Source organism: Corallococcus sp. AB030 (assembly GCF_003668965.1).
Classification (GTDB): domain Bacteria; phylum Myxococcota; class Myxococcia; order Myxococcales; family Myxococcaceae; genus Corallococcus; species Corallococcus exiguus.
This window is the reverse complement of the sequence record NZ_RAWQ01000022.1, coordinates 1-56,267: the sequence shown is the minus strand read 5'-3', so window position 1 is coordinate 56,267 and position 56,267 is coordinate 1. Positions and strand designations below refer to the sequence as shown.

At 69.7% G+C, this 56,267-nt stretch carries 52 protein-coding genes (1 of these 52 running past the window's edge); 26 read left to right on the top strand and 26 right to left on the bottom strand.

Annotation, left to right across the window (positions count from 1 at the left end; translation table 11 throughout):
- The 3 genes in view from D7Y15_RS08375 to D7Y15_RS08365 are tightly spaced (at most 6 nt apart) and all read left to right on the top strand, a layout consistent with a single transcriptional unit that may run on beyond the window.
- Positions 1–1,035 carry the 3' portion of a hypothetical protein gene (locus D7Y15_RS08375; RefSeq protein ID WP_120580306.1) on the top strand. Its footprint begins 9 nt before the window's first position, so 1,035 of the gene's 1,044 nt are visible here — the last part of the coding sequence; its start codon lies off the left edge, out of view; its stop codon occupies positions 1,033–1,035.
- Between the two features lie 6 nt (positions 1,036–1,041).
- The gene (locus D7Y15_RS08370; protein ID WP_121752226.1) at positions 1,042–1,926 is read left to right on the top strand and encodes a DUF4129 domain-containing protein; all 885 of its coding nucleotides are present in this window, start codon (positions 1,042–1,044) and stop codon (positions 1,924–1,926) included.
- Entirely contained in the window at positions 1,923–3,107 is a 1,185-nt protein-coding gene (locus tag D7Y15_RS08365) for a DUF4350 domain-containing protein (RefSeq protein ID WP_121752225.1), read from the top strand. The genes D7Y15_RS08370 and D7Y15_RS08365 overlap by 4 nt, the downstream gene beginning before the upstream one ends.
- Positions 3,108–3,172: 65 nt before the next feature.
- Here the strand turns inward: D7Y15_RS08365 and exoP are convergent, their stop codons facing one another.
- The 5 genes from exoP to exoL form a co-directional block, all read right to left on the bottom strand.
- The gene (exoP, locus tag D7Y15_RS08360; protein ID WP_120578266.1) at positions 3,173–4,375 is read right to left on the bottom strand and encodes a spore coat polysaccharide biosynthesis glycosyltransferase ExoP; all 1,203 of its coding nucleotides are present in this window, start codon (positions 4,373–4,375) and stop codon (positions 3,173–3,175) included.
- A gap of 87 nt (positions 4,376–4,462) precedes the next feature.
- Positions 4,463–5,524 carry a glycosyltransferase family 4 protein gene (locus D7Y15_RS08355; RefSeq protein WP_121752224.1) on the bottom strand — a complete coding sequence of 354 codons (1,062 nt, stop codon included), beginning with the start codon at positions 5,522–5,524 and terminating at the stop codon, positions 4,463–4,465.
- Positions 5,525–5,557: 33 nt separating this feature from the next.
- Positions 5,558–6,088: a serine O-acetyltransferase gene (locus D7Y15_RS08350; RefSeq protein ID WP_120578268.1), complete on the bottom strand. Its 531-nt coding sequence runs from the start codon at positions 6,086–6,088 to the stop codon at positions 5,558–5,560.
- A gap of 103 nt (positions 6,089–6,191) precedes the next feature.
- Entirely contained in the window at positions 6,192–7,709 is a 1,518-nt protein-coding gene (locus D7Y15_RS08345; protein WP_121752223.1) for an oligosaccharide flippase family protein, read from the bottom strand.
- The gene (gene exoL, locus D7Y15_RS08340; RefSeq protein WP_368667324.1) at positions 7,706–8,959 is read right to left on the bottom strand and encodes a spore coat polysaccharide deacetylase ExoL; all 1,254 of its coding nucleotides are present in this window, start codon (positions 8,957–8,959) and stop codon (positions 7,706–7,708) included. Before exoL ends, D7Y15_RS08345 begins: the two co-directional genes overlap by 4 nt.
- A gap of 410 nt (positions 8,960–9,369) precedes the next feature.
- On the opposite strand from exoL, the gene ccmA reads away from it, so the two are divergent.
- From ccmA to D7Y15_RS08295, 10 genes are all read left to right on the top strand, one after another.
- On the top strand, positions 9,370–10,035 hold the full coding sequence (ccmA, locus tag D7Y15_RS08335; RefSeq protein ID WP_121752221.1) for a heme ABC exporter ATP-binding protein CcmA: 666 nt from the start codon (positions 9,370–9,372) through the stop codon (positions 10,033–10,035).
- Complete coding sequence (locus D7Y15_RS08330; RefSeq protein ID WP_120578272.1) at positions 10,032–10,736, top strand: heme exporter protein CcmB; 705 nt, start codon at positions 10,032–10,034, stop codon at positions 10,734–10,736. Before ccmA ends, D7Y15_RS08330 begins: the two co-directional genes overlap by 4 nt.
- A 3-nt stretch (positions 10,737–10,739) precedes the next feature.
- Positions 10,740–11,453 (top strand): cytochrome c biogenesis protein CcsA, encoded by a 714-nt coding sequence (ccsA, locus tag D7Y15_RS08325; RefSeq protein WP_120578273.1) that lies wholly within the window; start codon positions 10,740–10,742, stop codon positions 11,451–11,453.
- A gap of 2 nt (positions 11,454–11,455) precedes the next feature.
- Complete coding sequence (locus tag D7Y15_RS45195) at positions 11,456–11,626, top strand: hypothetical protein (protein ID WP_167548723.1); 171 nt, start codon at positions 11,456–11,458, stop codon at positions 11,624–11,626.
- A 4-nt stretch (positions 11,627–11,630) separates the two neighbouring features.
- Complete coding sequence (locus tag D7Y15_RS08320) at positions 11,631–12,125, top strand: cytochrome c maturation protein CcmE (RefSeq protein WP_120578274.1); 495 nt, start codon at positions 11,631–11,633, stop codon at positions 12,123–12,125.
- Positions 12,122–14,146, top strand: a complete 2,025-nt coding sequence (locus D7Y15_RS08315) for a heme lyase CcmF/NrfE family subunit (RefSeq protein WP_120578275.1) — start codon at positions 12,122–12,124, stop codon at positions 14,144–14,146. The genes D7Y15_RS08320 and D7Y15_RS08315 overlap by 4 nt, the downstream gene beginning before the upstream one ends.
- Positions 14,143–14,703, top strand: coding sequence for a redoxin domain-containing protein (locus D7Y15_RS08310; protein ID WP_120578276.1), 561 nt, complete (start codon positions 14,143–14,145; stop codon positions 14,701–14,703). Before D7Y15_RS08315 ends, D7Y15_RS08310 begins: the two co-directional genes overlap by 4 nt.
- A 157-nt stretch (positions 14,704–14,860) precedes the next feature.
- Positions 14,861–16,093: a zinc ribbon domain-containing protein gene (locus tag D7Y15_RS46545; protein WP_148712728.1), complete on the top strand. Its 1,233-nt coding sequence runs from the start codon at positions 14,861–14,863 to the stop codon at positions 16,091–16,093.
- A gap of 113 nt (positions 16,094–16,206) precedes the next feature.
- Positions 16,207–16,710 (top strand): cytochrome c-type biogenesis protein, encoded by a 504-nt coding sequence (locus tag D7Y15_RS08300; protein ID WP_121752219.1) that lies wholly within the window; start codon positions 16,207–16,209, stop codon positions 16,708–16,710.
- Positions 16,711–16,713: 3 nt separating this feature from the next.
- Positions 16,714–17,673: a tetratricopeptide repeat protein gene (locus D7Y15_RS08295; RefSeq protein ID WP_121752218.1), complete on the top strand. Its 960-nt coding sequence runs from the start codon at positions 16,714–16,716 to the stop codon at positions 17,671–17,673.
- A 4-nt stretch (positions 17,674–17,677) separates the two neighbouring features.
- Here the strand turns inward: D7Y15_RS08295 and D7Y15_RS08290 are convergent, their stop codons facing one another.
- The 10 genes from D7Y15_RS08290 to D7Y15_RS08245 all read right to left on the bottom strand — a co-directional run bounded on the left by D7Y15_RS08290 (position 17,678) and on the right by D7Y15_RS08245 (position 28,971).
- On the bottom strand, positions 17,678–18,640 hold the full coding sequence (locus tag D7Y15_RS08290) for a D-2-hydroxyacid dehydrogenase family protein (protein WP_121752231.1): 963 nt from the start codon (positions 18,638–18,640) through the stop codon (positions 17,678–17,680).
- A gap of 36 nt (positions 18,641–18,676) precedes the next feature.
- Positions 18,677–19,873, bottom strand: coding sequence for a GNAT family N-acetyltransferase (locus tag D7Y15_RS08285; RefSeq protein ID WP_121752217.1), 1,197 nt, complete (start codon positions 19,871–19,873; stop codon positions 18,677–18,679).
- An 80-nt stretch (positions 19,874–19,953) separates the two neighbouring features.
- Positions 19,954–21,132 (bottom strand): DegT/DnrJ/EryC1/StrS family aminotransferase, encoded by a 1,179-nt coding sequence (locus D7Y15_RS08280; RefSeq protein ID WP_167548721.1) that lies wholly within the window; start codon positions 21,130–21,132, stop codon positions 19,954–19,956.
- On the bottom strand, positions 21,120–22,238 hold the full coding sequence (locus tag D7Y15_RS08275) for a GNAT family N-acetyltransferase (protein ID WP_121752230.1): 1,119 nt from the start codon (positions 22,236–22,238) through the stop codon (positions 21,120–21,122). Before D7Y15_RS08275 ends, D7Y15_RS08280 begins: the two co-directional genes overlap by 13 nt.
- Positions 22,239–22,274: 36 nt before the next feature.
- Positions 22,275–23,357: a gluconeogenesis factor YvcK family protein gene (gene yvcK, locus D7Y15_RS08270; RefSeq protein WP_121752216.1), complete on the bottom strand. Its 1,083-nt coding sequence runs from the start codon at positions 23,355–23,357 to the stop codon at positions 22,275–22,277.
- Between the two features lie 110 nt (positions 23,358–23,467).
- A complete protein-coding gene (exoE, locus tag D7Y15_RS08265; RefSeq protein ID WP_120578283.1) occupies positions 23,468–24,835 on the bottom strand; it encodes a polyisoprenyl-phosphate hexose-1-phosphate transferase ExoE in 1,368 nt (455 codons plus the stop codon).
- Positions 24,836–24,945: 110 nt separating this feature from the next.
- Positions 24,946–25,683 (bottom strand): CpsD/CapB family tyrosine-protein kinase, encoded by a 738-nt coding sequence (locus D7Y15_RS08260; RefSeq protein ID WP_120564433.1) that lies wholly within the window; start codon positions 25,681–25,683, stop codon positions 24,946–24,948.
- A gap of 36 nt (positions 25,684–25,719) precedes the next feature.
- The gene (locus D7Y15_RS08255; protein ID WP_121752229.1) at positions 25,720–27,129 is read right to left on the bottom strand and encodes a Wzz/FepE/Etk N-terminal domain-containing protein; all 1,410 of its coding nucleotides are present in this window, start codon (positions 27,127–27,129) and stop codon (positions 25,720–25,722) included.
- 37 nt (positions 27,130–27,166) lie between these two features.
- Positions 27,167–28,351 carry a hypothetical protein gene (locus D7Y15_RS08250; RefSeq protein WP_120578284.1) on the bottom strand — a complete coding sequence of 395 codons (1,185 nt, stop codon included), beginning with the start codon at positions 28,349–28,351 and terminating at the stop codon, positions 27,167–27,169.
- Positions 28,352–28,401: 50 nt separating this feature from the next.
- Complete coding sequence (locus D7Y15_RS08245; protein WP_120578285.1) at positions 28,402–28,971, bottom strand: polysaccharide biosynthesis/export family protein; 570 nt, start codon at positions 28,969–28,971, stop codon at positions 28,402–28,404.
- Between the two features lie 407 nt (positions 28,972–29,378).
- On the opposite strand from D7Y15_RS08245, the gene D7Y15_RS08240 reads away from it, so the two are divergent.
- Positions 29,379–29,570 carry a hypothetical protein gene (locus tag D7Y15_RS08240; protein ID WP_120578558.1) on the top strand — a complete coding sequence of 64 codons (192 nt, stop codon included), beginning with the start codon at positions 29,379–29,381 and terminating at the stop codon, positions 29,568–29,570.
- A gap of 138 nt (positions 29,571–29,708) precedes the next feature.
- Here the strand turns inward: D7Y15_RS08240 and D7Y15_RS08235 are convergent, their stop codons facing one another.
- Positions 29,709–31,265 (bottom strand): phosphatidylserine/phosphatidylglycerophosphate/cardiolipin synthase family protein, encoded by a 1,557-nt coding sequence (locus D7Y15_RS08235; protein ID WP_121752215.1) that lies wholly within the window; start codon positions 31,263–31,265, stop codon positions 29,709–29,711.
- A 261-nt stretch (positions 31,266–31,526) separates the two neighbouring features.
- Between D7Y15_RS08235 and D7Y15_RS08230 the strand changes: the two genes are divergently transcribed.
- Positions 31,527–33,560: an amylo-alpha-1,6-glucosidase gene (locus D7Y15_RS08230; RefSeq protein ID WP_121752214.1), complete on the top strand. Its 2,034-nt coding sequence runs from the start codon at positions 31,527–31,529 to the stop codon at positions 33,558–33,560.
- 150 nt (positions 33,561–33,710) lie between these two features.
- On the opposite strand, the gene D7Y15_RS08225 is transcribed toward D7Y15_RS08230, so the two are convergent.
- Together D7Y15_RS08225 and D7Y15_RS08220 are read right to left on the bottom strand one after the other, a co-directional pair.
- Entirely contained in the window at positions 33,711–36,404 is a 2,694-nt protein-coding gene (locus D7Y15_RS08225) for a kelch repeat-containing protein (protein WP_158629022.1), read from the bottom strand.
- 349 nt (positions 36,405–36,753) lie between these two features.
- Positions 36,754–37,431 (bottom strand): tetratricopeptide repeat protein, encoded by a 678-nt coding sequence (locus D7Y15_RS08220; RefSeq protein ID WP_158624479.1) that lies wholly within the window; start codon positions 37,429–37,431, stop codon positions 36,754–36,756.
- Here D7Y15_RS08220 and D7Y15_RS08215 point away from each other — a divergent pair.
- The 6 genes from D7Y15_RS08215 (at position 37,430) to D7Y15_RS08190 (ending at position 42,669) form a co-directional block, all read left to right on the top strand.
- Positions 37,430–38,593 carry a WD40 repeat domain-containing protein gene (locus D7Y15_RS08215; protein ID WP_158624478.1) on the top strand — a complete coding sequence of 388 codons (1,164 nt, stop codon included), beginning with the start codon at positions 37,430–37,432 and terminating at the stop codon, positions 38,591–38,593. The genes D7Y15_RS08220 and D7Y15_RS08215 overlap by 2 nt on opposite strands.
- Positions 38,594–38,660: 67 nt before the next feature.
- Positions 38,661–39,566, top strand: a complete 906-nt coding sequence (locus tag D7Y15_RS08210; RefSeq protein WP_120578552.1) for a hypothetical protein — start codon at positions 38,661–38,663, stop codon at positions 39,564–39,566.
- Between the two features lie 16 nt (positions 39,567–39,582).
- Entirely contained in the window at positions 39,583–40,065 is a 483-nt protein-coding gene (locus D7Y15_RS08205) for an EVE domain-containing protein (RefSeq protein WP_120578551.1), read from the top strand.
- Positions 40,062–40,652: a DUF4291 domain-containing protein gene (locus tag D7Y15_RS08200; protein ID WP_121752212.1), complete on the top strand. Its 591-nt coding sequence runs from the start codon at positions 40,062–40,064 to the stop codon at positions 40,650–40,652. The genes D7Y15_RS08205 and D7Y15_RS08200 overlap by 4 nt, the downstream gene beginning before the upstream one ends.
- Before the next feature lie 51 nt (positions 40,653–40,703).
- The gene (gene pheA, locus D7Y15_RS08195; protein ID WP_121752211.1) at positions 40,704–41,843 is read left to right on the top strand and encodes a prephenate dehydratase; all 1,140 of its coding nucleotides are present in this window, start codon (positions 40,704–40,706) and stop codon (positions 41,841–41,843) included.
- Positions 41,836–42,669, top strand: coding sequence for a prephenate dehydratase (locus D7Y15_RS08190; protein WP_121752210.1), 834 nt, complete (start codon positions 41,836–41,838; stop codon positions 42,667–42,669). The genes pheA and D7Y15_RS08190 overlap by 8 nt, the downstream gene beginning before the upstream one ends.
- On the opposite strand, the gene D7Y15_RS08185 is transcribed toward D7Y15_RS08190, so the two are convergent.
- Positions 42,659–43,795: a 3-deoxy-7-phosphoheptulonate synthase gene (locus D7Y15_RS08185; protein WP_121752209.1), complete on the bottom strand. Its 1,137-nt coding sequence runs from the start codon at positions 43,793–43,795 to the stop codon at positions 42,659–42,661. The two genes, D7Y15_RS08190 and D7Y15_RS08185, sit on opposite strands and share 11 nt — an antisense overlap.
- 95 nt (positions 43,796–43,890) lie before the next feature.
- On the bottom strand, positions 43,891–44,457 hold the full coding sequence (locus tag D7Y15_RS08180) for a tetratricopeptide repeat protein (protein ID WP_120578559.1): 567 nt from the start codon (positions 44,455–44,457) through the stop codon (positions 43,891–43,893).
- 259 nt (positions 44,458–44,716) lie between these two features.
- On the opposite strand from D7Y15_RS08180, the gene D7Y15_RS08175 reads away from it, so the two are divergent.
- Positions 44,717–46,324 carry a Na+/H+ antiporter gene (locus D7Y15_RS08175; RefSeq protein WP_121752208.1) on the top strand — a complete coding sequence of 536 codons (1,608 nt, stop codon included), beginning with the start codon at positions 44,717–44,719 and terminating at the stop codon, positions 46,322–46,324.
- A gap of 3 nt (positions 46,325–46,327) precedes the next feature.
- Here D7Y15_RS08175 and D7Y15_RS08170 read toward each other — a convergent pair whose 3' ends face one another.
- The 4 genes from D7Y15_RS08170 to D7Y15_RS08155 form a co-directional block, all read right to left on the bottom strand.
- Positions 46,328–47,131 carry an NAD-dependent epimerase/dehydratase family protein gene (locus tag D7Y15_RS08170; protein ID WP_121752207.1) on the bottom strand — a complete coding sequence of 268 codons (804 nt, stop codon included), beginning with the start codon at positions 47,129–47,131 and terminating at the stop codon, positions 46,328–46,330.
- A 113-nt stretch (positions 47,132–47,244) separates the two neighbouring features.
- Positions 47,245–48,909, bottom strand: coding sequence for a sigma-54 dependent transcriptional regulator (locus D7Y15_RS08165; protein WP_121752206.1), 1,665 nt, complete (start codon positions 48,907–48,909; stop codon positions 47,245–47,247).
- A gap of 46 nt (positions 48,910–48,955) precedes the next feature.
- Positions 48,956–49,909, bottom strand: coding sequence for a diguanylate cyclase (locus D7Y15_RS08160; protein ID WP_169821093.1), 954 nt, complete (start codon positions 49,907–49,909; stop codon positions 48,956–48,958).
- 120 nt (positions 49,910–50,029) lie between these two features.
- Complete coding sequence (locus D7Y15_RS08155) at positions 50,030–50,308, bottom strand: glutaredoxin family protein (protein ID WP_121752205.1); 279 nt, start codon at positions 50,306–50,308, stop codon at positions 50,030–50,032.
- A 21-nt stretch (positions 50,309–50,329) separates the two neighbouring features.
- On the opposite strand from D7Y15_RS08155, the gene D7Y15_RS08150 reads away from it, so the two are divergent.
- On the top strand, positions 50,330–51,526 hold the full coding sequence (locus D7Y15_RS08150) for a DUF4388 domain-containing protein (RefSeq protein ID WP_120578541.1): 1,197 nt from the start codon (positions 50,330–50,332) through the stop codon (positions 51,524–51,526).
- A 9-nt stretch (positions 51,527–51,535) separates the two neighbouring features.
- On the opposite strand, the gene D7Y15_RS08145 is transcribed toward D7Y15_RS08150, so the two are convergent.
- A complete protein-coding gene (locus D7Y15_RS08145; RefSeq protein WP_121752204.1) occupies positions 51,536–53,065 on the bottom strand; it encodes a penicillin-binding transpeptidase domain-containing protein in 1,530 nt (509 codons plus the stop codon).
- 171 nt (positions 53,066–53,236) lie between these two features.
- On the opposite strand from D7Y15_RS08145, the gene D7Y15_RS08140 reads away from it, so the two are divergent.
- The gene (locus tag D7Y15_RS08140) at positions 53,237–54,103 is read left to right on the top strand and encodes an ABC transporter permease (protein WP_255424672.1); all 867 of its coding nucleotides are present in this window, start codon (positions 53,237–53,239) and stop codon (positions 54,101–54,103) included.
- The gene (locus D7Y15_RS08135; RefSeq protein ID WP_120578538.1) at positions 54,100–55,011 is read left to right on the top strand and encodes an ABC transporter ATP-binding protein; all 912 of its coding nucleotides are present in this window, start codon (positions 54,100–54,102) and stop codon (positions 55,009–55,011) included. Before D7Y15_RS08140 ends, D7Y15_RS08135 begins: the two co-directional genes overlap by 4 nt.
- A gap of 19 nt (positions 55,012–55,030) precedes the next feature.
- Here the strand turns inward: D7Y15_RS08135 and D7Y15_RS08130 are convergent, their stop codons facing one another.
- Positions 55,031–55,261: a sulfurtransferase TusA family protein gene (locus tag D7Y15_RS08130; RefSeq protein ID WP_120578537.1), complete on the bottom strand. Its 231-nt coding sequence runs from the start codon at positions 55,259–55,261 to the stop codon at positions 55,031–55,033.
- 251 nt (positions 55,262–55,512) lie between these two features.
- On the opposite strand from D7Y15_RS08130, the gene D7Y15_RS08125 reads away from it, so the two are divergent.
- On the top strand, positions 55,513–56,267 hold a 755-nt coding region (locus D7Y15_RS08125), incomplete at its 3' end, for a thioredoxin domain-containing protein (protein WP_169821089.1).

Genomic DNA, 56,267 nt, shown 5'->3' with positions numbered 1-56,267 from the left:
TCCCCGACCTCCGTTGAGCTGCGCCCGCTCGCCATCGGAGAAATCATCGACCGCGCGGCGACGTTCTGGCGCGCTCACCTGAAGCCCCTGTTCGTGCTGGTCCTGGGGTTCGACCTGCTCAACTACATCGCGGTCAAGGCGTTCACCGTCGCGATGACGCGCACGGTGGGCGTGTTGCCCGGGCTGGGTGGGGCTCCCTCGGGCACGGACCCCACGCAGGCACTGACCCAGTCCGGCATCGTGATGGGGCTGATGCTCGTGCTGTACGTGTTCCTCGTGTGGAACTTCTGGGTGGCCACCACGGCGGCGGCCCGGTACGTGATTCCCGCGAGGCTGGGTGAACCGGTGCGTCCCTCGGAAGGTCTGCGGCGGGCCGTGTCGCGCCTGGGCACGCTGACCGCGACCTACCTGCTGTCCATCGCGTGGGCCGCGGGGGTGACGCTCCTGCTGTGCCTGCCCGGCTCGCTCGTCATGGGGATGGGCGTGGTCGCGGCCGTCACCGGCAAGGGCACTGGCGGCGGAACGGTGCTCAGCATCGCGTTGATCATCATCGGCGCCATCGTGCTGGGCCTGGGCGCGTTGGCGGCGGTGCTCTGGTACTTCCTGCGCTTCATGCTCCTGCCCCCCGTGTTGGCCATGGAGGACGTGGGCGCATGGGCGGCCTTCAAGCGCTCCGGGGCCCTGCTGAAGGGCAATGTCGAGCCGGGCTTCATGGGCCGGGGCACGGTGCGGGCCATGGTGCTGTCCACGGTGGTGGGCGGCATCCTCATCGCGGTGAGCCTGGTGTCGGGGCTGCCCGCGTGGATCGTCCGGCTCGCCTACGGTGGCAACCTGTTGGACCCGGCGGCGCAGGCGGCCATTCCGCAGGCGCTGCTCGTCCCCGCGGAGCTGTTGCAGGTGGTGGGGCAGTCCTTCTTCACGCCGCTGAGCTTCGTGGTGTCCGCGTTCTTCTACGTGGACATGCGCGTGCGCCGCGAGGGCCTGGACCTGGAGCGGCGCATCGCGACCGCGGAGCCGGCAACGCCGTCCCCCTGACAACCCGTGCCCGCCCTGCCCCTGCTCCTCCTGCTGGCTGCCCTGCCCCCGTGCGCTGACCGGGAGGCCGTGTCGCGCCGGCTCGAGGACACGGCGCGCTCGCGGCCCGCCGCGTTCAACGCGGAGGTGAACCGGTTGATGGAGGCGCTGGACGGCGTGCCCCTGCCGCCCGGAACATCCGGCCAGACGGAGCCCGACCGTGCACGGCAGCTCACCGTGTACCTGGAGGCCGTGTGCGGCCTGGACGCGGAGCCGGCCGTATCGCCCGGCGTGACGAGCGAACCGGAGCGGCTGCGCGCCATCCTCGACCGGCCGGAGTTCGCGAGAGCCCGGCAGCGCAACAGCGACCTGCTGACGCGCCTCTTGCGCGAGCTGCAGACCTGGCTGGAGGGCCTCTTCGAATCCCGGGGGGCGCAGGGCTTCGCGGTGGCCACGCGCGCGGTGATGCTGGGCCTGGCGCTAGCGGTAGTGTTGTTCGGCGTGCTTCGGGTGCGCTGGCGCCGGAGCAAGAAGGCCGTCACCGCGCAGGGAGTGGAAGGTGAAGCCGCGCCCCTGGAATTGGACACGCCTGGAGAGCACCTGGGCCGGGCGCGCACCGCGCTGGAGACAGAGGACGCGCGCGAGGCCATCCGCGAAGGCTTGCTGGGCCTGCTGTCCACGTTGGAGCAGCGCAAGCTGGCGCGGCCGGACCGCGTGAAGACGAACCGCGAGCTCGCCGCGGAGCTGCCCACGCGAGGCGCCCCCGCGCGCGTGACGGGTGAAGTGGAGCGGCTGGTCGGCTGGTACGACCGGGCCTTCTATTCGCTGGAGCCGGTGTCGCGCGAAGAGGCCACCCGCTTCGTGGAGTCCGTGGAGCAGTTGCACGGCTCGCTCGCGGAGGTCCGACCGTGAGGAACGCGCGCGTCGCGGTCGTCCTGGGCTTGATGATCGCCGTGGCGCTGGCGGTGGGCCTTGCCTCGCACGAGGCCCCGCCGGACTCCCCCGTGCCGTCCATCACGAACCCGGGCCCGCTGGGGCTCAAGGCCCTCTTCGTCTACCTGGAGGAACGCGGACGGGACGTCAGCGCGCAGACGTCGTCCCTGGACTCGATTCCCGCCGGCACGCGCACGCTGGTCATCGCCGCGCCGCAGGCCCAGCCCGTGACGAAGGAAGAAGTCGCCGCGTTGGAGCGCTTCGTCCGGGGCGGCGGCACGCTGGTGTATCTGTCTCCGCATGCGCTGGCGGAACACCAACCGGGCATGGAGGACTGGCTGCACATCACCTCGGGCGCGCTGCCCGGTACGAACCACCAGGGCCTTGCCTCCGAATGGGTGGATCCCGCCGGCGTCACCGTGGACGTGTGGCTGCCCGCTGGCGCGCTGCGCGACCTGTCGCTCCTGCGCGTGGCCCGGGATCGGAGCCTGCGAGTGGAACACGGGGACGCGGTGCCGCTGGCGGGCCTGGGCGGCGCGAGCGTGCTGTGGCGCTGGGGCCTGGACCAGGGCGAGGTCTACGTCGCCGCGGGCCCGGACCTCGCGGAGAACCGGCGACTGGAGCTGCTCGACAACCTGCGCTTCTGGGATGCGCTCGCCGCGCGCGGCCCCCTGCGCTTCGACGAGTTCCACCACGCCGTCATCACCCGCCCGCCCCTGTCCCAGGGCCTCTGGGTCTTCATCGCGCAGAGCCTCGCCGTGGGGCTCGTCTACGTCGTCTCCCGAGGCACGCGCTTCGGCGCGCCCCGGCCCGTGCGCGTGGAGCGGCACCGCTCATCTCGCGAGTACGTGCGCTCCCTGGGCTGGCTCATGCGCCGCGCGAAGGTGGAGGCGGAGCTGCTGCCGGAGCTCGACACCGGCCTGCGACGCCTGATGCACGAGCGCCTGGGCATTGCCCCTTCCCTGCCGGACGCGGAGGCCGCGCGCCTCCTGGCGGAGACCTGCGGCATCCCCGCGCGCGACTACCTGGACGCGAAGGAAGACCTCGTGCGCACGCGGGAGCGCACACCCATCCGCCCCGCCGACTACACCCGCCTCGCTCGCCGCTACGCCCTGCTGGAGCGCCGCGTGACGGGTCGCGCTGGAGATCTCCAGGAATGACGAAGGCGCGGTGTCCGGCGCGCTCACACGCTGCGGAACCGCGCCCTCCTGCCGCCCGACCGGACCTACAGCTTCTTGCCCGCCGCGAGCATCGCCTCACCCACGTGCTGGCGGATCTCCGTGACGCGCGCCTCCCAGCTCTCGTGGAAGATCTTCTCCGCGCGCTCCCGGTTCGGGCCCGGGTTGTCCGCCAGCGCCGCGTTGACCTGCTTCACGTAGTCCTCCGGCGTGGTGGCGATGCGGCACAGGCCCACCTTGCGGACCTCGGGCAAATCCGACGACACCACCGGCAGACCAGACGCCAGGTACTCGCGCACCTTCAGCGGGTTGGAGTTCAGCGTCAGTTCGTTGATGACGAACGGGTTGAGCGCCACGTCGAACGCCTTGTTGTAGCCCGGCAGGTCCGCGTACGGCTTGCGCCCCAGCATGTGGATGTTGGGCACCGCGCGCAGGCGGCTGTCATCGCAGTCCGGCGTCGTCTTGCCCACGATGACCACCGAGCCCTCCGGGTGCGCCTTCGCGCACGCGATGATGGCGTCCTGATCAATCCAGTCCGCCACCAGCCCGAAGAAGCCGATGATGGGCTTGGGCAGCTTCGCGATGTCCTCCGGAATCTTCGTCGCCGGGTCGCACGCCTTCACGAAGTGCGCGTGGTCCGTGCCGTGGCGCACCAGCACCGTGCGCGGGTTCATGCGCTTCTTGTTCTCATACAGGCGCTCCGCGGACGTGATGCACATGTCCGCGCGGCGCAGCAGGCGCTCCTCCAGCTCCGCGATGTGCTTGCCATTGGTGTCGCTGAACGCGGAGAACTCGTCCACGCAGTGGTACACGACGAAGTCCTCGCCCAGCGTGCCGGACACCGGCGCGGACGCAGGCAGGAAGCTCCAGGAGATGGGGCGCTCGAACTTCAGCTGCTTCATCGCGCGCAGCACCTGGAGCCGCAGCAGGTGGCGGTTCGCCTGGCGCACCGTCTCCGAGCCGTAGAACGGAATCGCCAGCGGCGCGAGCACGTGCAGGTTGGGCTCCACCTCGCGGATGCCCTGGGTGAACGTCTTCAGCTTCTTGATGATCCGCTGCGCGTCGTGCGCGTTCGCCTTGGGCGCGCGGTTGCCAATGCTGTTCACCCACAGCACGCGGTTGTCCCGCGAGAGGATCCGCATGATGTGGACCTTCGACAGCGGATCCCCGTCCCAGTCGTTGGAGAACACCACCAGGTCCCGCCCACGAAGGGCCCGCTTCGACAGGTCCATCTCTTCACTGCGCCGCATCGTCTTCTCCTGAAGTCAAAAGTTCCGTGCTGAAAGCCCTGAAGCGCGCCCTCTCACTCGAAGGCGCCCCAACCCGTCCCCACTCCGTCACGCCGCGTTCACGGTTCCTGCACCTGCCATGCCGGACGGCAGCAACTCCGCGTACATGTCCAGCATCACCGGCCCCGCATCCGGAGCCGTCACCTTCGCCGGGCCCGCCGCCAGCGCGTCGCGCACCGCCTGCGCCAGCGCCCGCTCGTCCCCGGCCTTGAACAACCGCGTGCCCTCCGGCCGAGCGCACACGTCGCTGGCCACGCACGGCACGCCCAACGCCAGCGCCTCGCGCACGGAGATGGAGTCCCCGTCGTGCGTCGTGGGCCGGATGAAGGCGTCGCTCTGGGACAAGAGCCCCAGCGCCTTCGCGTGCTCCAGCTCGCCCAGGTCCTCCAGCAGCCCCGCCACGCCCAGCTCGCGCGCGTCGCGGATGAACTCTTCCGAGCGCGTGCCCGGACCGAACAGCGCCAGGCCCACGCCCGGATGTGTCTCCGCCACGAGCTTCAGCGCGCGGAACATCTGCTTGCGCCCATACACAGGCGACGGGTGGTGCGCCATCGCGAGCAGCGGACCGCGCCGGGCCCGCGCTGCCTCCACCTCTGGCGTCACCGGACCGGGCCGCACCTGCGAACCGCAGAAGGCCGGATGCACCACGACCTTCTCCTCCGGCACACCGCACGCGACCACCGCGTCGCGCACCGCCGGGGACACCGCCACCACCCGCGCGTAGCCCGCCAGCGCCGTGCGCGCGAACACGCGCCGGGCCTGCGACTCCGCCAGGTAGTCAGGAATCAGCCCCGAGTGCAGCGTGATGACGCGCGGCGAGCGAGGCCCGGGCATGGTGCCCACCAGCGCCGCCAGCACCCACGCCTTCGGGTTGTTGCCGCTGGTGTGCAGGTGGACCGTCCAGCCCGCGGAGGTGAATCCCGCGAGCCGCAGGCCGAAGGCGGCGGCGCCGTGTACGGGGAGGACGTCCGGAGCCGGCCGGCCACCCTTCCCGATATCGAGCACCTTCGCTTCGACCTCGCGGTCGCGCAGAAATTGATGGAGTTGACGGACGTGGATGGCCACGCCCCCGTACGGCGGCGGGTAGTCCCCGACGAGCAGCACGCGCATGAAGGAAGCCCCTTGCCCAACGAAGCGAAGTGCCTAGCGCGCGGAAGCCTGCGCGGAGGGACGTGGGACCTGGGTGAGCTTCGGCGGCGCACGCGTGGGCAACAGGCCCATCTCGCGCTGGTACGTGGTGAGCGGATCCGCGTCCTGCCGGATGACCTTCGCGGGCACGCCCGCGACCACCGCGCCCGAGGGCACGTCCTTCACCACCACCGCGTTGGCGCCAATCACCGCGAAGTCGCCCACGTGGATGTTGCCCAGCACCTTCGCGCCCGCGCCGATGCGCACGTAGTCGCCAATCACCGGCGCGCCCTCCAGCCCGGAGCGTCCGCCAATCGTGACCTGCTGCGAGATGAGGACGTGACGGCCCACCTTCGCCGCCTTGTGGATGACCACGCCGATGCCGCCGTAGCCCAGCTGCGTCCCCTCGCCGAGCTCCGCGTCTTCAGGGATGTAGGAGCTGTGCAGGTAGTAGATGGCCTTGCGCAGAACCGCGGGCAGCAACGGCACCCCTCGCTTCTTCAGCCCATGCGCCATCCGGTACAGCGTCATCGCGTCGAATCCCATCACGCCTCTCCTCGCCCACATCCGAACTCCGTGACGCCTGGAAGGTAGGTACCCACGCGTGGGGAGGGAAGTGCCCCCCACGCGTGCGATACCCGACGGTGGATCAGGCCGCCCGGCGGGGACGGAGGGACTGCAATGCGCTCCACGGGCGAACGCCTTGCGCATACAGACCCACCACGTACCCCACCACGAAGAGCAGCCCCGCCACTGCCAGTGGCAGCACCCGCCACAGGAAGCCCGTGGGCAGGTTCATCCACGTGTCGTGCACCCCGGAGCGCAGCAGGAAGATGCTCCCACCCGCCGCGAACGCCGCCAGCGACGCCTGCCCCAGCTCCCGCCACGGGATGACGTCCTTGAGCCCCAGCTTGCGCTCGGGCGTGGACAGCGCGTGGGGCACGCGGATGAGCAGCATGCCCTTGCCCACCACCTCCGCCAGCGCCCAGGACGCGATGCCGCCCATCATCCCGAAGTGCTTCACGCCGAACCACAGGAGCGGCACCGTCACGACTGCCTTCACCAGGTACGACGCGAAGATGGCCCGCGTCTGTCCCCGGGCCCGGAGCGTCCCGTCCATGGGCAGGATGGACAGCACCACGCCCAGCACGCTCACCCGGAAGATGGGGACCGCGGGCAGGAACTTCTGGCCGAACATGGCCCCCACGAACTCCGGCGCCGCCGCGAAGAGGAACGCCGCGAACGGCAGGAACACGTACGCCAGCTTGCCGGCCGCTTCCCGGAAGGCCTCCACGCCCTCCTCCAGCCGGCCCTCGCGCTCCAGCTCGCCCAGGCGCACCATCAGCACCTCGCTGGTGGGCGTGTAGAGCAGATCCACCACCGGCAGCTGGAAGCAGCCCACCCGGTAGAGCGCGTACACCGCCGGGGCCACCACGCCCGCCACCGCGTACATGTGCGCGTTCTGCTGGGGGATGGCCAGGCACATCGCGGCACCAAAGGGGGCCGCGTACACCAGCTGCTCCTTGAACAGCTTCCAGTCCACCAGCGGACCGGTGGAGCCACGCAGCGACACCACCCACGTGGCCACGTAGCGCAGGCCCGCGAAGCAGGCCACGGCGATCATCATCCCGTGCAGGGAGAAGCCCAACAGCGGCGGCAGCACCATCACGCCGGAGCGCACCGCGTCCGACGCCAGGTACACCACCGCGGACGCCTTCGTCTTCCCCTGGCTGGTGAGCGAAATCTCCAGCGGGTAGCTGCCCAGGAAGAACGCCGTGTAGAGCGCCAGCGCCGCGCGGTGCTCCATCAGCGCCGGGTTGTTGAAGTAGGCCGCCACGTGGCCCAGGAAGAACCACACCAGGCCCGCCGCCACGACGCCCGCGCCCGTCACGAAGAGCAGCGCGTGGCCCAGGTACGGCCGCTTCGCCTCCGCGCGGGGCAGGAAGTAGTAGAGGCTCTGCGCCACGCCGAACGGCAGCACGTACGACAGCGTCGTGGCGATGAGGAACAGCTGGTAGTAGGTGCCGTACTCGTCCAGGCGAAGCACCCGGGCGAGCACGAGCGGAATGGACAGCGTCAGCCCCGCGGTGAACAACCGGGCCAACACCAACGGGCCGGCCCGCCCCAGGAACGACGGGGACGGGGCCGGCTTGGGTGACACACTCACTGGAGCTCCTCCGGCTGCGCCGCCTCCGGGGCAATGGCCACGTTCGGCGCCACCACGACCTGCGCACCCGTCACCGCGGCCGCAACCCGCGGGTCCGTCACGATCACCGGCGCTGTCACGTCCACGACTTCCACCGGCGTCGCCTTCGCGAGCGCGACCTCCGCGGCGGCCGCCTCCTGGACCAGGATGTTGGGGGCGCCGCTGACGGCTGAAGCGAGGATGTGCGGACGGTGGCCCAGCACCGGGTGGCTCATGCCCAGCACGCCGAAGCAGTCATCGAACTGGCACACCGTGAGCGCCGACGAGTAGTCCCCCATCATCCCCAGGCTGAAGTTCTCCCACATCACCTTGCGCTTGAGGGCGAACGGGTCGCCGCCCACGCGGTTGGGCAGGTCCTCCGTGGTGACGCCCGAGCGGAAGCCGTTCTGCTTGAGCACGCGGATCATCTCGTCCGAGTACCAGCCGTTGCAGTACGCGAAGTCCTTCACCTGCACGCCGACCTCGCGCTCGATGGTCTCCTTGGACTCGACGATCTCCTTCTCCACCACCGCCGTGGGCTCCAGCGTCAGCACCGTGTGGCCCAGCGTGTGCGCGCCGAACTCGAAGCCGTCGCGCGCCATCTGGCGCACCTCGTCCCAGTTCATCACGTCGCCCTGCTCGGGCATCAGGTCCGAGCCACCGCCCAGCTGCTGCTCCAGCGCGTCGATGATGCCCGTGAGTACGCGCGTGGGGTGCTCTCCGATGAAGTCGTCCAGCGCCGCGGACGTCGTCTTCTGCCCGGAGAGGATGGGCCCCAACAGCTGCACGGACGGGCCGGGCATGGTGGAGTAGTCCGGGCGGAACCGGCGCTCCTGCACGCAGCGCAGCAGGTGGAACAGCCGGTCATGGTTGAAGCGCTTGTCCGTGTCGATGAACGCGGTGGGCAGGTAGGTGATGGCCGGCACGCCCATCTGCTTCAGCACCGGGTACGCATACCGGTACACGTCGCGGTAGCCGTCATCGAACGTCACCACGAACAGGTCCTTCTTCGCGGCGCGGCGGCCCTCCATCACGTCCACCGCGTCGCCAATGCTCGCCAGCTCGAAGCCCGCCGCGTGCGCCTGCTCCAGGTGACGACGGAACGTCTCCTGGGAGATGAGCAGCCCCGGGATGGAGCGCTGCAGCTCCCCCGTGAAGTCGCTCACCACGCGGTGGTAGCTCACGATGAGGATGCGCCGGCCACCCGACTGCGAACGGCGGTACGCCGCCATCGCCTTGCGCGCCCCGCTGTAGTGGAGGAACCCCGCCGCCGCCGCCTTCGCCGCCCGCCGCAACACCCTGCCTGCCATCACGCCTCCCTCGCGGCTTTCGCCGTCTGCCCGCTCCCCCCAATGGAACAGGCCCCGCGCCGCCTGTGTGCATGCTGGATGCCAGGGCAGGTAGGTGGTGAAAACCCCCCGTAACCCCAGGAAACCCGGTGCCCCCGAGGGCAGGAACGTCCTTTTGGAGGTCGTACCTGGGTGTACCAGGGCAGTCGGGCGCCCACCCGTGGCGAAAACCTTTCAGTCCCCCGGCGAAAGCGGCGGAAGAAGCAGGCGTAAAAACTTCTTGTCCTCCGGCGGGCGACCCCAGGGGTTTCACTGGTGAACACGGGCTTTTAAGGCTACGAAACGGCCCGCCGATGCCCCCTCTCCCCTCTGGATCAGCACCCGCGCTCGCCCTCCATGACGTGAGCAAGCGCTATGGGCGACGGTGGGCGCTGGCGCGGCTCACCTATGCGCTGCCCGCTGGCCGTTCGCTGCTGCTCACCGGCCACAACGGCTCCGGGAAGACGACGCTGTTGCGCCTCGTCGCCACCGCGCTCGGGCCCACCGCGGGCCGCGTGGAGGTGCTGGGCCGGGACGCCGTGCAGGACCGTGAGGCCGTGCGCCGCGACGTGGCGCTCCTCTCCCACGCCAGCTTCCTCTACGAGGACCTGACCGCGCAGCAGAACCTGATGGTGCTGGGGCGCCTGTTGGGCGTGGACGCGCCGCGGGACGTCGCGGACGCGCTGCTCAACCGCGTGGGCCTCAACCGCCGCACGGACAGCCCGGTGCGAGGCTTCAGCGCGGGCATGCGCAAGCGCCTGGCCATCGCGCGGCTCCTGATGAAGGCCCCTGCCCTGGCGCTCCTGGACGAGCCCTTCGGTGAGTTGGACCCGGCGGGCATCCAGGACATGGAGGGCGTCATCGCGGAGCTGAAGGCGGGCGGAACCACGGTGGTGCTGGCCACGCACCTCATCGAGCAGGGCCTGAGCCTGTGCGAGGAGCGGCTGCACCTCCAGGACGGCCGGGCGGTGGCGGCATGAGCCCCCCGAACGCGAAGCGCCGCCCCGGCCTGCTGACGACGACGCTCGTCCTGATGCGCAAGGACCTGCTCATCGAATGGCGCACCCGCGCGCGGCTCAACGCGCTGGTGTTCTTCGCCATGGCCACGCTGCTGCTCTTCTCCTTCGCGCTGGGCCCGGACACGAAGCTGCTGGAGCGCAACGCGGGCGGCTACCTGTGGCTGGCCATCCTCTTCGCCAGCGTGCTGTCCCTGGGCGAGTCCTTCCGCGTGGAGACGGAGAACGCCTGCCTGGACGGCGTGCGGCTGGCCCCGGCGGACGCGCGCGCCATCTTCCTGTCCAAGGCGCTGGGCAACGCCCTGCTGCTCCTGGCCCTGTCGGTGGTGCTGGTGCCGGTGATGGTGGCCCTCTACGGCGTGCGCATCGTCACCGGGGTCGGTGACCTGGCGGGCATCCTGGTGCTGGGCAGCATGGCGCTCAGCGCTCCGGGGACCGTGTACGCGGCCATCTCCAGCAATGCCCGGGCCCGGGATGTGCTGCTGCCTCTGCTATTGTTCCCGCTCGTCATCCCAGCCCTCCTCTCCGCCGCCAAGGGCACCACGCTCGTACTCCAGGGTGACCCGATGCAGCAGCTGGGCTCATGGCAGGGGCTTCTGCTGGGGTTCAATCTGATTTACTGGGGCGTGGGCTTCTTGCTGTTTCCCCGGGTCATCGAGGACTGAAGGATGAACAAGTTCGTCAAGTTTGGCCTGCCGGCGGTGACGCTGGCGCTGCTGGGCGCGGGCTGGTGGCTGGGCCTTGCGTGGGCACCGCCGGACCGGGAGATGGGCGAAGTACAGCGCATCATGTACGTCCACGTGCCGCTCCAGTGGATGGCCATGATGGCCATGTTCATCAACTTCGTGGCCGCGGTGACGTACCTGCTGCGTCAGTCGTGGAAGACGGACGCGATGGCGGAGGCCTCGGCGGAAATCGGCCTGCTCTTCGGCACGCTGGGCATGATCACCGGCTCCATCTGGGGCCGCCCCACCTGGGGCGTGTACTGGTCCTGGGACCCCCGCCTGACGTCCGAGGCCATCCTGCTGGTGTCCTACACGGGCTACCTGGTGCTGCGGCGCTTCGTCGAAGACCCGGAGAAGCGCGCGGTGTGGAGCGCGGTGGTGGCCATCATCGGTGCCATCAACCTGCCCATCGTGTGGTTCTCCGTGCGCTGGTGGCGCAGCCTCCATCAGGTGCAGTCCAGCCCCAAGACAGTGGACCCGCAGATGGTGCTGCCCCTGCGCGTGTCGGCGTTCGGCATGCTGGCGCTGCTCATCGTCTTCATGGTGCACCGCTACCGCATCGCGCTCGCGGAGCGGCAGGCGGAGGTGGCGCTGCCGGACGCGCTGCCCTCGGATGACCCCGCGCAGCGCGCGACCCATTCCTCGAAGGTGGCCTGAACATGACCTCGCTGACGTCGCTGATGCTGCTGGCCCAGGTGGGCAGTGGCCGTGTCCAGGGTGGTTGGGGATACGTGGGGGCCTGCTACGGCATCTCCGTGGCCGCCTTCGTGCTCTACTCAGTGTCCCTCTGGGCGCGCCGTCCCCGCGCCGCTGCCGATTCGAAGGAGTGAGCCCATGACGCCCGTCAACCGCAACCGTCTCATCGCGCTGGGAGCCCTGCTCTTCGCCGGCGCTGGCCTTGGCTTCATCGCCTTCGGCAACATCGGGGACAACCTCGTCTACTACTGGAGCCCGTCGGAGCTGATCTCCAACGGCGACAAGGCCTACACGGCCACCATCCGCCTGGGCGGCGTGGTGCAGCCGGGCAGCATCCAGTGGAATGAAGGCCACACCACGCTGGACTTCCGCGTGGCGGACGGCCCGGACGCGAACGCGAAGAGCGTGCACGTGCGTTCGCTGGAGACGCCCCCGCAGATGTTCCGCGAGAAGATTGGCGTCGTGGTGGAGGGCACCTACGACAAGTCCGGCGTCTTCACGTCCAACCGGCTGATGGTGAACCACTCCAACGAGTACCGCGCGCCCAAGGAAGGCGAGGAGCCGCGCAAGTGGCAGGACACGCTGGCTGAAGGTGCCACCACCGCGACCGCGACGCCGCCGGGGGCGCCGTGAACGGAATGTTGGGCTATGGGCTGGTCCTCGCGGGCCTGGCCTTCGCCGCGTTCGGCGCCATCCTGGGCCTGGTGGGCGGCATGCGCCGCAACGACGCCAGCTACCCCTGGGTGCTGCGCGCGGTGTGGGGCTTCGCCGCGTGCATGATCGGCAGCAACCTGGTGATGGTGGAAGCGCTCATCAACCACGACTTCAGCGTGAAGTACGTGGCCCAGGTGGGCAGCCGCGCGACGCCGCTCATCTACACCATCGTGTCGCTGTGGAGCGCGCTGGAAGGCTCCATCCTCTTCTGGGGCCTCATCATGGGCGTGTACCTGGCGGCGTTCGCCTGGGTGCACCGCAAGGAGCACGCGCGCTACATGCAGCTGGCGCTGGGCACCATGCTGGCCGTGGGCGTCTTCTTCGCCTTCCTCATCGCGGGCCCCGCCAACCCCTGGGGCGCCGTGTCGCCGGTTCCGGCGGACGGACCAGGCCCGAACCCGCTGCTGCAGAACCACTTCCTGATGATCATCCACCCGCCCATGCTCTACGCGGGCTACGTGGGCATGACGGTGCCATTCGGCGTCGCCGTGGCGGGCCTGCTGCGCGGGGAGATTGGTGAAGCGTGGATGGCGCCCCTGCGGCGCTGGACGCTCATCGCGTGGATGTTCCTCACGCTGGGCATCGTGCTGGGTTCGTGGTGGGCGTACGCCGTGCTGGGCTGGGGCGGCTACTGGGCGTGGGATCCGGTGGAGAACGCGTCGTTCCTGCCGTGGCTGACCGCGACGGCGTTCATGCACTCCACCATGGTGCAGGAGCGCAAGCGGATGCTGAAGCTGTGGACGCTGAGCCTCGCGCTCGCGTCGTTCGTGCTCACCATCCTGGGCACGTTCATGACCCGCTCCGGCATCTTCAACTCGGTGCACTCGTTCACCCAGTCGGACATCGGGCCCACGTTCCTGGTCTTCATCGCCATCCTGCTGGTGGTGTGCATTGGCCTGCTGGCCACGCGCGGCCACCTGCTGGCGCCGGAGGGCCGGCTCTCGTCGCTGCTGTCGCGCGAGGCGAGCATCCTGGTGAACAACCTGGTGTTCGTGGCCATCACCTTCACGGTGCTCCTGGGCACGCTCTACCCGCTGGTGTCGGAGGCCGTGCGCGGCATCCGCGTGAGCGTGGGTGAGCCGTACTTCAACAAGATGGCGGTGCCGGGCGGCATCGCGGTGCTCTTCCTGATGGGCGTGGGCCCGGTGCTGCCGTGGGGCACGCCGGACAAGGCCACGCTGCGCCGGCAGTTCCTCATCCCCGCGGCGGTGGGCGTGGTCATCACCATCGCCTGCTACGCGGCGGGGCTGCGCGGCGTGTATCCGCTGCTCACGTTCGGCCTGGCGGGCTTCGTCACCCTCATCACCCTGCGCGAGCTGGTGGTGCCGGTGCGCGTGCGAATGACGGAGCGCAAGGAGGGCTTCGTCACGGCGCTGACCACCGCGACGAGCAAGTCGCGCCGGCGCTTCGGCGGCTACGTGGTGCACCTGGGCATCGTGCTCATCATCGTCGCCGTGGCGGCCTCCAGCGCGTACGTGAAGCACACGTCCGGCACGCTGAAGAAGGACGGCACCATGATGCTGGACGGCTACCAGCTGAAGTACCTGGGCCTGTCCAGCGGCGAGGAGCCGCACCGCACCTTCGTCGCCGCGCGCCTGGAGGTGACGGCGCCCAACGGCGACGTGACGGAGGCGCGCCCGCGCATGAACTACTACGAGCGGAGCACGGACCCCGTGGGCACGCCCGCGGTGCGTGAGTCGCCGAAGGAGGACCTGTACATCTCGCTGATGGCCTTCAGCGAGACGACGGGCACGGCGAGCTTCAACGTCTGGGTGTTCCCGCTGGTGGGATGGATCTGGTACAGCCTGCCGCTCCTGATGCTGGGCACGCTCATTGCCGTATGGCCTTCGCGCCGGGCGGCGGTGCTGCGCGCGGACGCGCCGACGGTGGGAGCTTCGCCTCCCCTGCCGGGCACGGACGCCGAGCGGGGTGCGGCATGAAGCGCTGGCGGCTTCCGCTGGTGTTCGCCGCGGTGGGGGCGGCGCTGCTCTTCGTCCTCTTCCAGGGCTTCGGGCGGAACCCTCACGAGGTGCCCTTCATGCTGAAGGGCGCGGCCGCGCCGGACTTCACGCTCAAGCCACTGGACGGTGGTGACGCCGTGAAGCTGGCGGACCTGAAGGGCCGCCCGGTGGTCATCAACTTCTGGGCGTCGTGGTGCGGGCCCTGCAAGTACGAGCACCCGGTGCTCGAGTGGGGCGCGCGCGAGCTGGGCTCCCAGGCCGTGTTCATGGGCGTCGTCTTCGAGGACACGGAGCCCAACGCGCGCGACTTCCTGCGCCGCATGGGCGCGAGCTTCCCGCAGCTGATGGATGAGCGCTCGCGCATGGCGGTGGACTACGGCGTCGCGGGCGTGCCGGAGACGTACTTCATCGACGCGCAGGGCATCATCCGCGGCAAGCACGTGGGTCCCATCGACCCGAAGACGCTGGCCACCCGGGTGCAGGAGCTGACCCAGCCGGCGGCCCGTCCCACCGCGGAAGCCGCGCGTCAGAACTGAGTCAACTTGCGCCCGCTTGGAAGGCTGGCACCCGGGAGCCGGAAGAGGGAGGCCCGGGGCCGCCTCGCGGGAGGCCTGGAATCCGTAGTAAGTCCCATCTGTCGGCGTCGTTCGCGAGGGCTTCCCCCGGCCCCTGCTCCAGCGAGGTGGGCTTCCCATGCAGTGCCCCGAGTGCGGTGAAAGCGCGGCGGACGTCCGCTTGATGTACTGCGAGAACTGCGGCGCGAAGATGCCCGCACGTCCCGCGCCCCCGCCCCGAGCCAGCAGCGCCAGGAGCAACCGCCCCAGCCGTCCCATGACCGAGCCGGCCTATGCGGCGGAGATCCTGGACGAAGAGGAGGAAGACCGGCGCCAGGCCAGCGGCGCTCAGCCCCCGCGCGGCTCCAAGGCACAGCCTCCGCCGGAGGAGTTCGAGGACGAGGATCCGTACACGGGCCCCCGCTGGCTGAAGGACGTGCCGGGCCACTCGCAGAGCGTGTTGGGCGTGGGGCTGGTGGCGTTCTCGCTGGTGCTGTCCATCCTGCCCTTCTTCCCCAGCGTGGGCGTGCTGGGGACCTTGCTGTCGCTGGTGGGCTGCGTGGCGCTCGTCGCGCGGGAGCTGCGTCGCGACGGCAACGCGCCCGGCTGGGTGGACTCCGTACCGCTGGTGCTGATGCGGCCGGAGATCCCCGCCGCGTTCACGCTGCTGCTGCTGGCGCTGTCCGTGCGGCTGCTCTCCGGCTTCAACCTGCTCTTCCCCATCTGGGCGGCGGGGACGGCGCTCATCGCCGTGGAGCAGTACAAGCTGGTCATCGCGGAGCCGGACGGCGTGGCGCGCGACTTCGACCTCCGCTCGCTCCTGGGCTTCCCCCGGGTGGTGGCACTGGCGGGCGTGGCGGTGTGCGTGGTGGCGCTCTTCCTGTCGTGGGGCAAGGTGATGGCGGACGGCTCGGCGCTGCCGGACAACGCGCCGGTGCCGGGCGGCGTGCGCAGCGTGCCGGCCGAGCTGCGCGTGATTCCCACGACGCGGCCCTCGGACGACTCGCTCTACAGCGCGGGGGGCGGCGTCGCGTCGCGCTCGGGTTGGGACCTGCCGTTGTCGGAGCTGCCGCTGCTGGCGCTCCTGTCGCTGCTCGTGCTCGCGGCGCTGCGGACGGACGTGGAGCGCCCGGCATTCCTGCGGTGGGTGCCGGTGGGCGCGGTGAGCGTGAGCCTGCTCTGGGCGCTCGCGGGGGTGAAGCTCGCGGTGGGCCCCATCGCGTTCCTCGTGGGCCTGGGGGCGGTGGGCTTCCATGCCGTGCGCCACGCGCTGGGCCGCGACGAGCCGGCGGAGTACCTGCCGCCGGAGGACGACCCGTACGATCCGGACCAGGACCTGGAGACCGAGCCCGACTCGGGCTACCGGGGCTAGGCCGCTGGCTTCAATCGGAAGGGCTGCCCGGGCGGCGGGCGTGCGGCCCAGGATTCCGTGTGCAATACCCGTCAGGGGGCGGTAGTTAGGGACGGCCCCCGCTGGAGCCCCCGATGAATGCCGTCCTCGTCTCGTTGACCCTCGCCCTGAGCCTTGCCACGGGGCAGTTCGCGCCGCAGCAGGCCGCGAGTGAGCCTCTCGCACCAGCCCAGGAGGTGCGAGTGCAGCAGCTGGCGAAGAAGCTGCGCTGCGCGGTGTGCCAGGGCCTGTCGGTGGCGGACAGCCCGTCGTCCATGGCGCGCGCGCAGCTGGACAAGGTGCGCGAGCTGGTCTCCGACGGAAAGACGGACACCGAAATCGTCGACTACTTCGTGGCGCGCTACGGCGAGTGGGTGTTGCTGGAGCCGCGCGCGGAGGGCTTCAACTGGTTCGTGTGGCTGGGGCCGGTCGCGCTGGTGCTGGGCGGCCTCTTCGTCATCCTGAAGCAGCGTCAGCCATTGCCTGAGGGCGCCGCGCCCGCGGAAGCCGCGCCGGTCCCCTCCCCTTCCACACCCGCGCCGTCCACGGACGAAGCGGACCCCTACCTCCAGGCCGTGCGCCGGGAGCTGGAGCGCTAAGCCATGCAGCCCGAGCCCACCAACTGGTTGCCCGGAATCATCGTCCTCTCGGTCGCCTTCGTACTGGCGGCCGCGTGGCTCCTCTACATGAAGATGAAGACGGGGAGCGCGCTGCCGTCGGACACCACGGCGAAGGCGGACGGAACGGCGGACGACCTGGCGCAGCGGGCGCAGTCGCTCATCGAGCAGCTGCGCACGCTGGAGGCGGAGAAGCACCACTTCACCGCGGAGCACTACACGGCGGAGAAGGCGCGGCTGGAGAAGGAAGCGGCCGCGGCGCTGCGCGCGAAGGACGAGCACCAGAAGCGGCAGGCGGCGGGAGTGAAGGCGCCCGCGCGCAACGTGCCGGCGCCCTCGGGTTGGGCGTCGCGCAACCCGCAGATGGTGGGCGCGCTGTGGGGCGCGGGCGTGGTGGTCTTCTTCGGAGGGCTGGGCTACCTGCTCGTCTCCGAGCAGAAGCCGCGTGAGGAAGGCCAGATGGGCACGGGCGCGACGCCGCCGGGCATGGCCCAGCAGCAGATGCCGCAGATGCCCGAGATGAACGACGAGCTGGAGCAGGCGCGTCAGCGGCTGGCGTCGAACCCGGGCGACGTGGAGGCCGCGTCGATGCTGAGCCACGAGCTCATCCGTCAGCAGCAGTTCGACGAAGCGCTGAAGGTGACGCTGAAGGGCCTGGCGGTGGATCCGTTCAACGTGGAGCTGCGGGTGCACCGGGGCGTGCTGCGCGCGGCGTCGCAGGGCGACCTGCAGGGCGCGGAGCAGGAGCTGATGGAGCTGGTGGACACGTGGCCGGACGCGCAGGAGGCGCTCATCTTCCTGGGCAGCCTGTCGCTGCGCCGGGGCGACAAGGCCGGAGCGCTGGAGCATTTCGAACGCTTCACGGTGGAAGTGCCCAAGAACATGCAGCCCCCGCAGCTGGCCCCCGCCATCGCCCAGCTGCGCGAGCAGGTCGCGCAGCAGTAGCCAGTCAGCCCAGCCCGCGGATGGGCGCACCGTCGAGGAACGCGCGGATGTCCTCCACGGCCTCACGGAAGTACGTCGCGTAGTTCCCCTGGGACACGTATCCCAGGTGCGGCGTCGCCAGCAGATTCGGCAGCGTCCGCAGCACGTCGTCCGTAGGCACCGGCTCTGTTTCAAAGACATCCACCGCCGCGCCCGCGATGCCCCCCTGCTGGAGCGCCTCGACCAGCGCCGGCTGATCCACGATGGCCGAGCGCGACGTGTTGATGAGGTACGCCGTGGGCCGCATCCTCGCGAGCTCCGCACGCCCCACAAGCCCCCGCGAACGCTCGCCCAGCACCAGGTGGATGGACACGAAGTCGCTCGTCTCCAGGAGCACCTCCTTCGACGCGGCCCGCGTCACGCCCACCTCCCCTGCCCTCGCATCCGTGAGGTTCGGGCTCCACGCGACGACGTCCATCCCGAACGCCGCACCCACGCGGGCCACCCGGCTCCCGATCTTCCCCAGGCCCAGGAGCCCCAGCCGCTTCCCGTGCAGGTCCACGCCCACCGAGTGCTGCCACGGGCCCCCCTGCCGGAACGCCGTGCTCTCCCCCACCACGTTCCTCGCGAGCGCCAATATCAACGCCCACGTCAGCTCCACCGGAGGCTCGGTCGCGCTCGCCGTCCCGCACACCGTCACGCCGCGCGCGGTGGCCGCGGCCACATCGATGGACGCATTCCGCATCCCCGTCGTCACCAGCAACCGCAGCCGTGGCAGCCGCTCGAGCAGTGACTTCGGAAACGGCGTGCGCTCCCGCATGACGACGAGCAGGTCGAACGGCGACAGCGCCGCGACCAACTCCTCCTCACCGGAGAAGTGCTCGCGGAGCACCGTCACCTCGACCTGTCCGCTCACGGAAGACCAATCCGCGAGCCGCGTTGAAACACCCTGATAGTCATCCAGGACAGCACAGCGCAGCTTCTCCATGGCACCCGCCAGGATCCGCCGCGCCGCCACCGAACGTCAATGCACCGCGGCCTTCCGGCGACGGAACCGGCGCACCTTCTCCACCAGTTCATCCGACAGCACACCCTTCACCGCGTTGCGCGTCTGGCGGGCCCACTCCTCGGAGCGCGTGAACCACGTGCCCGCGAAGCCCGCGCCGTGCGCGCGCAGGGACACCGTCTGGCGCTGCTTCGTCACCCAGTCGGACTTGTACGTCTCCGTGCCTCGCAGGAAGTCGTACTCCGTCAGGCCCATGTCGATGGCGTCCTTGAACGTCTCGCCCACGAGCACCAGGCCCACGCTGCGGTTGCGCCACGCCGGGTCATAGCCGGACTGGAAGTACACGAACGTCTGGCCATGCAGGATGCCGTACACGGACGCCACCGCCTGGCCGCCCACCTTCATCGTGTACATCCGCAGCCGGCCCCGCTCCGCCAACCACTGCGTCGCGTCCCGGTGGAACGCCTCCACCCCGGCGCCCTTGATGCCCTGCGACCCTCCATCCGAGGACCAGCGCAGCGCATGCAGCCGGAAGAAGTCCGTCATCGGCCCGGCAAGCGCACCCGGCGCGTCCGTGCGCTCGATGCGGTAGCCGTCCTGCTTCTCCAGCCACTTGCGGCGGCGCAGGTAGTTGTCCCGGCGGCCCGTGCGCTTGAGGAACGCATCGAACGGCTCGCCCGGCACCAGCGTCTCGTACGGGCACACGTAGCGCTCCGTCACGCGCACGTCGCCAAACACCTCGCGCGCCACGCCGAGGGTCGTCGAACCCTCGCGCAGGTCCGTCAAATCCAGCACGTCCCACTCGTCGCGCAGCCCCTGGAGCACGTTGAAGAACGTCCGGGCCATCTCCGCCTCACGGCCCTTGCGCGCCACCACGTCCAGGTAGTCGCTGCCCACGTGCGTCTCACCCAGGAAGCCCAGGCGCCGCACGCGCATGCCATTCACCCAGCGGTGCTCCAAGCCCAGCGGCAACAGGCCCACCAGCGTGCCCAGCCTGTCGCGCGCCGTCAGCACCAGCGGCCGCACGTCAGGCGAGATGCGCCGGCACCACGGATACAGCCACTCCCACGCGTTGAACGGACCGGCCGTGCTCGCGTCCAGCAGCGAGTTCCACTCCGCCCGCATCCCCGCCAGCTGCGAGGCACTGCCCACCGCCGCCACGTCCAGCCGCGGCGCCAACCTCGGCCCCGACGTCAACTCGTCTTCGCGGATCACCGCGTCACCCTGATGCCTTTCCCGAAGCAATGCCCCGGCCCCCGGGGGCGATTGCAACCCGGGAGCCAGCTCCTGTTCCCTCACGACGCGCGCTTGCTCGGCCGGCGCTCGGACTTCAGCGCCTCCCGGACCACGTCCGCCACCTGCCCCATGACTTCCGGCGACAGGTCCTGGTGGCACGGAATCTCCAGGATCGTGCGCCGCAGCTGCGCGACCTCCGGGAACTCGGACGGGTCGCACGCGGGATGGAAGCGCTTCCAGAAGTCGATGGCGTCGATGCCCTTCTCACGCAGCTTCGCCAGCAGCAGCTCCTTGTCCTGCACCACCATTGGGTAGAACAGCGGGCTGACGCCCGGAGGCAGCTGATTGAAGAGCGGCGGCGACACGTCGCGCAGCCGGCCCAGCAGCAGGAAGTAGTTGCGGCGGCGCGCCTCGACGATGGACTCCAGGTCCTGCGCCAGGGCAATCCGCTTCGTCAGCGGGCTCATGCCCAGGTCCACGTGCCGCCGGTCGAAGTGCTGCGTGCCCGTGGCCACCCGCTCGATGCTCGCGGCCTTCACCGTGCCGTGCCCCACCGAGCGAACCAGGCCGCGCAGTCCCCGGCCCACTGCCCCGCCGCGCAGCTCCATGTTCTGCAGCAGCGCGGACACGGTGTGGCTGAAGGTGGACGCCAGCGGCGGCGACGGCGGCTCCGGCAGGCTGTACGAGCGCTTGCCGTTGACGACCAGCGCACCTCCATTGGGTACCGGAAGGGTCTTGTAGAGGCAGAAGATGCCCACGTCGCCCGTGGTGCCCAGCGGCGTCGCGCCGTCCGACGACAGGAGCGACAGCGCGCAGTCCTCAATCAACGGGATGCCGTGCTCGTCCGCCAGCTTGCGCATGGCGTCCACCGGCCCCGGGAAGCCCGCGTAGTGGATGAGGTAGAGCGCGCGCGTCTTCGGCGTAATCCGCTTCGCCACGTCCGCCACGTCCACATCCCAGCGGCTGCCCACGCGGTAGAAGCGCGGAATGGCGCCCGCGTCCACCACCGCCTCCACCTCCACGCCGTGGTGGTAGGCGGGCATCAGCACCTCGCCGCCGTCCAGGCGCAGCATCTTGATGGTCAGCCAGACGGCGTTGCGCGCGAAGTAGAAGTACCGCGCGTTGGGAGACGAGAACGGCGGCAGCGCCCCCGGACGCGGCGGGGCCATCAGCATGCCCGGCCACAGCGTGGGCAGGGACGGCACGAACATCTTGTCGGTCGTCTTCACTTCTTCCATCGCGCCACCACCTCTTTCGCCGCCGGTACCCACCGGAACTTCGCCGCGCACAGGGCCCGGCCGAAGGCGGTGTCGTTGAACACGTAGAGCCAGGTGTGCCGGCGGACCTGATCCGTCCAGTCGCGCTTCCACACCATGTCCGGACCCAGGAAATCGAACTCGGTGAGCCCCCGGTCCAGGCAGTCCGCCAGCACCTCCTCCATCAGGAGCTGCCCCGGGCTGCATTCCTTCAGGGACTCGTCGTAGCCGGGCTTCAGCAGGAAGTAGCGCCCGCCGAACTCCAGGCCGTACTGGAACGCCACCGCGCGCCCGTCCACGCGCAGGAAGTACAGCGCCAGCCGCTTGCGGTAGGCCGAGTCCCGCGCCAGCTCCGTGTAGAAGCCGCGCGTCTTCGCGTCCTGCGCCATGGCCGTGCCATTCGCGCCCTTCCAGCCGCTCTGCTCCAGCAGCAGCCCTTCCTCCAGCGTGCCCTCCAGGTCCAGCCCGCCGGAGATGCGCTCGAAGGTGACCTTCCCCTTCTCCTCCAGCTTGCGGCGCCGGCGGCGGCAGTTGGCCTTGAACTTGGACGGCAGCTTCGCGAAGTACGCGTCCTTCTTCGCGGGCAGCGGCACATAGGGCGACTGCAGCGACTCCCACTCGCCCACCGGCAAGCGGGCCTGCTTCGCGGCCTCCATCAGGCGGAAGCCCACGCCGCCGTCCGGCACGTCCGTCAGCCGCAGCACGTCCCAGCCGCCCGTCGCGCGCAGGTGCGCGAGGAAGGCCTGGGCCGCGGCATCCGGCTCCCGCGCCAGCATGTCGAAGCGGCAGGAGTGCGCGTTGGCCGCGGAGGTGAGCTGGCGGACAGGAACGCCGTACATCGACGTGCGCTCCTCCACCAGCGGCAGCGCGGCGGTGAGCGTTCCATCCTCGCCGCGCATCAGCAGCACGCGCATGCGTGCCCCGGCGGCGAAGTTGTCCAGCCACAGCCGCAGGAACTCATGCCGGTAGAACAGCTCGTGGGAGGTCGTCTCCACCAGCTGGTTCCACTCGGCTTCCAGGGACATGAAGTCCGCCCGGTCGTTGACTTCCACGACCTGGGAGGCAGTCGATAGTTGAATGGCTTCCATGTTCGCGGGCCCCAAGGTGGTGATGGCCAATGCGGCCTACAACCCGCTGCGCGCCATCTTCAGCAGGCAGGCAGCGACCTTGCGGCTGTCGTGTCGGATCTTGGAACCTTCCTTGAGGAGGTCCGCCTGCACCGGAATCACGCCGGAGGACAAGAGCTCCCGCGTCTCCGCCGTGACCATGAAGGAGCCCTTGCGCGCATAGCGCTGGATGGCATCCTCATTGGGCGCCCGGCCGTTGACGAGCACCGCGTCCAGCACCGGCCCCACGTGGTCGATGACGGCCTGCACGTGGTCCAGGCAGTTCATGCCGTCCGTCTCACCCGGCTGGGTCATCAGGTTGGCCACCATGACCTTCAGCGCGCGCGTCTCCTTCAGCGCCTGGGCCACGCCATCCACCAGCAGGTTGGGCAGCACGCTCGAGTACAGCGACCCCGGCCCGATGGCGATGAGGTCCGCCGAGTAGATGGCCTCCAGCAGGCCGTCCACCGGCGGCGGAGAACGGGGGCTGAGCGACACGCGGCGCACGCGGCCCTGGGCGCGGCAGATGTTGCGCTCGCCCACGACCTCCGTGTCGTCATGCATCTGGGCGACGAGTTGCACCGACGCGAGCGTGCTCGGCAGCACCTGTCCCTGCGCGCCCAACAGCTCCCCGGACAGCCGCACCGCCTCCAGGAAGTCGCCCTTCAGCTCCGCGAGCGCGGCGATGAGCAGGTTGCCCACCGCGTGGCCCGCGAGGCCCTTCGCGCCGCCGAAGCGGTACTGGAACACGTCCTTCAGCGCACTCTTGCCCCCCGCGAGCGCCACCAGGCAGTTGCGGATGTCACCCGGGGGCAGCACGCCGTGCTGGCGGCGCAGGCGGCCGGAGCTGCCGCCGTCGTCGCTCATCGCCACGACCGCGGTGATGTCCACGCCTGGCTGGCCGCCCTTGGGGGCCGCGCGCCGGGCCAGCCCCTTGAGCACCATGGGCAGGCCCGTACCGCCGCCCATCGCGACGATGCGCGTGGGACGGTTCTTTGGCGCCTGCAGCAGCTCGTTGCGCTCCACGGCCTGCTGCTTGCTGCGCGCGTCGTCCTGGTTCCACTGCTCTGAGAACGGTGCGTCCACGTCCATGCCCACCATGTTCCGACCCCCTCGCCCATCCCAATCCATGGCTCTCCACCCTTGGCATCCCGGCCTCCCCCGACAACCGGAGGCCGCGGACGGTCATCAACGCCTACTACTGAACCGAGCTACCGAGCACCCCGCCCCAACAGCACGTGCCGGACGGTGTGGAAGATGATGCCGACATCGAGGAACAGCGACCCGTTCTTCACGTAGTACAGGTCGAACTCCAGCTTGTTGCGCGCGTCCTCCACCGAAGCGCCGTAGGGGTAGCGGATCTGCGCCCAACCCGTGATGCCCGGCTTCACCGCCTCGCGCACGCCGTAGAACGGAATCTGCTGCTTGAGCTGCTCGGTGAACACCGGGCGCTCCGGACGAGGGCCCACGAAGCTCATGTGGCCCAGCAGCACGTTGAACACCTGCGGAATCTCGTCGATGCGCGTCTTGCGGATGAACTTGCCCACCCGCGTGACGCGGTCGTCGTTGGAGCGCGCCCACACCGCGCCGTTCTTCTCCGCGTCGGTGCGCATGCTGCGGAACTTCCAGAGCGGATACGCGTGGCCACCCAGGCCTACGCGGTCCTGCCGGTAGAAGACGGGGCCCCTGGAGTCCAGCTTGATGGCCAGCGCCACCAGGATCAGGAAGGGCGAAGCCATCAGGAGGAGCAGCGACGCCACCGCCACGTCGAACACGCGCTTGAAGGCCCGGCGCAGGGGCGACACCGTCATCTCATCCGCGAAGGCGAAGTCGCTCGCTCGCAGGAACTGCACCGGGATGCGGCGCAGCACGCGCTCGCAGAAGCCCGCCGCGTCGTACACCCGCCGCCCGTCCAGCCGGCAGCGCAGCAGCGAGTCCACCCAGTTGGCGCCGCGCATGTCATCCGCGGCCTGCACCACGTAGGAGGCGTTGAGCCGAGCCGCCATCGCGTCCAGCGGCTCCTCCACCTTGCGCGGGTCCACCAGGGCCACCACGCGGAAGGAACCCTCGCCGCCGTCTTCGATGGCGCTCGCCACCGCGCGGGCCTTGAGGCCATCACCGACGACGAGCACCGCGTCGGGTTCACCCACCAGCGCCCGGATGGAGACGCGCACCACCAGGGTGCCGGCCAGGGCGCCCATCGCGCCACCCAGCAGCGTGCCCGGAGGCAGCACCACCGGCAGGGCCAGCGGCAGGAGCAGCATCACGCCACCCGCCACCATCGCGGTGACGCCCGCGGCCTTGAGGAAGCGGTAGCCGCGCGTCCGGTCCTCGGCCGCGATGCGCAGGTCATACAGGTCCAACAGGTACAGCGTGAACTGGAAGGTGACGACGAAGGCCAGGCCCAGTCCCACCAGCGTCGGCCACAGCGTGGCGAACGGCGGCTGGGAACCCAGGGGCGCGAAGAGGGCCGCGCAGGCCGCGGCACCCGCGACACAGGCCAGCGCGATCGCCGAGGACTCGGCGAGGAAGAACGTCAGTTTCTTGGCTGAAAAATAGTGGTGGAAAACGCGAAGCACGTGACTCCTCCAACCCCAACCCGCCGCCGCTCCAGGCCCTCCGCCCATCGCACCTCATCGGTGCGAGGAGCGGGTCGGGCCACGAATCACTTCAACTCGACAACCGACTGCTACTTCTTCACGTAGTTCTTCAGGTACGGGGTCGCGTTCACTTCCGCCCCGTTGAGCACGCAGCCCACCAGCGCCGCGCCCGCCAGCTGCTCCACCGCCTGGTTCACCACCTTGGAGGGGGTGACGTTGGCGCGGATGACCATCAGCACGCCGTCCATCTGGTGGCCCAGGATGGCCGCGTCCGCGAACGGCAGCGTGGGCGGCAGGTCCACGTACACCTCGTCGAAGCCCTCACGCACCGCCTTGAGGAACTGCTTCATGCGGGCGCTGGCCAGCACCTGGGTGCTCTCCTCCGGCGTGGAGCCGGCGGGGATGACCGCCAGCCGCGTGGAGTTGAAGCGGCGCACCACGTCGCGCACGTCGCACTCACCGGCCAGCAGCTCCGCCAGGCCCACCTTGTTGCGCATGCCCAGCGTGGGGGCCACCTGCCCCCGGCGCAGGTCCGCGTCCACCAGCAGGATGCGGCGCTCCGGGTTCGCCCGGGCCGCGGCCAGGGCCAGGTTCACGCTCGTCACCGTCTTGCCCTCGCCGGGCATCGCGGAGGTGAGCGCCACCACCTTCATCGGACGCTGCTCGCGCATCCGCTCCAGGCGGTAATACAGGGTGCGGTACTGCTCGGCGGCCGCGGAAGCAGGGGCCGTGAGCGTCACCACCCGGCGGTCCACTGCGTTCGAGGAAGCCGCGCTCTCATCCACGCGGGGGAGGAAGTTACCGGCCCGCTCCATCGTCGAATCCATCTGAGTTCTCCAATCCTTTCCGTAGGGGGTCGGCAATTAGTTCAGGGAAGTAGGCGAGGAGACGCTGTTCTTGCTCCCAGCCATCGGCATCAAGATCCGCTTCTCCGTCTTGCCTTGCATGTTCGGGACCACCGCCAGGACAGGGAGCGTGATGCGCTCGCGGACCTCGGTGCCATCGCGCAGGCTGTCGTCGCGCATCTCCAGGACGGTGCCAGTCAGGACACCCAGAGACAGGGCCACCAGGGCGGCGATGAGCAGGCCCGTCATGCGGTCAGGGCGAGCAGGCGAGGAAGGCACACCGGCGGGCGAGATGACATTGAACAGGCTCTTGGCGCTCTTGGCCTCCAGCTCCTGGGCGATCTCCGCCTCCACCTTGCGGCTCACCACGCTCTGGTACTTGGTGCGGGCGATTTCGTAGTCCCGGTTCATGACCGCCAGCTCCTGGGCCCAGCGCGGGGTGTTGTTCAGCCGCGCCTGGTACGCCTCGGCCTGCTTCTGGAGGTCCACGATGTCCTTCTGCACGTTGCTGATGAGCGTGGACACGCGGGTGCGCTCGTTGCGCTCGGCGAACATGCGGCCTTCGGCGTCCTTGCGCTGGGCGCTGATGTCACCCAGCTCACGCTCCATCCGCTTCACTTCCGGGTGATCCGGCGTCCACTGCGTCTTGGCCTGCGTGAGGGTGCGGGACAGCCCGCTCTCCGTGGCCTCCAGGCGGCCGGCCTCGCTGTCCGCGGCGTTGCGAGCGCGGGCCAGGTCGGAGCGGCGCGCTTCGGCGGTGCGCAGCTCCTCGGACTTCATCTGCAGCTGGGCGCCAATGCGCTCCAGGCCGCGCATGTTCATCTCCATCTGCTCGGGCAGCTCGCCCAGGTGGTCCACCTTGAACTTGGAGATCTTCGTCTCCCAGGAGGACACGGCCTTGCCCATGGCGACCATCTCCTCGGTGAAGAGGTCGGTGGCGCGGGCCGCCTGCGTCTGGCGGATCTTCAGCGTCTCCTCGGAGAAGATGGCCGGCAGGCGGTTGGCCACCTGCGCCACCACCTGCGGGTCTCGGCCCGCGTAGGTGAGCTCGAAGGCCGTCTCACCCTCGACGCGCACGGTGAGGTCCTTGCGCATCTGCTCCACCGCCGCCTCGATGCCCTTATCGGACACGAGCTCCGGGTAGAGGTTCATCTCCTCGATGGCCTTCTGCAGCACCGGCCGCGCCAGCAACTCCTGGCGGACGGTGACGAGCCGCTGCTCGATGAGCTCGCTCACCGTGCGCTGGACCATCTCCTCGCCAGGGCGCTGCGGCTCCACACGCACCACCACGGACGCTTCATAAATGCTCGGCCGGGTCATCACGATGGCCGCACCCAACACGAAGATTGCTGCAGCGATCGCCCCCACCAGGGCCTTGCGGCGCCACAGCGCCGAAAGCAACTGGTCCGCCGTCATCCCACGCTCCATGATCCGCTCCTCCATCCTCGTAGCTCTCAAAGGTTGCCTACCAAGCTGTCATGACCAGACGGAGGGCGAACACGTTGCGTGTCAGGTCCCCCGCCCCAGCGACATCCGCCGCACCCACCTGCGCGATGCGGTCGAACGCGCCCTGCAGCGCCAGCTTCCGGCTCAGCCGGTACTCGACGCCTCCACCCACCGCATAGCCCTGCGACACGTTCGTGGTGTTTCGCCACTGCGTGTAGTTCTCACCGGGCGCCGTGCCGTTCCGGAAGAAGCTGGCCGCCCCGAAGGCCGACAGCTTCTGCGTGAAACGATGCGCCCCCATCACCGACGCGTAATCCGCCCACACCGCGCCGGAAAAACCGCTCGCGCCCACCAGGTCGTGGCCCACGGCGAAGCCGAAGTCAGTGCGCTCGCCCTCGCGCACCAGCTCCACCGCCACGCGGGGCATCCACCCGCCGCGCGTCGCGTCCGAAGGCAGGTAGCGCACCGGCCCGCCCCGGAGGGTGAGCGTGGTGGGCCGCGTCAGCCGGTAGCGCAGGGCCGCGGAAGCGCCGTGCGCCTGGCTGTAGTCCTGGTCGTACAGGAAGCCCTGGTAACGGTACTCGGCGCCCAAGGACAGCCGGCGCGTGGTGCGGTACCACAGCTCCACGGACGGGGTGTGCGCATAACCCGCCACCCGTCCCGGCTCGATGATGCGCGTCGCCTCGAACATGTAGTTGCCGCGCACGTCCAGCCGCTCCGACACGCGCCCCGTGAGCCCCACCTTCGTCTGTGCATAGAAGGTGGGCGCCGTGGAGCGCGCCAGGCCGTCACGCGGCAGCGACGTGGGGTCGGTGACGCGGAACACCCGCGCGCTGGCGTCCAGCCGCAGCCGCCGGGACAACACGTCCCGGAAGCCCACGCCCGCGCGGTGGTCCACCGTCGTCGTCCCGGAGCCGTGCCGGGCCAGGAGGTCCGTGGCGTAGAAGGACTCGAGCGTCAGCTGCTCGTTCTTCACGTCCAGGCCCAGCCGAGGGGACAGCTTCGTCATGAACTGCCCGTTGGTGCCAGTCCCGCCCAGACGGATGTCGTTGTCGAAGCGCTCCTCCGCCGTGAGGCGGAGCCGAGGCTCCAGGATGGTGGCCGCCTGCGCGGCCGGCGCGGCGATGAGACAGCCTGCAATCACTGCCCGCTTCCAGTTGCCCCTCACCGCCGCCCTCCCGTCCTGACCCACGCCCACGCCCATGTTCGCTGCTTCCCGGTGTCTGTCTTTGATGGCTTCGCGTCCGTCCTGATTCACGGGACGACGACGGTGTCACCCGGCCGCAGGATGACGCTCTCGCCGTCGGGGGAGACCAGGTCGCTGTAGCGCACCGGGATCTGCCCGCCCTTGCCGTCCGTGCGGATGACCACGATGCCGTCGGAGTTGGCGAAGTCCGTGAAGCCGCCGGCCAGCGCGATGGCCTGCAGCAGGGAAACGCGGCCGCGCAGCGGGTAGGCGCCCGGGTGGGCCACTTCGCCCGTGACGAAGACGCGGCTGCTGTTGACCTCGCGGACGATGACCGTCACGCGCGGCTCCTGCACGTACGGCTGCAGGCCCGAACTGAGCGCCTCCGCCAGCTCCGTGGGCGTCTTGCCCGCGGCCTGGATCTCCCCCACCATCGGGATGGAGATGAAGCCGTCGGGACGCACCGGCACCGTGCGCGACAGCTCCTGATCGCGCCACACGCTCACGTCGAGCACGTCCTCGCGGCCGATGCGGTAGGGCTGCTCCGCGTTGTCGACCTTCAGCGTCTGCTGGTGAGCACAACCCGACAGGAGGAGCATCCCCATCACCGTCCAGAACCCCGTGCGCCGCATTCCCATCTTCCGCTCTCCTTCGTTCACTGATGTTCCGTGCGATCCACCGTTCACACGCCCTGAAGGGCCGGGTGGTTCGCTTCTGGCGGAGGCTCTTAGCAGCGCGTGTGCCAGCGGCTGGGGGGAGGGAAAACCCTTGGAATGCAGTGGGTTACGGCGTGCCACATCAGGCGCACATGGGCGCATCCGGGAAAAATTCCGGTCCTACCCCGGTGTTCGCCCCTGTGCTTTCTGCCGTTCGCTTCCACAGGGTGGAAGAGGATTGCCCAACGCGAGCCCCGTACCTTCCACGCCCTTTCGGGCTCCCCCCGGGCCCCCCAAGCCAGGGCCCTGGCACGGGACTTGATAAGGGATTGGGCGTCGGACAGCGGTAGTGGTTCAGGGGTCCAATTCAGTCCAGAGGGGGACAGCGGATGGGCAAGGTGGCAGGGGCGGTGGGGGTGGTGTTCATGCTCGGAACCAGCATCGTGGGCCTGATGGGGGCCTCGCTGGGCAACGGCGTCGAAGCGGGAGTGCTGGGCATGGTCGGCCTGGCCCTGTACGGCGGCAGCTCGCTCTTGAGCGGCAGGGCGGCGGAGCCCGCGGGCGTCGCGAAGCAGGCGTAGCGCCTCAAGTCAGCGCTGACTGAAACGCTGTAGGAAGCACAGGGCCTTCGGGCCGGATCAGCGAAGTGGGGAGCCAGGCTTCCCCCGCTGCCGGCCCGTGGGCCCGTGTCGTATCCGGGCCCTGGCCTCCCCTTCACTTCAAGGCTGACGAGGCTCGGCTTCCGGAGCGTGGGAGGCCTGCGCGTCCGGCAGCGCGCGCGGCTCCTGGACGGAGGCTCGAGGCGGCACCTCCTGCTCCGGCAGCGGCTGCTGTTCAGTGCCCTGCGCTTCCTGACGGCGCAGGCGCATGGCCCGGCTCCACAGGGCGATGCCAGCCCACGCGCCCACGACCGCCGCGGGCACGGCCACGACGTGGGGCCAGTAGAGCGCCACGCCGGCCAGTGCCAGCGGCACCACGCCCGCGCCGAAGACGACCTTGGATTCGGTGCGGCCCAGCTCGCGGTGATTGGTGACGGCGGCGCCCACGGTGTTGCCCAGGCGCACCGCGCCCGCGGCCGCGCGGCTCATGCTGCCCCGCCGGCCGCGAGTCCCCCGCTGCCCGCGAGGAAGAGGAGGCGCGGCGGTCATGCGACGCGCCCTTCCACTGAGCACCACCTCCGTCGCGTGCTCCAGGTCCTGGAGGTACATGTCCTCCATGCACCGGGCGAAGGGAGCGTCCTCCACGGCGACGTCGATCTCGGAGTTGCCCAGCCAGCTGGCGGGGTTGAGGTTGGACGAACCGACGCGCGCCCAGGTGCCATCCGCCACCGCCGTCTTGGCGTGGAGCATGGTGCCATTCCATTCATAGACGCGGATGCCGGCCTCCAACAGGGGGCGGTAGCCGGCCTGGGTGAGCGGGCGCAGCGCGGGGATGTCGCTACTGCCGGGCACGAGCAGCCGCACATCCACTCCGTCGCGCGACGCGGCCCGGAGCGCCTGCACATAGGTGGCGGTGCCCACGAAGTAAGCGTCGGTGAGCCACAGCCGCTTGCGCGCGAGCGAAGCGATGAGCTGGTCCACGCGGAAGAGGCCCGCGCTCCAGGGCACGCCGGCCACCACGCGAAGGGACACGTCCCCCATGGTCAGGGAGGCGCGAGCGGACAGGCAGCCCTCTTCATCCAGAGGAGGGCCCACGGTGCTCCACCCCTGGGCGAAGGCGCGCACCAGGTCCGCCACGGCGGGGCCGCGAATCTCCAGGCCGGTGTCGCGCCAGGGGGCCACGCCCTTCTGCTCGTCGCCCACCCACTTGTGGCTCACACACAGGCCGGAGACGAAGCCCACCTCGCCGTCCACGGTGAGGGTCTTGCGGTGGTTGCGGCCCAGCCACGCCAGGGGCCGGTCGAACTGGAAGGGATTGAAGCAGCGCACCTCCACGCCCGCGTCGCGCAGGGTGCGCCAGTAGTGGCGGGACGCGGTGCCCTGGCAGCCCAGCCAGTCATAGAGGACGCGGACCTGCACGCCGTCGCGAGCACGGGCGGCCAGCGCGTCCGCGAAGGCGCGGCCCACGTCGTCGTCTTCGATGATGTAGTTCTCGAAGAGGATGGAGCGCTGGGCCTGCTGGATGGCTCGGAGCCATGCCGGATAGTTCTCGCGAGCGTCGCGCAGCAGGTGCACGTCGTTCCCCGGCACGAGCGGTGCGCCCGCGGCGCGAGAGAAGACCTGTTCGGCGAGGTTGTGCTGCCGGCCGCTGATGCCCGATGACTTCACGATGGCCACGCAGTGTCTCCTCGGGAAATCGGGGTGCGCCCGAAGGCTCTGGGTGAGGTGCGGTTCCCTTGGGACGGTCGCAAGGGCTGCGCGTGAAGGGATTCCAGCGCGCTCGCGGCGGCGTCGAGGGCCTGTCTGCCCGGCTGTCCTCCCCTCGAGTCCGGGGACCGGGGGATGCGCTGTGTGGCGCGGGGGTGCATGAGCAACCTCACTTCCTACCCTTTCCCGCGCGTCTCCGCCCAGGGGGACGGGCGAGGAGGAGACGAAGGCGTGAACGAACCAGCCCCTGCCCTGCCCCGCCTGTCGTTCGACTTCCCGGAAGGCGCCGACTTCAGCAACGGCGTGAACCACGAGTGGCTCCTGACCAACGGCCGAGGGGGCTACGCCTCCGGCACGGTGGTGGGCTGCAACACGCGCCGCTACCACGGCCTGTTCATCCCCACGTTGGAGAAGCTGGGCCGCACGGTGCTGATGGCGCGGATGGAGGAGACGGCGCTGGTGGACGGGGAGCGCTACCGGCTCACGTCCGAGGAGCACGATGACGGCACCACGGTGGAGGACGGCGCGAGGCACCTGCGGCACTTCCACCTGGAGGGACTGGTTCCCGTCTGGGAGTACGCGGTGGGGCGTGCGCGGCTGAGGCGCCGCTGCGTGATGGTGCACGGCGAGGACACGGTGTTCCTCGCGTGGGAGCACCTGTCCGGTCCGGAGGTGACGCTGCACCTGCGGCCGTTCCCGGTCATGCGCCCGCATGACGGGCCACTGCTGAAGGCCGTGGGGGAGCCCATCGTCACGCTGCGAGGCCCGCTGGTGGAGCTGCGCAACGGAGAGGACGGTCCGATCCAGCGGATGCGGCTGTATGCGGACGGGCCCACGCCGTACGTGAGCCTGGCGGAGACCTCCAGGCCCCAGCACCTGCGGACGGAGAAGGCGCGCGGCTATGACTTCACGGAGGTGCAGCACTCGCCGGGCTACTTCACGGCGACGCTGAAGCCCGGGGGCACGCTCTACTTCGGGCTCACGACGCAGGCGCCGGGACACCTGCTGGAGCGGAATCCCAAGGAGGTATTCGAACGGGAGCTGGGGAGGCAGGAGCGCCTGCTGGAGCGCGCCCCGGAGCATGGGCGCACGGGAGTGCCGGCGCGGCTGGTGTTGGCGGCGGACCAGTTCATCATCGATCCGCCAAGGCCCGCGGACGCCGCGTGGGCGCGGTCGATGGGATTGGACGCAAGGAGCGTCATCGCGGGCTACCCATGGTTCACGGACTGGGGCCGGGACACGATGATCAGCCTGGACGGGCTGACGTTGGCGACGGGGCGCTACCGCGAGGCGGCGGCCATCCTGCGCACGTTCGAGCACTACGTGCGGGACGGCCTGATTCCGAACTACTTCCCGGACGGAGAGAACGAGGGCGTCTACCACACGGCGGACGCGACGCTCTGGTTCTTCCACGCGGTGGACCGCTACCTGGAGGAGACGGGAGACGAGGCGCTGTTGCGAGACCTGTTCCCGACGCTGCAGGACATCGTGGCGCACCACCAGAAGGGCACGCGCTTCCACATCGGCGTGGACCCCGCGGACGGGCTCCTGCGACAGGGACAGGAGGGCTACCAGCTCACCTGGATGGACGCGAAGGTGGAGGGCTGGGTGGTGACGCCACGCCGGGGCAAGGCGGTGGAGCTCAACGCGCTGTGGTTCAACGCCCTGCGCCTGATGGCGGGCTGGGCGGAGCGGCTGGGGTTGGAATCCGGGCCATACCGGGCCGCGGCGGAGAAGGCACAGGGCAGCTTCAACCAGCGCTTCTGGAATGAAGCGGCCGGGTGCCTCTACGACGTGGTGGACGGAGAGGATGGCCGCGAGGACGCGAGCGTGCGGCCGAACCAGGTCTTCGCCATCTCGCTCAAGCATCCGGTGCTCAAGCGGGACAAGTGGGCGAAGGTGCTGGAGGCGGTGCGCCGCGAGCTGGTGACGCCGGTGGGCCTGCGCAGCCTGGCGCCGGGGAGCAGGGACTACAAACCGAAGTACGACGGAGACCTGCGGGCCCGCGACGCGGCCTATCACCAGGGCACGGTGTGGGGCTGGCTGATTGGCCATTATGTGGACGCAACGTTGAAGGTGTCCCCGGATATCAAGGCCGCGAGGGCCCTGCTGTCTGGAATGGAGGACCACCTGTCTCACGCGGGGATTGGGCAGATCTCCGAAATCTTCGACGCGACGGAGCCCTACCGACCGAGAGGCTGCTTCGCCCAGGCCTGGAGTGTCGCGGAGGCGCTGCGGGTGTTCAGCAAGACCAACGTGGGGTGATCAGTCTCTCGGGGCGAAGACGGCCTCCTGCTCCGCTGCGCCCCGGGCGTCGCGACATCGCTCGAAAGCCAGGGGAGCAGGAGCAGGAGGCATTTCATTCGCGGCCCCTCCATGAGGAGGAATCCCATTCACGGCCGGGCCACACGCGTGTCAGGGATAGCACGCGTAGAAGAGGATTGATTGGTTGGAGGTATCGTGAACAGTGCAGAAGTTACTGCCACTCACGACCGTACAGGTCTGCCCCTCCGGCTGTGAGGATGGGCACCGGTTCTTGAGGACGCTGCACGTACTTCTACACCCGCCCGGGCAGAGGTCATCGCACCACTCCACATTCGCCAGTCGCCATGTGCCAGTCTGGGCGACACACGCTCCGTTACTGCACGTCTGGCCTCCGGAACAGGTCTGGACCAGGGTGTCGGTAGAGCCGCAGGCGCCCCCACCGCAGCCGGTACCGGTCACCCTCCGGACGTCATTGCCGCTGCAGTAGGTGCTGCTCGCGGTGGAGCACGTCTGAACAAATGAATCCGAGGAACCACAAGCCCCCCCGCTGCAGCCGGTGCCCGTGCTCCTGCGGACATCATTGCCGCTGCAGTAGGTGCTGCTCCCGGTGGAGCACGTCTGGACAAGTTGCTGGCTGGATGCGCAGGAGCCACCGCTGCAGCCGCTATTGACCGTTCTATAGACGGTATTGCCGCTGCAGTAGGAACTGCCGACGCCCGTCTGACACGTCTGGACGAAGTTGTCGGTGGAGTCACACGAGCCACCGCTACAGCCGGTGCCCGTGGTCTGACGGACGTCGTTGCCACTGCAGTAGGTGCTGCTCGACGTTGAGCACGTCTGGACCAGGGTGTCGCTGTAGCCACAAGAGCCACCGCTGCAACCCGTTCCCCTGCTCCGGCGGACGGAGTTGCCGCTGCAGTAGGTGCTGCTCGAGGTGGAGCACGACTCGATGAGTTGCTGCGTGGACGCGCAGGCATTGTTGACGCAGCCACCGTAGACGGTCTGGTAGGCGCCATTGCCGCTGCAGTAGGGCCCGCTGGTCCCCGTCTGACAGGTCTGGACCAGGGTGTCGGTGGAGGTGCAGGCACCGCCACTGCACGTGCCGGTGCCGGTAGTCCTCCGCAGGTTGTTACCGCTGCAATAGTCGGTGCTCGCGGTGGAGCAACTCAGGGCCGTTCCTCCGCAGGTGCCCGAGCCGTTGCACACGTCGCCCGTCGTGCAGGCGTTGCCGTCGTCGCACAGGGTTCCCGCGGCCTTCGACGGATAGGTGCACACGCCATTGCTATACGTCCCCGGCGAGCCATGGCAGGCGTCCGGCGGCGTCGTGCAGGCCGGCGCGCCCGCGCAGACTCCCGCCCCGTTGCACACGTCATTGAGCGTCCCACCATTGCCATCATCACAAGCAGTGCCCGCGGCCTTCGGCGCATAGGTGCACGCACCATCGCTGCACGTACCCGCCGCCGCGTAGCACTGCCCGGGCGGGCTGTTGCAGCTCACCGGCGTCCCCGCGCACCCACCAGCCCCGTTGCACGTCTCCTCCACCGTGCACGCGTCTCCGTCATCACAAGCGGCGCCCGAAGCCTTGTACGCGTAGGAGCACGCGCCATCGCTGCCGCACGTGCCCGCCGCCGCGTAGCACTGCCCGGGCGGACTGCTGCAACTGGTGGCACTTCCCGCGCACACGCCCGCACCGTTGCACGCGTCCTCCCCGGTGCACGCATCCCCGTCATCACAACTGGTGCCCGAGGCCTTCGGCGCGTAGCTGCAAACCCCGTTGCCGCACGTCCCGGCCGCCTGGTAGCACTGGTTGGGAGGGCTGTTGCAGCTCACCCCTGCGCACGCGTCATACACATACGTCTCCGCCGTCTTCAGGCTCGCGCCGCTGGCGCCGATTCCACCTATCACCAGCACCTTCCCCCGCCCCTCCAGCGGCACCGCCACATGCACGTACCGCGCGCTCCCCATCGCGGTCGTCGCACTCCACAGCCGGGTGTCCGGGGCATACACCTCCGCACTGCCCAGCGCGTTCGTCGCCGCGCTGCCGTACATGCCTCCGGCCACCAGCACCTGTCCCGAGCTCAGCGGCGCCGCCGTGTGCAACTCGCGCGCGGTGCCCAGCGCACCCGCCGCGCTCCACTGTCCCGTGCTCGGGTCGTATTCCTCCGCCGTCGCCACCAGCCCGGTGCTGCTGTTGCGCCCGCCCACCACCAGCACCTTGCCGGAAGGCAGCAGCGTCGCCGTGTGGTTGTGGCGCGCGGTCGACAGGCTTCCCGTCGCCATCCACGTATTGCTGGAGGGCGTGTACAGCTCCGCGCTCGTCAGGCTGGTGCTCGCTCTTCCTCCCACCACCAGCACCTGGCCCGAGGGCAGCAGCGTCGCCGTATGGTTGCGTCGCGGCATTGCCAGACTCGCCCCCGCGCTCCACGTGCCGGAGGCCGGGTCATACACATCCACCTTGCCTTGCGGTCCCGAACCGTTCCCGCCGCCCGCCACCAACACCTTGCCCGAGGGCAGCAACGTCGCCGTCAGGGAGTCCCGTGCCACTCCGGTGGCGAAGCTGCCAGCGGAAGTCCAGGCATTGGAGGCCGGGTCATAGAGGGCCGTGGAAGCCAGACGGCCCGTCGCGTTCTCCCCGCCCGCCACCAGCACCTGGCCCGAAGGCAGCAGCGTCGCGGTGAGGACCTGCCGGGGCTCCGGCATGGGGGCCGCGGCCGTCCAGGTGCCCGTACCCGAGTCGTAGAGCGTCGTGGAGGACAGATACCCGCTGGTGTTGTACCCGCCCGCCACCAGCACCTTGCCTGAGTCCAGAGCCACCGCCGCGTGGTACTTGCGAGACTCCGCCATGTCCGCCGTCGCTTCCCATGCCTCCACCAGGGCGGAATCGCCGCGAGCAAGCGACGGCTCTTCGGGCAGCTTGCTACAGCTGACAACCCCACAGACAAAAGCCAACAGCAGAGCCCGGCCGGCTCGCATTGTGTGCATGACATCTCCGTGAATGGAGGCGGCCTCACGCCTCCCTTTGACTTGCTTTGGAGACTCAGCCTGCCTCACCCTCCGGGAAAAACACAATCGGCCGATATCAAAACCCCAACCTGGGAGGTCTGGCTCCGGAGCACGCACAATGACTCCGGATGAGTCATCACAGCCCCAGCAGCGCAAGGTCTCGGAGTTCAGCAAGACAAGCAGCAGGTGCTCAGGTGTTCTTGAGCTTCCGCAACCATCGAGCGGACTTCGCATGTCCCAGGCTCGCGGCATCACGAAAGTGACGCATGGCGCGCGCCTTGGACCTGGGCACGCCCTCGCCGTTCGCGAACATCAACCCCAGGTTGAACGACGCGCTGGGATGCCCCTGCCCCGCCGCCAGCCGAAACCAGGCAAAGGCACGCAAGGCGTCCGTCGGAAGGCCCACGCCATTGGAATAGTTGTAGCCCAGGGCCAACTGCGCTTCCGCGTAACCGCCCTTCGCGGACATTTCGTAATACGCATTGGCTCGCTTCAGGCTCTTGCGGACGCCCTTTCCCAGTTCATACGCAAGACCGACGTTGTAGGCCGGAATCGCGTGTCCCTGCCGTGCATGCTTCCGGTAGATCCGGACCGCTTCCTGCTGCTGATGGGCCTCGGTGCTCTCGAACAGGAGATACGCCAGGTTTCCCTCGGCGACGGCGAATCCCAGGGCGGCAGCCCGGCGATACCAGGCTTCCGCGAGGGCCTTGTCCTTTCGGGCCCCCCTGCCATTGTCATAGGCGAGGCCCAGGTTGAAGGCCGCGACATCGTCTCCCAATGCGGCTGCTTTCTCCGTCCACATCCGGGAGCGCTTTGGATCACGCCGGACGCCATCTCCGTAGAGGAAATGGAGCCCCACGTTCGTCATGGCCTCCATCTTCCCGAGCCGCGCCGCCGTGAGGTACGCCTTCGAAGAGGGCCTTGCGGTCGTCAGGCCGCATCTCCTCGATCGTCCACGCCCTGCCCATGGCCGCATCCGCCAGGGACCGGACGGCAGGAGCCTTCCTTCTCACGCGCGTTTCCATTCCGGCCTACACGACATGAGCCAGACAGACCTGACCCGTGCGGTCATCACCCCTGCGAATGCGCGCGGCCTGAAACGTGTGCGGCAGTTGGGTTCCCAGCTCGACTCCGTTCGCTGGGAAAAGCTTTGCTTTGACCCGTCAGGCGCCCGGCTGCTCGCGAAAGCCGCCTCCCTCCTGCGGTGGTGGAACCTGGACACGGCAACGGACGTCGCCAGCGGCTCGGTAGAGTTGAAGATGGAGCCCATCGAGGCCCTCTTCCACGGTTCGAATCACATCGTGACCGCGGGTCCGCCGGTCGCGGAGGCCGCTGTCGCCTGGCGGCCTCGGCTCATGGCCTTCTCCACGACGGACGGCTCGCTCTGGCGTGAGGAAACCCTCTCCGCGCCCGCCACCGGGCTGGCCATGTCCCGAGATGGCATGCTGCTGGCCATCCTGGAACGTGGCGAGGCCCTCCTCTGGGACGTGGCAGGCTGGAAACGAATTCGTGACCTGCCAGGCGTTGAGTGGCACGTCGAGGTCAAGGCGTGCGCATTCTCCCGTGACTCACGCTTCGCGGCGGTGATCGTAACGGATTACGATCATGACCAGGCGGCGCTCTACCTCTGGGACCTGAAGGCGAGCTCTCATCCCTGGGTTCATCCCCTGGGGTTTCAGTTCGCGGCGAGCGTTGCATTCCATCCCACGCGGCCCCTGCTTGTCGCGAGAGGGGTCCGCGAGGTCGTGGTGATGGATGTGCATGAGCGTCGCGTCCTGGGGACGTTCAACGACTACAATCATTACGTGAGCAACCTCGACTTCAGTCCGGACGGAGACTTGATGGTCTCGTCCACTGATACCTATGGCTTCATGCTCCACGACTTCGATACCGGCGAGGAGCTGTTCCGCCACTCGGACGAGAGTGAGTTCCCTACGGGAGATGCGGTCTTCTCACCCGATGGCCGATTCATTGCCTTGGCCCAGGGAGATGGAACCGTGGGCCTTTGGGGTGTGAGCCCCGTGGCTTGACGCTCCAAAACCAGACGTGCCATGAACCCCTCTGAGGTGGCGGGAAGGCCACTTCAGGGGGGGGAACATGATCAGGCTCATCCGGCCCATCATCGACGGCAACGCATTGGAGGCCCTGGCCATCTTTGTCGTGGTCCTCGTGGTGTGGTGGGTATTCTCCCTCATCACCGCGCCCACGACGGGCCACGCACCACCGGAGCCAGACGACCCTTCTGGCTCGCCGGGCTACGCGAAGGTGGCGCTGGGGCTTCTCGCGGCGACGCTGGTGCTGTGGGGGCTGTTCGCGCTCAGCGACAGCGATGGCCCTCCCGCTCCCGAGGGTGGGCTCCTCCACGTCGTGGCCACGGGCCCACGACCTGACCGCGACATCGTCCTGCGCGTGGATGACCAGCCCGTGGCGCCGGTGCTCCACGCCGACCATCACCTCGCGTTTCCGGTCCCCAGCGGTCGACATGCCGTCTTCCTGAAGGACTCGAGCGTCGACAGCTCCCGCGACTTCGAGGTCGATATCCGCGAGGGCGAGGCCCTCGTGCTGTCCGTCCATCCGGACCTTTGCCCCGTGCAGATCGACATGTCGGCCCTGACCTACGGCCAGCCCGCACGCTCCACTCGGACACCGCTGGACGGCGTCTACATCCGGACCCTGCCCGTGGTGGACGTATTCACCCAGACAGAGAGCCCCATGTGGCTTCCTCGGGGAGCGGTCCTCTCCTTCAACGAACTGCCGGATTCACTTTCCCCGGGTTCGAGCGCCAGCATCCTGATTCCCCTTCCCTGCTCCATGGCTCAAGACGACAGGGCCCTCTGGGCCGAGGCGCGGAAACGCTTCCCGGGACTCGACGACGCGGCCCGGCGTGTGGGCTACACGGAAGCGGATCCCACACGGCGTGAAGTCGCGGCGATGGACGAGGAGCGGGTCTTCGAGCTCTTCAAGCAACAGGGCGCGGCGCTGGCGCGCGAAACGCCCCCCTGAGCTAGGGTGCGCCGCCATGGCGACTCCGCGGTACTGGTTGATCAAGAGCGAGCCCTCCGTCTACGCGTACGCGAAGCTGGAGGAGGACGGCAGGACGGAGTGGACGGGCGTGCGCAGCTTCGAGGCGCGCAACAACATCCGGGCCATGACGCCCGGGGACCTGTGCCTCTACTACCACTCCAATGAGGACAAGGCCGTCGTCGGCGTGGCGTGCGTCCTCTCCAAGCCGGGCCCGGACCCCACCGCCCCCGGCGAGGACTGGGCCTCCGTGGACGTGGGCCCCGTGGTCGCCTTCACCACGCCGGTGACACTGGCCACCATCAAGGCCACGCCCGCGCTCAAGGACTTCCCGCTCATCACCCGCAGCCGCCTCAGCGTGACGCCCACCCCCGTGGAGCACTTCGAGCTCGTCCTCAAGATGGGCAAGACGCAGCTCCCGACGGCCGCCGCCGCCAAAGCCAGGCCGAAGCCGAAAGCCAAACCCAGAGCCCGCCCATGAGCGCAGCCCGCGAAGTCCGCGCCGACTTCGACCGAGCCTCCATCGTCGTGTATCAGGCCTACGCGGACGCCATCGCGGACGTGGCCGTGAAGCAGCAGAAGTTCGGCCCGCCGTTCTCCGTGGGCCGGATGACGTGGATCAAACCCAGCTTCCTGTGGCTCATGCACCGCTCCAACTGGGGCCGGAAGAGCGGCCAGGAGCGCACGCTCGCGGTGCGGATCAAACGCTCCGGCTGGGAGGAGGCGCTGTCCTCCGGCGTCCTCACCGGCTTCGAGCCGAAGGCGCACGGCTCACCGGACGCGTGGCGCAAGGCCTTCGACACCGCGCCCGTCCACATCCAGTGGGACCCGGAGCGCAGCTTGCGCGGCGCGGGACTGCCTCACGACAGCATCCAGGTGGGCTTGAGCCGCGCCGTCATCCAGCGCTTCGTGGACGACTGGACCGTGTCCATCACCGACCTCACGCCCCTGGTGCAGAAGCTGCGCAAGCACCTGGACGACGGCCGCGCGGATCAGGCCACGCGCCACCTGCCGAAGGAGTCCGTCTACCCGGTCCCTTCGGACCTCGCCCGGCGCCTGGGAATGTGACGGCGCGTCAGAGGAGTCCGCTCCTTCGACGCGAGTTGTTATGTTCCGAGCATGGCGGACATCCCCTCCCTGGAGACCCTGCGGACCCAAATCGAGCGCATCGACGAGGACGTCCTCGATGCGCTCCAGCGGCGCATGGCCCTGGCCGACGACGTGGCGCGCGCCAAGCTGGTGACGGCCTGGCCCTTCCGGGACCCGCAGCGCGAGGACCTGCTCCTGCGCAAGCTGCGCGGCCGGGCGGCGGAGCGAGGCCTGGATCCGCACGAAGTCGAGCGCCTCTACCGCGTCATCCTGGACATGTCCGTGGCCCGGCAGCAGGCCCTGGTCACCCGCCTGGACACCACGCCCCTGCGCGTGGGGTACCTGGGCGTCGAGGGCTCCTACAGCCACCTGGCCGCCCGCCAGCGCTACGGCCACCGGCCGGGCGGCGTGCTCCTCGCCGGCTTCGACACCGCCCGCCAGGCAGTGGAGGCCCTCAAGCAGAGTGAGCAGGACGTGCTGCTGCTGCCCATCGAGAACACCACCGCCGGCAGCATGAATGAGACGTACGACGTGCTCGCCGCGGGCGATGGCGTCATCACCGGCGAGGTGGTGAGCCAGGTGGACCACCGGCTGCTGGGCGTGAAGGGCGCGAAGCTGGAGGACCTGCGCGAGGTGCTGTCCCATCCGCAGGCCCTGGCGCAGTGCGAGGACTTCCTGCGCACGCACGTGCCCTGGGCCCGCACCGTGCTTGGGCCAGACACCGCCGTCGCCGCGCAGATGGTCGCGGATCGCAACGACAGGACCGTGGCCGCCATCGCCAGCGAGTCCGCGGCGGGCCGCTTCGGGCTCGAGGTGCTCGCCAGCGACCTGCAGCCCGGCTCGGACTTCACGCGCTTCGTCGAGGTGTCACGCCAGCCCACGCCGCTCGCGCCGGACGTGCCGTGCAAGACGTCGCTGCTGGTGGTGCTGGAGCACCGCCCGGGCGCGCTGGGCCAGGTGCTGCAGCGGCTCACGCAGCGCGGGGTGAACCTCTCCAAGCTGGAGTCGCGCCCCATCCCCGGTGCGCCGTGGAAGTACCGCTTCTACCTGGACGTGGAGGGCCACGCCGCGTCCGCCTCGGTAACGGCCGCGCTGGAGGACCTGCGCCCGCTCACGTCGTCCCTGCGCGTGCTGGGCACCTACCCGCGCGCGGAGCCCATCGATGGCTGACGCCGCCCCCCGCCGCATCGCCTTTCAAGGTGAGCGCGGCGCGTACGGCGACGAAGCCACGGGCGCCCTCTTCGGCGCCGCCGTGACGCGAATCCCCTGCCCCACCTTCCGCGCCGTCTTCGAGGCCGTGGCCGAAGGCACGGTGGACGGCGGCGTGGTGCCCATGGAGAGCGCGCTCGCGGGACCGGTGGCGGAGGTGGTGGACCTGCTCTTGGAGTTCGCCCCGGCCCTCTCCGGCGAGCTGCGCCTGCCCGTGCGTCACTGCCTGCTCGCGCCGCCGGGCCGCACGCTGGAGGGCCTCACGCGCGCGCTGTCCCATCCGCAGGCGCTGGCGCAGTGCGGAGGCTGGCTGAGAAAGCACCACCTGCACCCCATGCCCGAAGCGAACACCGCCGTGGCGGCACGCCGCGTGGCGCAAGAGTCGCTGGAGGGCACGGCGGCCATCGCCAGCCGGACCGCGGCGGAGCTCTACGGCCTCACCGTGCTGGCGGAGGGCATCGCGGACTCGCCGGACAACGCCACCCGCTTCCTCGCGGTGGGCCCGGCCGTGCCGCCCAACCTGGGCTCGCGGTGGAAGACGTCGCTGGTGCTCACGCTCGACGACGGCCCTGGCGCGCTCGCGGGCGTGCTCACGGCCTTCGCCGCGCACGGGGTGAACGTCGCGCGGCTGGAGTCGAGGCCCGGCGGCGTCCGCGCCTGGGACTACCGCTGGTGCCTGGACGTGGACGGCGCGGTGGAATCCGCGCCCGTGAAGTCAGCCCTGGGCGAAGCCCGGAGCCTGTGCACGTCGCTCCGGGTGCTGGGCAGCTACGCGCTCAGCGACTGACGGCCCTGGCCGGAGCGGCGGCCTGCGTCCCGTCGCCGTTGCTCACGGCCTCCGTGTACGCGGCGCGCACGATGTTCGTGTAGCGCTGGAGGGCACCCAGCTGCTCCAGGCGCAGCGCCTGCGGCCCGTCGCACAGCGCCTTCTCCGGCGTCGGGTGGAAGTCCACCAGCACCATGGACGCGCCCGCGATGAGGCCCTGGCCAATGGCGTGGAAGATGTCCGGCAGCCCGTCCGGCGGGGCCTCCGCGCGGCCAATCGCGTGCGAGGGGTCCACGCACACCGGCATGCGCGTGAGGCGGCGCACCACCGGCACGTGCGCGAAGTCCACCATGTTGCGGTGCGGATCGCCCAGGTGCGTCTTCACGCCGCGCAGGCAGAAGACGATCTTGGGGTTGCCCTCGCTCGCCACGTACTCGCACGCGTTGAGGGACTCCTCCAGCGTGATGCCCATGCCGCGCTTGAAGAGCACCGGGAAGGCGTGCTGCTGACCAATCTGCTTGAGCAGCTCGAAGTTCTGCGCGTTGCGCGTGCCCACCTGGAGCATCACGCCCGTGGGCGCCCCGGACTTCTTCAGCGCGTCGTTGATCTCGTCGATGTGGCGCGGGTGCGTCACCTCCATCGCGACGACCTTGATGCCGTGCTTGCCCGCGGAGTCGAACACCCAGGGCAGGCACTTCGCGCCCAGGCCCTGGAACTCGTACGGGTTGGTGCGCGGCTTGTACGCGCCCATGCGCGTGGTGTTGATGCCGCAGCGGGCGAGCGCCGCCATCATCGCGTCCACGCTCTCCAGCGAATCCACCGCGCACAGGCCGGCGAACAGGTTCACCGAGTTGTCGCCGAAGCTGACGCCGTTGTACTCGAAGCCCGCCGTGGTGCGCTGGCCACCGTGCCGGCCGATGATGCGGTACTTCTGCGAGACGCGGACCACCTGACGCACGCCGGGCAACTGCTGGAACGGCTCCAGCGGCACCTGCGACGTGGAGCCCAGCAGATACAGCTCCGTGATGGTGGACTCGGCGCCCTGGACGACGTGGGCACGCGGGGTGACGCCCTCGTACTGCGAAGCGAGTTGGAGGACGGCGTTCACGACGGATTCCGGGGAATCCGGCTCGAGCATCACGATCATGCGGGGGGTTCTCCTGGTGGGGGGCCGCTTCGGCATTCAACACCGGCATCCCGCCCTTTCCCTCCGCATTTGTATGGAATTTGACGCGAGGCGCCTCAGGAGGAGGCGGGGCGCAGCCGGGTCGCCAGCAGGGTGTAGTGCTCCTGCTGGGTAGGGTCACCCAGGTGCTCCCACACGTCGGCCAGGGCCTTGGCCGCCTCCACGTAGGCAGGGGACAGCTCCAGCGCCAGTTCGAAGACCTGGCGGGCCAGCCGGTAGCGGGCCTTGTCCGGCCGCCGGCCCTGGGTCAGGAGCGCGTTACCCAGGTGGTAGACCTCGATGGCGGCGGCCTCGCGGTAGCCGGGGGTGGGGTTGAGTTGCACCGCCCGGTGCATCAGGAGGGAGGCGGCTTCGGGCTCCCCCAGTTCCAACTGGCAGAGGGCCGCCTCGCGGTGGGGGTCCGCCGCGGAGGGATCCAGCTCGATGGCGCGCTGGAAGCCCTTCAAGGCCTCGTCGGTACGCCCCAGCTGCTTGAGGGCGAAGGCCTTCGAGGTGAGCGCGGGGAAGTGGCGCGGATCCACGGCGAGGACCTGCTCGAACGACTGGAGCGCGGCCTCGTGGTTGCCGGACATGGAACGGTGGACGCCCTCGTTGAACGACGCCAACAGCAACGACCTGGACATCTTCGGTTCCCCCATCGGACAGGGTTCGCAAGGCCGCGCGCTTCACGCGGCCCGAAAGCGCAAGCCTGTCACCGGGGGCCCACGCCTCGCAAAGGTGCGCCCCTTCCCCGGCTGATGGCACCCATCGCGTTCGGCTGATGACGCGGGCGGCCTCCCGCATGACGCAGGTTTCCGTCGTCCGGAATTCGCCACTGTCCCCAGCCGGCCCTCCTGCGCTACGTCGCCGGAAGTCCAGGGTGGACTCCTCCCCGAGGCCCTCATGCTGGTGTTCGAGATCGTCATCGCGCTGCTGCTGGGAGGCGCGGGACTGGCGGCGCTGTCCCGGCGGCTTGGCACGCCCTACCCCGCGCTGGTGGCGCTCGCCGGGGCGGTCCTGGCGCTCGTGCCGGGCAGTCCGGAGCTGGTGTTGGATCCGGAGCTGGCGCTCACCCTGTTCGTCGCGCCGGTGCTGCTGGACGCGGCGTTCGACGCGTCCCCTCGCGACCTGCGCGCGAACTGGCGGCCGGTGGCGAGCCTGGCCCTGGGGGCGGTGGTGCTCACGGTCATCGCCGTGGCGGTGGCGGTGAAGTGGATGGTGCCGGCGATGCCCTGGGCCGCGGCCATCGCGCTGGGCGCCATCGTCGCGCCTCCGGACGCGGCGGCGGCCACGGCGGTGCTGAAGCAGCTCAAGCCCCCGCACCGGCTGATGGTCATCCTGGAGGGCGAAAGCCTCTTCAACGACGCGAGCGCCCTGCTCATCTACCGGCTCGCGCTGGGGGCCGTGGCCGCGGGCGGTGTGCTGGGTTGGAGCGCGGTGCCCACGCTGCTCGTCGTCACGGTGGCGAGCGTGCTCCTGGGCGTCGTGCTGTCGCGGGTGAGCCTGCGCATCAACGCCAGCGTCGAGGACGTGTCCACGGCGGTCATCACCCAGTTCGGCAGCACGTTCGCGGTGTGGATCCTCGCGGAGCGGCTGCACCTGTCCGGCATCCTGACGACGGTGGTCTACGCGATGACCATCTCGCGCACGGCCTCCGTGGTGACGCCCGCGCGGATCCGCATCCCGTCCTACGCGGTGTGGGAGGTGGCGACGTTCGTGTTGAACGTGCTGGCCTTCGTGCTCGTGGGCTTCCAGTTGAAGGGCATCGTCGCGCGCTTCGACCGGGAGACATGGCTGGAATACGGCGCCATCGCGGCGGTGGTGACGGGCGCGGCCATCCTCGCGCGCATCGCCTGGGTGATGGGGGCGGCGGCGTTCAACCGCTGGAGGCAGCGCAAGTCGAAGTCCAGCCCCGTCACGCTCTCGCCGAGCGCGGCCGTGCTGGTGGGCTGGTGCGGGATGCGAGGCATCGTGACGCTCGCGGCGGCGCTGGCGCTGCCCACGGGAGGCGAAGGCGGCCCGCCCTTCCCCTACCGGGACCTCATCCTCTTCACGTCCTTCTCCGTGGTGCTGGGAACGCTCGTGGTGCAGGGGATGACGCTCAAGCCCCTGATGACGCGGCTGAAGCTGGACGACGACGGCGAGGTGGACCACGAGGTGCGGCTCGCCCGGGTGGAGACGCTGCGCGCCGGGTTGGAAGCCACGAACGAGTCCTCGGGCACGGAGATGGCGACCCTGGTCCGGCGCCGGTACGAGCTGCAACTGCGGCGCGCGCGGCAGCTCCTGGATGAACACGCCCACATGGGCTCCGCGAGCCCCAGCTCTCCCTGGGGACCGCCCACCGCGGACGCGGAGACGGTGCGCACGGCGATGGCCGCGGGCCGGCGGAAGCTGGCGGATCTCCGGGCGAACGGCACCATCGGAGACGCGGCGTTCCAGCAGGTGGAGCAGGAGCTGGACTGGAGGGAGCTCGACCTGCAACAGCTCCTCCGGGCGGAGTCACCCGAGTAGTTCTCAGCCGCGCGCTTCCTCCTCCATCGCCGCGAGGAAGCCCGTGGTGAAGTCCGGGTAGCGCGGCGTCCAGCCCAGCGACTCCAGCTTCGCGGCGCTGATGGCGCGGTCGCCGCGCAGGGATTCATGGAGGGACTCGAAGGGCACGCGCGGCGGCATGGGGAGGTCCAGCTGCTGACAGAGCCACGAAGCCGTCTCCTCCTGCGTCGCGGGCCGTCGGTCGGCCACGCAGTACACCTCGCCAGGAGCGCCGCGTTCGAGCACCACGCGCACCGCGTCCACCAGGTCGTCCACATGGATGCGCGACAGGCGTCCCCCACCCGAATCCGGGATGCGCAGCGTGCCCCCCTTCAAGCGTCCGGACGTGCCGCGCCCCGGGCCGTAGATGCCCGAGATGCGCATGACGCTCGCGCCCAGGGGGAGGAAGCGGTCCTCGGCCTCCAGGCGTGCGCGGGAGACCGCGGAGGTTTTGTCGACCGGCGTGGACTCATCCACGTGTCCGCGAGCGGAGCCATAGACGCCCGTGGACGACAGGTAGACGAGCCGGGCGGGGCGCGAGCGTGACAGTTCATCCGCGAAGCGGGCATCCAACCCGGCCTCTGGAGGAACGGAGGTCACGACGTGCGCGCCCTCTACCCGTGACAGCGCGTCGTCAATCGACACCACGCGGACACCCGCGCCCTCCAGCACCGAACGGCGAGCGGCGTCCCGGGTCGTGGCCAGGACCTCCCGGCCCGAGCGGGCCTCCGCCACCGCGAACCGCGTGAGCGTGTAACCACAGCCAAGCAGGAGGAGCGGAGCGGTCATGGCCTCCGCGATACCGGGCAACGCCCGCCCCGCGCAAGGCCCACGCCCAAAGTGAACGGCCCTCCTCCCGTCATCCGGAAGAAGGGCCGTCATTTCACGTCTTCAGTCGCGGCCTAGAACTCCGCGCTCGCGCGAGGGTCGATGATGCCGCACTCCTTGATTTTGTAGAGCAGCGCCTTGTAGCTGATGCGCAGCTTGCCCGCCGCGCGGCGCTTGTTCCACGCGGTGCGCTGGAGCATCGCGAGGATGGCCTCGCGCTCCGCGAGCATCGCCGCGCGCTTGCCGATGTCCTTGAGCGACAGCTCCCCGGCCGGAGGCGGCGGAGGCGGCGGCTGCGGAGCATCGAACGGGTTCGCGTAGCGCTGCGGCGCCACGGCGTTGAACGGCGTGGCATCCGTCATCACCGGCGGAGGCGTCATCACCACGCCGCGCGCGGGCATCTCCAGCACCTGCACCCCCGCGCCCGAAGCCGTCGCGAGCGAGGACGGAGGAGCCGCGAAGACGCGAGCGGACTCGTCCACGTAGCGCGACGGAGGCGGGCTGAACTCGTCCCCACCGCCGAACGACGTGGGCAGCGACGGGGCGCTCGCCGGAGCACGGCCACCGGCGCGGATTTCATCCAGCACCAGGGTCGGGTCCTTCAGCACGCACAGCCGGCGCACCATGTTCTCCAGCTCGCGCACGTTGCCCGGCCACTCGTAGTCGCTGAACGCGTGGAGCACCTCCGAGGGCAGCTCGGACACGTTCGTCATGAAGCCCTTGCCGTACTTCTTGAGGAAGTGGTCGGTGAGCGGCACCACGTCCTCGCGGCGCTCGCGAAGGGGCGGCAGGCGGATGGCCACCACGTTGAGGCGGTAGTACAGGTCCTCGCGGAAGTTGCCGAGCGCGATCTCCTTCTCCAGGTCGCGGTTCGTCGCCACCACCACGCGGCTGTCCACGCGGACGCTCTTCTTGCCGCCGACGCGGAAGAACTCCTCGTCCTGCAACACCTGGAGCAGCTTCGCCTGGAGGCGGATGGCCATCTCGCCAATCTCGTCCAGGAAGATGGTGCCCTGATCCGCCAGCTCGAACTTGCCCGGCTTCTCCGCCGTGGCGCCCGTGAAGGCGCCGCGCTCGTGGCCGAACAGCTCGCTCTCCAGCAGCTCGCCCGGCAGCGCCGCGCAGTTCACCTTGATGAACGGCCGGCCATGGCGCTGGCTGCGCGCATGGATTTCGCGGGCAATCACTTCCTTGCCCGTGCCGGACTCACCCAGCAGCAGCACCGGCACGTCCGTGTCCGCGATGCGCTCCACCAGCGCACGCGCGCGGCGCATGGCCGGCGACGTGGAGATGAGCACGCGGGCCTCCGCCGCGGCCTCCGCGGGCGTCAACACCACGCGAGGCGCGGGCGCGGTCGCCTGCCGCTCCGGAACGCGGGTCCCCAGGGCGCGCGCGAGCACGTCCTGCAGCTCGTCGTTGCCAAAGGGCTTCGCCAGATAGTCGGAGGCGCCCATCTTCATCGCGCGCACCGCGTCGTCAGCGCCCGACAGCGCGCTCAACACGATGACCGGAGCCGAGCCACCCGTGCTCCGGTAGCGGCGCAGCACCTCCAGACCACTCATCTCCGGCATCACCACGTCCAGCAGCACCGCGTCGAACGAGCCGCCAGAGAGCATCTCCAGCGCCTGCGAACCGCTTGACGCACAGCGCACCTGGTACCCCGAGCTCCCCAGCAGCTCGGAAAGGAACGTGCGCACCGACTCCTCGTCATCCACCACCAGCACCGCGATCCGATCCATCCCCACGCCTCCGCTCGCCCTGTGCATCAAACCCTCGTGAACTGAATCAAACCGACATCAGACGGGCTGGACCGGCTGCCCGCCGAAGCTCGCGTGTACGCCTCAAGGTCTGCAGTGCCGCGGCCAACAGCTGGGTGGGAGCCCCCACCGTGTCCGGGAAGCTCACCGCTCCCAGCTCCAGCGCCGTACGCACCACGCGACCCTCCATCTGGAACCGGGCGGCCTCGAACCGGGCCTCCACCCGGGCCAGCACCTCCGGCACCGACTCCGCCGGCGTGCCCGGCAGCAGCATGGCGAACTGACTGTCGCCCACCCGCGCCACCGCGTCCGCCTCGCGCACCGTCTGCCCCAGCACCACCGCGCTGTAGACGAGCAGCCGCTCCGCCATGCTCTTGCCGTGCTCCTTGCGAAGCGCACTCCAACCCGTCACCTCCGCCGCCACCACCGAGAATGTCCCGCCGTAGCGCTCCGTCCGCCGTGCCTCCAGGCCGATGAGGGCCAGCAGGAAGGGCCGGTTGTAGAGCCCCGTCACCGGGTCGTGCAGCGCCAGCGCCGTGCCGGCCTCTTCACCCGCGGCCGCGCGCTCCACCGACTGCTTGAGCCGCATCTGCGCGTGCAGCTTCATGGACAGCTCCGCGCCATCCACCGTGCGAGGCACCACGTCCACGCACTGCCCCTTCTCCACGCAGAAGCGCCACGCGTCCCGGTCGTGCGAATCCACCAGGTACATCATCGGCACCGTGCCCTTGCCTACCTGACGCAGGCGCCGCGCCGTCTGGATCGCCGCGTAGTCCGGCGGCTGCGCGGCCAGCAGTACGGCATCCGGACGGATCACCTCGAACAGGGGCACCGCCGCGTCGAAGCGCGTCAGGGGCACCACTCGGAAACCGGCCTCCCCCAGGAGCGCCCGGGTGCGCTCCAGGTCCTCCGCGCGAGGCTCCACCAACAGCACCGTAGGCGGCTGGCCCGACTTTCCCGCTCCCTTGCGCTTCACACCCACCGCCGTGCCCTCCCTTCCAGCATTTTCTGCCCCGCCACCCTGCCCGCCTGCCCAGATTTACAGCCCCGCTACTTTCGCGCCCTACGTATCCCCTTGGATTTCTTAGGGAAGGGCACTTCGTTACCCATCCTGGCCCACGGTTTTAGCAATGGGTATGCCATTCATCACCTCGCGGATCCGGACTTCCAGGGTCTCCGCGTCGACCCGGTGCTTGAAGGCGGGCACCCCATCAATGAGGACCACGGGGATGTCGTAACGCCAGGCCTCGAAGAGGTCCGGGCTCTGGAGGATGTCGGTGACGTAGAGCTCGAACGGCAGCCGGGTCCGCACCTCCTCGACCACGGCAATGGCCTTCACACAGAGGGAACACCGGGGTTTCGAGTAGATATCGACTCGCATGCGTTGCAGGATGGGCGCTCGATGCGCGGCGTGTGTGGTGATTTTTCGACGATGCCCCTCAAGGACCTGGTCGTCCACCTCGGGAATCGCCGGGCCACCGGCACCCTGAACGTGGAGCGGGGAGACGTGCGCAAGCAGCTCTTGCTGCGCGACGGCAACGTCATCACCGCCAGCTCCAACCAGCCCCGCGAGTACTTCGGCCAGTTCCTGATCAACCAGGGTCACCTGACGGAGGATCAGCTGGAGCGCGCGTTCTCCACGCAGGCGGAGACGCACATCCTGCTGGGGAAGATCCTGATCATGACGGGCACGGTGTCTGAAGCCACCGTGCGCACGGTGCTCTCCCACAAGTTCCGGGAGATGCTGCTGGACGCCTTCACCTGGGAGGAAGGCGGCTTCGACTTCCGCCCCACGGACGTCGCGCCGGAGCTGGAGGGCCTGGACGTCAGCGTGGACCTGCTGGACGTGCACCGCGAGGGCGAGTTCCGCGAGACGGCGTGGCAGGCCATCCGCGCGGTGTTCCCTTCCGGCCGCGTGCGCCTGGAGGTGGACGAGCGCAAGCTGACGGACCGCAAGGCCGGCAGCATGGACGAGCGCATCGTGCAGCTCGCGAAGGAAGGCCTCAGCATCGACGGCATGGCGCTGGCGCTGCATGCCACCGACTTCTTCCTCTACCAGCGGCTGTACGCGCTCTACCGCCAGGACGCGCTGCGGGTGTCCGACGAAGCGCCCCTGCCCTCCCCGGATCCCGGCGCGCCCACCGTCGTCGTGGTGGAGGAGGACGACGAGGACGCCCTGGACTCCGGCGGCGTCATCGGCTCCGAGTCCTCCTCCGACGAGGTGCTCCAGGCCGCCCAGCTCTTCCTGGACGCGGGCAACCTGCGCGACGGCGAGGCGCTGGCCCGGCGCGCGCACGAAATCGCGCCCAGCGAGCACACCACGAAGCTGCTGCGCGAAGCGGAAGGCAGGCTGCTCGCGGAGCTGCGCAAGGCGCTGATGGAGCCGTCGCGGGTGCCGGCGCTGATGGTGACGCCCGCGCACCTGAAGACGCTGCCCCTCACGTCACCGGAGCGCTACCTGCTGTCGCGCATCGACGGGCGGCGGGACGTGGCCGCCATCGTGCACGTGTCGCCCCTCCAGGAGCTGGAGGCCCTGAAGTTCTTCCAGGGCTTCGTGGCCACGGGGCTGGTGAAGCTCACCGCGCGTCCGCTGTCCTGACGTCCCGCTTCAGTGCTTGCCGGCGGCGCCCGCGGGGGCCGTCAACTCCACCGGCGCGGGGATGCGCTCCAGCGCCAGGCGCAGGGCCTCGCGGCCCAGGTAGGAGCCGCGGATGCGCCACTTCGGGTCATTCACGATGAGGGCGGCCACGGCCACGCGCGGGTTGTCCTTGGGCGCGAAGCCCACGAACCACGAGTAGTCGCGGAAGGGCTCGCGGTCCGCGAGCGTGCCCGTCTTGCCCACCGCGTCCTTCACCTGGAAGCCGCGCTCACGGAAGACGCCGCGCGCGGTGCCGTGGGTGACGGTCTCCTCCAGCATCCGCGTGAGCTCATGCGCGGCCGTGGGGGTGAGCACGGGCTCCGGCTCCGGCAGGGGCATGAAGGGCTCCGGCTCCACCAGCACGGGGTCCACCCAGCGGCCCTCGTTGGCGGCCACCGACGCCAGCAGCGCGCCGTGCAGCGGGGACAGGTACACGTCGCCAAAGCCCGCGCCGGTGTTGGCGAGCGCGAAGCCGTCCTCCGGGATGTACGCGAGTGACACGTCCAGCGGCTGGGCGAAGGGAATCTCGCGGTTGAAGCGCAGGCGCGCCGCCATGCGCTTGAGGGAGTCCGCGGTCAGGTGCTTGCTGGTCATCTTGGCGAAGATGACGTTGGCGCTCTTGCCCATGGCCAGCGCCAGCGAATAGCAGGCGCCGTCGCGCTCGGTGTCCTCCAGCTGCCGCTCGTTCAGCCGGCGCTTGCCGCCGTGGAAGCAGGCCTCGGTGTCGGCCGACACGCCGGCCTCCAGGAGCGCGCTGCCGGTGACGATCTTGAAGATGCTCGCGGCCGGGTACACCGCGCGGATGGGCAGCCCGCGAAGCTCCGGCTTCGCCTCCGAGTGCTCCGCCATCGCGAGCACGCGGCCGGTGGAGGGCTCCAGCACCACCGCGGCGCCGTAGGGCACCTGGTAGTTCTGCATGATCTTCGTGAGCGACGCCTGGAGGCCAGGGTCGATGGTGAGCACCTGATCCGGCGCGTTCTTGCCGCCCTTCACCACCAGCTTGTTGCCCTCCAGCTTCGCGCGGGCCACCAGGTCCTGCGCGCGCGGCAGCCCCTGGAGCTTGCCGAACGGCGGCGCCTTCTCCCGCGAGGGCACCGGCATCGGAGGCACCATCCCGGGCTCAAACGCGGCGGCGTCCTTCGAAGCCAGCGCCTCCGCCAGCGCGCGGGCATCCACCGGGCGCGAGTCCTCGGGCGGAGTGGCCGCCACGGCTTCACCGGCGGTCCCGGAGTCTGGAGCCTGCGCGACGCTCGCGGAGCCTCCCGCGTCCGGCGAAGCTGACTGGGCGCGCTGCTCGGCCTCCACCTTCTCCACCAGCGCACGGGCGCCCACGGGCCCCGCGTCCGTTCCCAGGGCGCTCACCGACTGCGCCAGCACCTGGGCATCCGACGGGGCGGCGGGTGACGGCGCGGTGTTCGCGTCCGGCCCGGGCGCGGAGGCGCCCAGGAGCAGCGTGAGGGGGAACAGCGGCAGGGCGGCGAAGAGGCGGCGAATCGTCATGCGTCGGGGCTCTCCTTCGGGGGGCAGGGAGCAAGCCGCCGGATCCTAGTCGCTGAGAGCGCGCTGTCCACGGCTTGCCTCCTCGACTGCTGCCTTCGTCCGCGAGAAACCTGGGAAGGTGCCCGGAGGTCCAGTAGGGTCCTGTGCACCTTGGACGGACTCAAAGAGACATTGGTGATCTGGGCAGCCGAGCTGCGTCGAGCCATGAAGAGCGGCCGGGCCATCGTGCTGCTCGGCCTCTACAGCATGTTCTCCGCGCTGGTGCTGCTCGTGGTGGGCTTCGTCACCCGGGAGCTGCAGGCCCAGGTGAACGCGAAGCTCGCCGAGTCCGGCGGGGACTCGGAGATGGCCGCGCAGGCCGCGGAGCAGATGCACCAGGGGGTGCTGGGCTTCCTCGCCAGCAACGACGCCGCGATGATGGAGGCGCTGGCGAAGGTGCCCATCGTGGTGCTCATCGTCTTCAAGATCACCCTCTTCTTCCTGCCCGCCTACGTCGCGCTGATGGGCTTCGACCAGGTGAGCGGCGAAGTGGGGCCGCGCTCCATGCGCTACCTCACGGTGCGCGCGCGCCGCTCGTCGGTGCTCCTGGGCAAGTTCCTCTCCCAGGCCACGCTGCTGGTGGGGTTGGTGCTGATCATCGACCTGGCCATCTTCATCTACGCGCGCATCATCAACGACGACTTCGCCTTCGGCGTGCTGGTGCTCAACCTCCTGAAGTTCTGGAGCGCCACCGTCGTCTTCTCGCTCGCGTACGTGTCGCTCACCACCTTGTGCTCCAGCCTCTTCCGCAGCCCCGCGGTGAGCCTGGTCTTCAACTTCATCCTGCTCTTCGTCTTCTGGCTGATGGACTCCGTGGGACGCGCCGTGAGCGAGGAGAACGTGCTGCGCTTCCTGCGCTACCTGTCCCCGTCGTACTACTCGGGCAACCTGCTGCACCCGAAGCTCGCCGAGTTCGCCATGAGCGGCGCGGCCTACGCCGCCTTCGCGGCCATCTTCCTCTTCGGCGCCTACGGCGTCCTGCGCGCGAGGGACCTGTGAGCGACCTGGCCATCCAGCTGAACAACGTCTCCAAGCACTTCGGTGCCAAGGTCGCCGTCAACGCGGTGAGTCTCCAGGTGCGGCAGGGCGAGGTCTTCGGTCTCATCGGCCCCAACGGCGCCGGCAAGACGACCACCTTCTCCATGATGTGCGGCTACCTCTACCCGTCCGAGGGCTCGCTCCAGGTGATGGGCGTGTCCCCCACCGCGCCCGGCGCCCTCAAGGGCCGCGTGGGCGCGCTGCCCCAGGACGCGGTGCTGCCCCCCGGCTGGGAGGTGGGCGCGCTGCTCATGTACTGGGCCCGCCTGTCGGACCTGCCCCAGCCCGAGCACGAGGCCCGCGGCGCCCTGGAGAAGGTCGGCCTGATGGAGGCCTGGAAGGTCCAGACCCAGGCGCTCAGCCACGGCATGGCCAAGCGCGCCGCCATGGCCCAGGCCCTGATGGGCCGCCCGCCGCTCGTCCTGTTGGACGAGCCCACCGCCGGCCTGGATCCGCGCATCGCCGCGCAGGTGCGTCAGATCATCAAGGACATGAAGGGCACGCAGACGGTGGTCGTCTCCAGCCACAACCTCCAGGAGCTGGAGGAGCTGTGCGACGCGGCCGCCATCCTCGACAAGGGCTCGCTCGCGCAGGCCGGCACCATGTCGGAGCTCACCGGCCAGGGCGCCGAGTTCCGCGTCCAGATCGCCCGGGGCGACGTCATCATCCCCGAAATCACCTCCCTGCCCGGCGTCACCGACGCGCGCATGGAGGGCACGGACGTGCTGCGCGTGCGCTTCGACGGCCAGGCCCACAAGGCCGAGGAGGTCATCAGCCGCACCGTCGGCCACCTCATCCAGCACCAGGTGCTCATCCTCGGCGTCAGCCGCGGCCGCCGCCTGGAGGACCGCGTCCTTCAGCTGCTGTAGGCCCGCGCCCCACGGACGCTCACCCCGCCTTGCGCACCCAGCCCACATAGTGGGTTCCCCTGCGCTCCATGCGGACGAGCTCGTTGCCCGTCGCGTCGCACCACGCGGGCAGGTCCGCCTCCAGCCCGCGGTCGGTGGAGACGAGCTCCACCAGCGTCCCGGGCGGCAGGCGGCGCATCGCCTTGGCAATCTCCAGGATGGGCACCGGGCAGAGGGCCCCGGACGTATCCACGCGCACACCGGCTTCCATTCGCGTGCATCCTGTCATGGGGCCTGGAACCCCGCCTGCCAAAGCGACACGACACGCGCGCTGAGAGGGAATTTTGGTGTCCCCAACGTCGTTGTCCGCCCCTTCGAGGCCTCTGGATAACGGGCGGACGCAGGCGGTCATCGCGGCTTGCGTGTCTGGAATTCCCTCTGTTAAGTACCCCGCCCTTTCCCTACCCAGACACCCGCTTGGGGCCCGGAGTCGGACCTATGGCGCAGGAGCATTCCCAACCCATGAAGCCCAATGTCATCGTGGCCCTGCTGGTCGGCCTGGTGCTCGGGTTCGTTGGCGGCCGTGCCGCCACCGGATCGAAGCCCTCCACCGGCAATACGCCCTCCATCGCGCAGGCGGCGAACAAGCCCGCGGCGCGCGCCGTGGACCCCACCGTCTTCAAGGTGCCCGTCGACGGCGCCCCGACGAAGGGCAGCGTCAACGCGCTCGTCACCATCGTGGAGTTCTCCGACTACGAGTGCCCGTTCTGCAGCCGCGCGCACAACACCGTCGAGCAGCTCCTGAAGGACTACGGCAACAAGCTGCGCGTCGTGATGCGCCAGAACCCGCTGTCCTTCCACCCGCACGCCAAGCCCGCGGCCCTCGCGGCGCTCGCGGCCGGTGAGCAGGGCAAGTACTGGGACATGCACAACCTGCTCTTCGCCAACAACAAGAAGCTGGATGGGGAGAGCCTGGAGGGCTACGCCAAGCAGATCGGCCTGGACGTGGCGAAGTGGAAGGTGGACATGGCGGACGAGCGCCTGGGCGCCACCATCGACAAGGATCAGGCCCTGGCCCAGCAGATGGGCGCCAGCGGCACGCCGGCCTTCTTCATCAACGGCCGCTTCCTCTCCGGCGCGCAGCCCATCGACAACTTCAAGGCCCTCATCGACGAGGAGCTCGCCAAGGCCGAGGGCCTGGTGAAGAGCGGCGTCGCGCCGTCGCAGGTGTACGCGCGCACCATCGAGAAGGGCGTCGATCGCGCCCCGTCCCGCCC

Bases quoted from the DNA above. Each gene is read 5' to 3' on its own strand.
- D7Y15_RS08220 (WP_158624479.1), bottom strand. From the start codon at position 37,431: ATGACGAACGTGGGGCTCCATTTCCTCTACGGAGATGGCGTCCGGCGT.
- D7Y15_RS08310 (WP_120578276.1), top strand. From the start codon at position 14,143: ATGAAGCGCTGGCGGCTTCCGCTGGTGTTCGCCGCGGTGGGGGCGGCG.
- D7Y15_RS08225 (WP_158629022.1), bottom strand. From the start codon at position 36,404: ATGGCGGAGTCTCGCAAGTACCACGCGGCGGTGGCTCTGGACTCAGGC.
- D7Y15_RS45195 (WP_167548723.1), top strand. From the start codon at position 11,456: ATGACCTCGCTGACGTCGCTGATGCTGCTGGCCCAGGTGGGCAGTGGC.
- ccmA (WP_121752221.1), top strand. From the start codon at position 9,370: ATGCCCCCTCTCCCCTCTGGATCAGCACCCGCGCTCGCCCTCCATGAC.
- D7Y15_RS08250 (WP_120578284.1), bottom strand. From the start codon at position 28,351: ATGGGCGTGGGCGTGGGTCAGGACGGGAGGGCGGCGGTGAGGGGCAAC.
- D7Y15_RS08275 (WP_121752230.1), bottom strand. From the start codon at position 22,238: ATGGAAGCCATTCAACTATCGACTGCCTCCCAGGTCGTGGAAGTCAAC.
- D7Y15_RS08165 (WP_121752206.1), bottom strand. From the start codon at position 48,909: ATGGATCGGATCGCGGTGCTGGTGGTGGATGACGAGGAGTCGGTGCGC.
- D7Y15_RS08350 (WP_120578268.1), bottom strand. From the start codon at position 6,088: ATGGGATTCGACGCGATGACGCTGTACCGGATGGCGCATGGGCTGAAG.
- D7Y15_RS08260 (WP_120564433.1), bottom strand. From the start codon at position 25,683: ATGGATTCGACGATGGAGCGGGCCGGTAACTTCCTCCCCCGCGTGGAT.
- D7Y15_RS08320 (WP_120578274.1), top strand. From the start codon at position 11,631: ATGACGCCCGTCAACCGCAACCGTCTCATCGCGCTGGGAGCCCTGCTC.
- D7Y15_RS08150 (WP_120578541.1), top strand. From the start codon at position 50,330: ATGCGCGGCGTGTGTGGTGATTTTTCGACGATGCCCCTCAAGGACCTG.
- D7Y15_RS08175 (WP_121752208.1), top strand. From the start codon at position 44,717: ATGCTGGTGTTCGAGATCGTCATCGCGCTGCTGCTGGGAGGCGCGGGA.
- pheA (WP_121752211.1), top strand. From the start codon at position 40,704: ATGGCGGACATCCCCTCCCTGGAGACCCTGCGGACCCAAATCGAGCGC.
- D7Y15_RS08215 (WP_158624478.1), top strand. From the start codon at position 37,430: ATGGCCTCCATCTTCCCGAGCCGCGCCGCCGTGAGGTACGCCTTCGAA.
- D7Y15_RS08330 (WP_120578272.1), top strand. From the start codon at position 10,032: ATGAGCCCCCCGAACGCGAAGCGCCGCCCCGGCCTGCTGACGACGACG.
- exoP (WP_120578266.1), bottom strand. From the start codon at position 4,375: ATGCGGCGCAGTGAAGAGATGGACCTGTCGAAGCGGGCCCTTCGTGGG.
- D7Y15_RS08290 (WP_121752231.1), bottom strand. From the start codon at position 18,640: ATGGAGAAGCTGCGCTGTGCTGTCCTGGATGACTATCAGGGTGTTTCA.
- D7Y15_RS08240 (WP_120578558.1), top strand. From the start codon at position 29,379: ATGGGCAAGGTGGCAGGGGCGGTGGGGGTGGTGTTCATGCTCGGAACC.
- D7Y15_RS08300 (WP_121752219.1), top strand. From the start codon at position 16,207: ATGAATGCCGTCCTCGTCTCGTTGACCCTCGCCCTGAGCCTTGCCACG.
- D7Y15_RS08185 (WP_121752209.1), bottom strand. From the start codon at position 43,795: ATGATCGTGATGCTCGAGCCGGATTCCCCGGAATCCGTCGTGAACGCC.
- yvcK (WP_121752216.1), bottom strand. From the start codon at position 23,357: ATGGTGGGCATGGACGTGGACGCACCGTTCTCAGAGCAGTGGAACCAG.
- D7Y15_RS08295 (WP_121752218.1), top strand. From the start codon at position 16,714: ATGCAGCCCGAGCCCACCAACTGGTTGCCCGGAATCATCGTCCTCTCG.
- D7Y15_RS08180 (WP_120578559.1), bottom strand. From the start codon at position 44,457: ATGTCCAGGTCGTTGCTGTTGGCGTCGTTCAACGAGGGCGTCCACCGT.
- D7Y15_RS08205 (WP_120578551.1), top strand. From the start codon at position 39,583: ATGGCGACTCCGCGGTACTGGTTGATCAAGAGCGAGCCCTCCGTCTAC.
- exoL (WP_368667324.1), bottom strand. From the start codon at position 8,959: ATGGCGGCGTACCGCCGTTCGCAGTCGGGTGGCCGGCGCATCCTCATC.
- D7Y15_RS08130 (WP_120578537.1), bottom strand. From the start codon at position 55,261: ATGGAAGCCGGTGTGCGCGTGGATACGTCCGGGGCCCTCTGCCCGGTG.
- D7Y15_RS08280 (WP_167548721.1), bottom strand. From the start codon at position 21,132: ATGGAAGAAGTGAAGACGACCGACAAGATGTTCGTGCCGTCCCTGCCC.
- D7Y15_RS08145 (WP_121752204.1), bottom strand. From the start codon at position 53,065: ATGACGATTCGCCGCCTCTTCGCCGCCCTGCCGCTGTTCCCCCTCACG.
- D7Y15_RS46545 (WP_148712728.1), top strand. From the start codon at position 14,861: ATGCAGTGCCCCGAGTGCGGTGAAAGCGCGGCGGACGTCCGCTTGATG.
- D7Y15_RS08200 (WP_121752212.1), top strand. From the start codon at position 40,062: ATGAGCGCAGCCCGCGAAGTCCGCGCCGACTTCGACCGAGCCTCCATC.
- D7Y15_RS08355 (WP_121752224.1), bottom strand. From the start codon at position 5,524: ATGCGCGTGCTGCTCGTCGGGGACTACCCGCCGCCGTACGGGGGCGTG.
- ccsA (WP_120578273.1), top strand. From the start codon at position 10,740: ATGAACAAGTTCGTCAAGTTTGGCCTGCCGGCGGTGACGCTGGCGCTG.
- D7Y15_RS08255 (WP_121752229.1), bottom strand. From the start codon at position 27,129: ATGGAGCGTGGGATGACGGCGGACCAGTTGCTTTCGGCGCTGTGGCGC.
- D7Y15_RS08170 (WP_121752207.1), bottom strand. From the start codon at position 47,131: ATGACCGCTCCGCTCCTCCTGCTTGGCTGTGGTTACACGCTCACGCGG.
- D7Y15_RS08245 (WP_120578285.1), bottom strand. From the start codon at position 28,971: ATGGGAATGCGGCGCACGGGGTTCTGGACGGTGATGGGGATGCTCCTC.
- D7Y15_RS08190 (WP_121752210.1), top strand. From the start codon at position 41,836: ATGGCTGACGCCGCCCCCCGCCGCATCGCCTTTCAAGGTGAGCGCGGC.
- D7Y15_RS08155 (WP_121752205.1), bottom strand. From the start codon at position 50,308: ATGCGAGTCGATATCTACTCGAAACCCCGGTGTTCCCTCTGTGTGAAG.
- D7Y15_RS08210 (WP_120578552.1), top strand. From the start codon at position 38,661: ATGATCAGGCTCATCCGGCCCATCATCGACGGCAACGCATTGGAGGCC.